The sequence below is a fragment of the Paracoccus sp. (in: a-proteobacteria) genome, from assembly GCF_030604785.1.
GTDB lineage: Bacteria > Pseudomonadota > Alphaproteobacteria > Rhodobacterales > Rhodobacteraceae > Paracoccus.
In genome coordinates this window covers 1-55,389 of record NZ_JAUVVF010000009.1, presented here as the reverse complement: position 1 = coordinate 55,389, position 55,389 = coordinate 1, and the positions used below count along the sequence as shown (strand labels likewise).

53 protein-coding genes and 1 tRNA gene (1 of these 54 only partly in view) are annotated in these 55,389 nt (G+C 66.8%); 26 read left to right on the top strand and 28 right to left on the bottom strand.

The features are described 5' to 3' along the window. The 11 genes from nuoG to pyc all read right to left on the bottom strand — a co-directional run. Nucleotides 1-1,394, bottom strand: partial view of an NADH-quinone oxidoreductase subunit NuoG gene (nuoG, locus tag QAR72_RS04975; RefSeq protein WP_304616261.1) — the 5' portion only. Its footprint begins 619 nt before the window's first position; 1,394 of the gene's 2,013 nt are visible here — the first part of the coding sequence; it begins with the start codon at nt 1,392-1,394; the stop codon falls past the left edge of the window. A gap of 10 nt (nt 1,395-1,404) precedes the next feature. Continuing rightward, nucleotides 1,405-1,800: a DUF5333 domain-containing protein gene (locus QAR72_RS04970; RefSeq protein ID WP_304616260.1), complete on the bottom strand. Its 396-nt coding sequence runs from the start codon at nt 1,798-1,800 to the stop codon at nt 1,405-1,407. A 113-nt stretch (nt 1,801-1,913) separates the two neighbouring features. Continuing rightward, nucleotides 1,914-3,209: an NADH-quinone oxidoreductase subunit NuoF gene (gene nuoF, locus QAR72_RS04965; RefSeq protein ID WP_304616259.1), complete on the bottom strand. Its 1,296-nt coding sequence runs from the start codon at nt 3,207-3,209 to the stop codon at nt 1,914-1,916. A 27-nt stretch (nt 3,210-3,236) separates the two neighbouring features. Next, on the bottom strand, nt 3,237-3,446 hold the full coding sequence (locus tag QAR72_RS04960) for a DUF5337 domain-containing protein (protein WP_219830345.1): 210 nt from the start codon (nt 3,444-3,446) through the stop codon (nt 3,237-3,239). After that, on the bottom strand, nt 3,443-3,955 hold the full coding sequence (locus QAR72_RS04955) for a hypothetical protein (RefSeq protein WP_304616258.1): 513 nt from the start codon (nt 3,953-3,955) through the stop codon (nt 3,443-3,445). Before QAR72_RS04955 ends, QAR72_RS04960 begins: the two co-directional genes overlap by 4 nt. 31 nt (nt 3,956-3,986) lie before the next feature. Further along, the gene (gene nuoE, locus QAR72_RS04950) at nt 3,987-4,904 is read right to left on the bottom strand and encodes an NADH-quinone oxidoreductase subunit NuoE (protein WP_304616257.1); all 918 of its coding nucleotides are present in this window, start codon (nt 4,902-4,904) and stop codon (nt 3,987-3,989) included. Continuing rightward, entirely contained in the window at nt 4,904-6,148 is a 1,245-nt protein-coding gene (locus QAR72_RS04945) for an NADH-quinone oxidoreductase subunit D (RefSeq protein ID WP_304616256.1), read from the bottom strand. Before QAR72_RS04945 ends, nuoE begins: the two co-directional genes overlap by 1 nt. Continuing rightward, entirely contained in the window at nt 6,145-6,765 is a 621-nt protein-coding gene (locus tag QAR72_RS04940; RefSeq protein WP_304616255.1) for an NADH-quinone oxidoreductase subunit C, read from the bottom strand. Before QAR72_RS04940 ends, QAR72_RS04945 begins: the two co-directional genes overlap by 4 nt. A 2-nt stretch (nt 6,766-6,767) precedes the next feature. Then, nucleotides 6,768-7,301: a NuoB/complex I 20 kDa subunit family protein gene (locus tag QAR72_RS04935; protein ID WP_219830336.1), complete on the bottom strand. Its 534-nt coding sequence runs from the start codon at nt 7,299-7,301 to the stop codon at nt 6,768-6,770. Continuing rightward, nucleotides 7,292-7,609, bottom strand: coding sequence for an NADH-quinone oxidoreductase subunit A (locus QAR72_RS04930; RefSeq protein ID WP_442953554.1), 318 nt, complete (start codon nt 7,607-7,609; stop codon nt 7,292-7,294). The genes QAR72_RS04935 and QAR72_RS04930 overlap by 10 nt, the downstream gene beginning before the upstream one ends. Nucleotides 7,610-7,943: 334 nt before the next feature. After that, complete coding sequence (pyc, locus tag QAR72_RS04925) at nt 7,944-11,378, bottom strand: pyruvate carboxylase (protein WP_304616253.1); 3,435 nt, start codon at nt 11,376-11,378, stop codon at nt 7,944-7,946. 221 nt (nt 11,379-11,599) lie between these two features. Between pyc and uvrA the strand changes: the two genes are divergently transcribed. Beyond that, nucleotides 11,600-14,452, top strand: a complete 2,853-nt coding sequence (gene uvrA, locus QAR72_RS04920) for an excinuclease ABC subunit UvrA (protein ID WP_304616252.1) — start codon at nt 11,600-11,602, stop codon at nt 14,450-14,452. On the opposite strand, the gene QAR72_RS04915 is transcribed toward uvrA, so the two are convergent. Continuing rightward, on the bottom strand, nt 14,436-15,503 hold the full coding sequence (locus QAR72_RS04915; protein WP_304616251.1) for a DUF5671 domain-containing protein: 1,068 nt from the start codon (nt 15,501-15,503) through the stop codon (nt 14,436-14,438). The genes uvrA and QAR72_RS04915 overlap by 17 nt on opposite strands. A gap of 135 nt (nt 15,504-15,638) precedes the next feature. Here QAR72_RS04915 and QAR72_RS04910 point away from each other — a divergent pair. The 7 genes from QAR72_RS04910 (at nt 15,639) to QAR72_RS04880 (ending at nt 21,206) form a co-directional block, all read left to right on the top strand. Next, nucleotides 15,639-15,713 (top strand) — tRNA-Gly (locus QAR72_RS04910). A 202-nt stretch (nt 15,714-15,915) separates the two neighbouring features. After that, complete coding sequence (gene panC / locus QAR72_RS04905) at nt 15,916-16,773, top strand: pantoate--beta-alanine ligase (RefSeq protein WP_304616250.1); 858 nt, start codon at nt 15,916-15,918, stop codon at nt 16,771-16,773. A 38-nt stretch (nt 16,774-16,811) separates the two neighbouring features. Continuing rightward, complete coding sequence (gene panB, locus QAR72_RS04900) at nt 16,812-17,621, top strand: 3-methyl-2-oxobutanoate hydroxymethyltransferase (protein ID WP_304616249.1); 810 nt, start codon at nt 16,812-16,814, stop codon at nt 17,619-17,621. A gap of 9 nt (nt 17,622-17,630) precedes the next feature. Then, on the top strand, nt 17,631-18,293 hold the full coding sequence (lipB, locus tag QAR72_RS04895) for a lipoyl(octanoyl) transferase LipB (RefSeq protein WP_304616248.1): 663 nt from the start codon (nt 17,631-17,633) through the stop codon (nt 18,291-18,293). A 105-nt stretch (nt 18,294-18,398) separates the two neighbouring features. Next, complete coding sequence (locus tag QAR72_RS04890) at nt 18,399-18,827, top strand: c-type cytochrome (protein ID WP_304616247.1); 429 nt, start codon at nt 18,399-18,401, stop codon at nt 18,825-18,827. Nucleotides 18,828-19,014: 187 nt separating this feature from the next. Next, nucleotides 19,015-20,691, top strand: a complete 1,677-nt coding sequence (locus tag QAR72_RS04885) for a cytochrome c oxidase subunit I (RefSeq protein ID WP_304616246.1) — start codon at nt 19,015-19,017, stop codon at nt 20,689-20,691. A 62-nt stretch (nt 20,692-20,753) separates the two neighbouring features. Next, the gene (locus QAR72_RS04880) at nt 20,754-21,206 is read left to right on the top strand and encodes a DUF2244 domain-containing protein (protein ID WP_331497642.1); all 453 of its coding nucleotides are present in this window, start codon (nt 20,754-20,756) and stop codon (nt 21,204-21,206) included. A gap of 18 nt (nt 21,207-21,224) precedes the next feature. On the opposite strand, the gene QAR72_RS04875 is transcribed toward QAR72_RS04880, so the two are convergent. Together QAR72_RS04875 and QAR72_RS04870 are read right to left on the bottom strand one after the other, a co-directional pair. Continuing rightward, nucleotides 21,225-21,413 carry a DUF3008 family protein gene (locus QAR72_RS04875; RefSeq protein WP_304616244.1) on the bottom strand — a complete coding sequence of 63 codons (189 nt, stop codon included), beginning with the start codon at nt 21,411-21,413 and terminating at the stop codon, nt 21,225-21,227. A 50-nt stretch (nt 21,414-21,463) separates the two neighbouring features. Next, a complete protein-coding gene (locus tag QAR72_RS04870; protein WP_304616281.1) occupies nt 21,464-21,925 on the bottom strand; it encodes a GatB/YqeY domain-containing protein in 462 nt (153 codons plus the stop codon). 160 nt (nt 21,926-22,085) lie between these two features. Between QAR72_RS04870 and carA the strand changes: the two genes are divergently transcribed. After that, nucleotides 22,086-23,234 carry a glutamine-hydrolyzing carbamoyl-phosphate synthase small subunit gene (gene carA / locus QAR72_RS04865; protein ID WP_304616243.1) on the top strand — a complete coding sequence of 383 codons (1,149 nt, stop codon included), beginning with the start codon at nt 22,086-22,088 and terminating at the stop codon, nt 23,232-23,234. Nucleotides 23,235-23,354: 120 nt separating this feature from the next. Beyond that, nucleotides 23,355-25,436, top strand: coding sequence for a glycosyltransferase (locus QAR72_RS04860; RefSeq protein ID WP_304616242.1), 2,082 nt, complete (start codon nt 23,355-23,357; stop codon nt 25,434-25,436). Here the strand turns inward: QAR72_RS04860 and QAR72_RS04855 are convergent. Next, nucleotides 25,433-28,234 (bottom strand): glutamine-synthetase adenylyltransferase, encoded by a 2,802-nt coding sequence (locus tag QAR72_RS04855; RefSeq protein WP_304616241.1) that lies wholly within the window; start codon nt 28,232-28,234, stop codon nt 25,433-25,435. The genes QAR72_RS04860 and QAR72_RS04855 overlap by 4 nt on opposite strands. A 219-nt stretch (nt 28,235-28,453) precedes the next feature. On the opposite strand from QAR72_RS04855, the gene QAR72_RS04850 reads away from it, so the two are divergent. The 3 genes from QAR72_RS04850 (at nt 28,454) to ilvN (ending at nt 31,787) form a co-directional block, all read left to right on the top strand. Further along, a complete protein-coding gene (locus QAR72_RS04850) occupies nt 28,454-29,293 on the top strand; it encodes an arginyltransferase (protein ID WP_304616240.1) in 840 nt (279 codons plus the stop codon). 149 nt (nt 29,294-29,442) lie between these two features. After that, the gene (locus tag QAR72_RS04845) at nt 29,443-31,197 is read left to right on the top strand and encodes an acetolactate synthase 3 large subunit (protein ID WP_304616239.1); all 1,755 of its coding nucleotides are present in this window, start codon (nt 29,443-29,445) and stop codon (nt 31,195-31,197) included. Between the two features lie 29 nt (nt 31,198-31,226). Continuing rightward, on the top strand, nt 31,227-31,787 hold the full coding sequence (gene ilvN, locus QAR72_RS04840) for an acetolactate synthase small subunit (RefSeq protein WP_304616238.1): 561 nt from the start codon (nt 31,227-31,229) through the stop codon (nt 31,785-31,787). A gap of 17 nt (nt 31,788-31,804) precedes the next feature. On the opposite strand, the gene QAR72_RS04835 is transcribed toward ilvN, so the two are convergent. Then, a complete protein-coding gene (locus tag QAR72_RS04835) occupies nt 31,805-32,164 on the bottom strand; it encodes a hypothetical protein (RefSeq protein ID WP_304616237.1) in 360 nt (119 codons plus the stop codon). 269 nt (nt 32,165-32,433) lie between these two features. Beyond that, entirely contained in the window at nt 32,434-33,201 is a 768-nt protein-coding gene (locus QAR72_RS04830; protein ID WP_304616236.1) for a M48 family metallopeptidase, read from the bottom strand. 144 nt (nt 33,202-33,345) lie between these two features. On the opposite strand from QAR72_RS04830, the gene QAR72_RS04825 reads away from it, so the two are divergent. From QAR72_RS04825 to QAR72_RS04815, 3 genes are read left to right on the top strand one after another with little or no spacing between them, the layout of a single operon-like run. Then, nucleotides 33,346-33,591, top strand: a complete 246-nt coding sequence (locus QAR72_RS04825) for a hypothetical protein (protein ID WP_304616235.1) — start codon at nt 33,346-33,348, stop codon at nt 33,589-33,591. A gap of 20 nt (nt 33,592-33,611) precedes the next feature. Further along, nucleotides 33,612-34,184, top strand: coding sequence for a nitroreductase family protein (locus tag QAR72_RS04820; protein WP_304616234.1), 573 nt, complete (start codon nt 33,612-33,614; stop codon nt 34,182-34,184). After that, entirely contained in the window at nt 34,181-34,900 is a 720-nt protein-coding gene (locus tag QAR72_RS04815) for an EI24 domain-containing protein (protein WP_304616233.1), read from the top strand. Before QAR72_RS04820 ends, QAR72_RS04815 begins: the two co-directional genes overlap by 4 nt. On the opposite strand, the gene QAR72_RS04810 is transcribed toward QAR72_RS04815, so the two are convergent. Together QAR72_RS04810 and mce are read right to left on the bottom strand one after the other, a co-directional pair. Further along, the gene (locus tag QAR72_RS04810) at nt 34,857-35,126 is read right to left on the bottom strand and encodes a DUF1467 family protein (RefSeq protein WP_304616232.1); all 270 of its coding nucleotides are present in this window, start codon (nt 35,124-35,126) and stop codon (nt 34,857-34,859) included. The genes QAR72_RS04815 and QAR72_RS04810 overlap by 44 nt on opposite strands. Beyond that, nucleotides 35,126-35,530: a methylmalonyl-CoA epimerase gene (gene mce / locus QAR72_RS04805; protein WP_304616231.1), complete on the bottom strand. Its 405-nt coding sequence runs from the start codon at nt 35,528-35,530 to the stop codon at nt 35,126-35,128. The genes QAR72_RS04810 and mce overlap by 1 nt, the downstream gene beginning before the upstream one ends. A gap of 125 nt (nt 35,531-35,655) precedes the next feature. Here mce and QAR72_RS04800 point away from each other — a divergent pair, with 125 nt between their 5' ends. Beyond that, nucleotides 35,656-36,390 (top strand): response regulator, encoded by a 735-nt coding sequence (locus QAR72_RS04800; protein ID WP_442953553.1) that lies wholly within the window; start codon nt 35,656-35,658, stop codon nt 36,388-36,390. Nucleotides 36,391-36,393: 3 nt separating this feature from the next. On the opposite strand, the gene QAR72_RS04795 is transcribed toward QAR72_RS04800, so the two are convergent. The 6 genes from QAR72_RS04795 to QAR72_RS04770 form a co-directional block, all read right to left on the bottom strand. Next, the gene (locus QAR72_RS04795) at nt 36,394-37,293 is read right to left on the bottom strand and encodes a bile acid:sodium symporter family protein (RefSeq protein ID WP_304616229.1); all 900 of its coding nucleotides are present in this window, start codon (nt 37,291-37,293) and stop codon (nt 36,394-36,396) included. Further along, a complete protein-coding gene (locus tag QAR72_RS04790) occupies nt 37,287-39,038 on the bottom strand; it encodes an AMP-binding protein (RefSeq protein WP_304616228.1) in 1,752 nt (583 codons plus the stop codon). The genes QAR72_RS04795 and QAR72_RS04790 overlap by 7 nt, the downstream gene beginning before the upstream one ends. A gap of 114 nt (nt 39,039-39,152) precedes the next feature. Then, nucleotides 39,153-40,928: an aspartate--tRNA ligase gene (gene aspS / locus QAR72_RS04785; protein ID WP_304616227.1), complete on the bottom strand. Its 1,776-nt coding sequence runs from the start codon at nt 40,926-40,928 to the stop codon at nt 39,153-39,155. 73 nt (nt 40,929-41,001) lie between these two features. Then, a complete protein-coding gene (locus tag QAR72_RS04780; protein ID WP_304616226.1) occupies nt 41,002-41,667 on the bottom strand; it encodes a CPBP family intramembrane glutamic endopeptidase in 666 nt (221 codons plus the stop codon). Continuing rightward, nucleotides 41,640-42,365, bottom strand: a complete 726-nt coding sequence (locus tag QAR72_RS04775) for a glycoside hydrolase family 25 protein (RefSeq protein WP_304616225.1) — start codon at nt 42,363-42,365, stop codon at nt 41,640-41,642. The genes QAR72_RS04780 and QAR72_RS04775 overlap by 28 nt, the downstream gene beginning before the upstream one ends. Nucleotides 42,366-42,592: 227 nt before the next feature. Next, nucleotides 42,593-42,895: a hypothetical protein gene (locus tag QAR72_RS04770; protein WP_304616224.1), complete on the bottom strand. Its 303-nt coding sequence runs from the start codon at nt 42,893-42,895 to the stop codon at nt 42,593-42,595. A gap of 235 nt (nt 42,896-43,130) precedes the next feature. On the opposite strand from QAR72_RS04770, the gene QAR72_RS04765 reads away from it, so the two are divergent. Beyond that, complete coding sequence (locus QAR72_RS04765; protein ID WP_304616223.1) at nt 43,131-44,510, top strand: methyl-accepting chemotaxis protein; 1,380 nt, start codon at nt 43,131-43,133, stop codon at nt 44,508-44,510. A 15-nt stretch (nt 44,511-44,525) separates the two neighbouring features. Here the strand turns inward: QAR72_RS04765 and cobT are convergent, their stop codons facing one another. The 3 genes from cobT to cobS are packed head-to-tail and all read right to left on the bottom strand — an operon-like array spanning nt 44,526 to nt 48,025. Continuing rightward, nucleotides 44,526-46,394, bottom strand: a complete 1,869-nt coding sequence (gene cobT, locus QAR72_RS04760) for a cobaltochelatase subunit CobT (protein ID WP_304616222.1) — start codon at nt 46,392-46,394, stop codon at nt 44,526-44,528. 51 nt (nt 46,395-46,445) lie between these two features. Continuing rightward, nucleotides 46,446-47,054 (bottom strand): hypothetical protein, encoded by a 609-nt coding sequence (locus QAR72_RS04755; RefSeq protein WP_304616221.1) that lies wholly within the window; start codon nt 47,052-47,054, stop codon nt 46,446-46,448. Continuing rightward, nucleotides 47,054-48,025 carry a cobaltochelatase subunit CobS gene (gene cobS / locus QAR72_RS04750; RefSeq protein ID WP_304616220.1) on the bottom strand — a complete coding sequence of 324 codons (972 nt, stop codon included), beginning with the start codon at nt 48,023-48,025 and terminating at the stop codon, nt 47,054-47,056. The genes QAR72_RS04755 and cobS overlap by 1 nt, the downstream gene beginning before the upstream one ends. Before the next feature lie 130 nt (nt 48,026-48,155). Here cobS and QAR72_RS04745 point away from each other — a divergent pair, with 130 nt between their 5' ends. From QAR72_RS04745 to QAR72_RS04710, 8 genes are all read left to right on the top strand, one after another. Next, nucleotides 48,156-48,710 (top strand): sigma-70 family RNA polymerase sigma factor, encoded by a 555-nt coding sequence (locus QAR72_RS04745; protein WP_304616219.1) that lies wholly within the window; start codon nt 48,156-48,158, stop codon nt 48,708-48,710. After that, on the top strand, nt 48,707-49,426 hold the full coding sequence (locus QAR72_RS04740; protein WP_304616218.1) for an anti-sigma factor: 720 nt from the start codon (nt 48,707-48,709) through the stop codon (nt 49,424-49,426). Before QAR72_RS04745 ends, QAR72_RS04740 begins: the two co-directional genes overlap by 4 nt. Nucleotides 49,427-49,521: 95 nt before the next feature. Continuing rightward, complete coding sequence (locus QAR72_RS04735; RefSeq protein ID WP_304616217.1) at nt 49,522-50,085, top strand: fasciclin domain-containing protein; 564 nt, start codon at nt 49,522-49,524, stop codon at nt 50,083-50,085. 195 nt (nt 50,086-50,280) lie between these two features. Beyond that, on the top strand, nt 50,281-50,853 hold the full coding sequence (locus QAR72_RS04730) for a fasciclin domain-containing protein (protein WP_442953552.1): 573 nt from the start codon (nt 50,281-50,283) through the stop codon (nt 50,851-50,853). A gap of 269 nt (nt 50,854-51,122) precedes the next feature. Then, on the top strand, nt 51,123-52,442 hold the full coding sequence (gene ugpB, locus QAR72_RS04725) for a sn-glycerol-3-phosphate ABC transporter substrate-binding protein UgpB (protein WP_304616216.1): 1,320 nt from the start codon (nt 51,123-51,125) through the stop codon (nt 52,440-52,442). 88 nt (nt 52,443-52,530) lie between these two features. Next, nucleotides 52,531-53,409 (top strand): sn-glycerol-3-phosphate ABC transporter permease UgpA, encoded by an 879-nt coding sequence (gene ugpA, locus QAR72_RS04720; RefSeq protein ID WP_304616215.1) that lies wholly within the window; start codon nt 52,531-52,533, stop codon nt 53,407-53,409. Next, complete coding sequence (gene ugpE, locus QAR72_RS04715; RefSeq protein ID WP_304616214.1) at nt 53,409-54,257, top strand: sn-glycerol-3-phosphate ABC transporter permease UgpE; 849 nt, start codon at nt 53,409-53,411, stop codon at nt 54,255-54,257. The genes ugpA and ugpE overlap by 1 nt, the downstream gene beginning before the upstream one ends. 1 nt (nt 54,258) lies before the next feature. Further along, nucleotides 54,259-55,266, top strand: coding sequence for a sn-glycerol-3-phosphate import ATP-binding protein UgpC (locus QAR72_RS04710; RefSeq protein ID WP_304616213.1), 1,008 nt, complete (start codon nt 54,259-54,261; stop codon nt 55,264-55,266). Nucleotides 55,267-55,389: the final 123 nt, after the last annotated feature.

Sequence of the window (55,389 nt, the reverse complement as noted above, 5' to 3'; positions counted from 1 at the left end):
GCCAGGGCCATCGCATGGGCCAGAACGGCGGCGCCGTCAGCCTCGCGCAGGGCACCCTGCCCCACGATCACCACGCCGGGCTTGTCCTGCGGCTTGGCGTCAGCCAGCAGTTTCGCCAGCGCCGCGCGATCATTGCCGGCATGGCTGTAATCATAAGTCAGGTCCACCGGCTCGCCGACCAGCGTGATATCCGCGCCGCGTGCCCAGGCCTTGCGGATGCGGGCGTTCAGCACCGGCGCCTCGTCGCGGGGATTGGTGCCGATCAGCGTGACGAAGGCGGCCTCGTCCAGATCCGCGATCTGCGCGTTGCCGACATAGCCCGAACGGTTCCCCTCGGGCAGTTTCGCGCCATCGGTGCGGCATTCGACCGAGCCGCCCAGGCTCTCGATCAGCGACTTGAGGCTGAACGCCGCCTCGACCGAAGCAAGATCGCCCACCAGACCTGCGACCTTGCGGCCGCGCATCGCGGAAGCCACCGCCGACAGGGCCTCGGGCCACGAGGCCGGGCGCAGCTTGCCGTTCTCGCGGATATAGGGGCGGTCAAGACGCTGGCGGCGCAGGCCGTCCCAGACAAAGCGCGACTTGTCCGACAGCCATTCCTCGTTCACGCCGTCATGGTTGCGCGGCAGGATCCGCATCACTTCGCGGCCCTTGGTATCGACCCGGATATTGCTGCCAAGCGCGTCCATCACGTCGATGGTCTCGGTCTTGGTCAGCTCCCACGGGCGGGCGGTGAAGGCATAGGGCTTAGAGACCAGCGCGCCCACCGGGCAAAGGTCGATGATGTTGCCCTGAAGGTTCGAGGCCAGCGTCTGGTTCAGGTAGCTGGTGATCTCGCTGTCCTCTCCGCGTCCGGTCTGGCCCATCTGGCTGATGCCCGCGACCTCGGTCGTGAAGCGCACGCAGCGGGTGCAGCTGATGCAGCGCGTCATGTGCGTCTCGACCAGCGGACCGAGATTCAGTTCCTCGGCGGCGCGCTTCGGCTCGCGGTAGCGGCTGAAATCGACGCCATAGGCCATCGCCTGGTCCTGAAGATCACACTCGCCGCCCTGGTCGCAGATCGGGCAATCCAGCGGGTGGTTGATCAGCAGGAACTCCATCACGCCCTCGCGGGCCTTCTTGACCATGGGGCTGTTGGTGCGGATTTCCGAAGGCGCGCCATCGGGGCCGGGGCGCAGGTCCTTGACCTGCATGGCGCAGCTGGCGGCGGGCTTGGGGGGACCGCCCACGACCTCGACCAGACACATGCGGCAATTGCCGGCGATGGACAGGCGCTCGTGATAGCAGAAACGCGGAATCTCGATCCCGGCCTGTTCGCAGGCCTGGATCAGGGTCAGGTTGGGATCGACTTCGATATCGTTGCCGTCGATCCTGATTGTCCGCAATTCTGCCATGATTCCATCCTTACCTGGCACTCAGCAGCGATCCGGCGACCGTCTGCCGTGCGATTTCGTCCCGCCCGAGGCGGCAAAACGTGTCGGGCTGGCCGTTCACCACGCCATTGGCGCGCATGTAGCGGTCGGCCTCTGCATAGATGCGCTGGCGCTGTTCCCGATCGTCGAGAAAGGCGTCGATCTGCGCCTCGCTATAGCCTTGGTCCAGCGCATGGCGCTTGAGAGCGCGCGCCTCGCGGAAGGCGCGGACCATGCGCGCATCCAGCGTCGGGCAGCCCCGCCGCAGCACGTCGGCCACGCGCGCCTGAACGAGGCGGTCGTTGACATAAGCGTTCTCGGCCAGGGGCTCCATGGCGGCGGCGGGGGTGGCGGCCAGAAGGGCGGCAGCAATCAGCGGGCGAAACATGGCACGGTCCTTTCGGGGGGCTTTGCGGTGGCTACGAGCCACCACATAAGCACCGGACCGGCTTTTCGCCCGACACGAGCGCGTGCGCGCCCCGTGATATGCCGCCCTGTTGATCATTCGGCCGCCAGCGCGCCCATGCGCCCGGTCTTCTTGGCCTTCAGCCGATCCTCGATCTCGCCGCGGAAATTGCGGATCAGGCCCTGGATCGGCCAGGCCGCCGCGTCGCCCAAGGCGCAGATCGTGTGGCCCTCGACCTGCTTGGTCACGTCCAGCAGCATGTCGATCTCCTCGACCTCGGCCTCGCCTGTGACCAGACGCTCCATCACGCGCATCATCCAGCCGGTGCCCTCGCGGCAGGGCGTGCACTGCCCGCAGCTTTCATGCTTGAAGAACTTGGACAGGCGCCAGACCGCCTTGATGACGTCGGTGGACTGGTCCATCACGATCATGCAGGCGGTCCCGAAGGACGAGCGCAGCTCGCGCATCCCGTCGTAATCCATGATGGCGTTCTCGCACTGCTCGGCCGTCAGGATCGGGCACGAGGCGCCGCCGGGGATCACCGCCTTGAGGTTCTTCCAGCCGCCGCGCACGCCGCCGCCGTGCTTCTCGATCAGCTCGCGCAGCGGGATCGACATCGCCTCTTCGACGACGCAGGGCGCGTTCAGATGGCCGGTCAGGCCGAACAGCTTGACGCCGGCATTGTTCGGGCGGCCGAAGCTGGCGAACCATTCCGGGCCGCGCCGCAGGATCGTCGGCACCACCGCGATGGATTCGACGTTGTTCACCGTGGTCGGGCAGCCATAAAGACCAGCGCCCGCCGGGAAGGGCGGCTTCATGCGCGGCATGCCCTTCTTGCCCTCGAGGCTTTCCAGCAGCGCCGTCTCCTCGCCGCAGATATAGGCCCCCGCGCCGTGATGCAGGTAGAGGTCGAAATCCCAGCCCGAACCGCAGGCATTGCGGCCCAAAAGGCCCGCATCATAGCATTCGTCGATCGCTGCCTGCAGGGCCTCGCGCTCGCGGATGTATTCGCCGCGCAGGTAGATATAGCTGACATGCGCGCCCATGGCGAAGCTGGCGATCAGCGCACCCTCGATCAGGGTATGCGGATCGTGGCGCATGATCTCGCGGTCCTTGCAGGTCGCGGGCTCGGATTCGTCGGCATTGATGACCAGATAGCTGGGACGCCCGTCCGATTCCTTGGGCATGAAGGACCATTTCAGACCCGTCGGAAAGCCCGCCCCGCCACGGCCGCGCAGACCCGAGGCCTTCATCTGGTCGATGATCTTGTCCCGCCCGCGCGAGATGATCTCGGCGGTGCCGTCCCAATGGCCGCGCTTTCTTGCGCCGGCCAGGCTGCGATCGCCCATCCCGTAGAGGTTGGTGAAAATGCGGTCCTGGTCCTTCAGCATCCGTTCCTCGATCCTCTCATCCGGGCGTCACGCATTCCTGCGCCGCCAGATACGCCAGGTCACAAGTAGCGACCAGACAAAAGCGCCGATGGCGGCAAGATCGACCAGAAAGGCCCATCGCGCCGCCAAGTCAAATTCTCGGCCAAGCATCTGCATGCCCAGCCAGGCCACCATCGTGACCGCGATCACGATACCGACCAGCCGCATCTGCTGCGCATCGCGCTGCTCGGGGGTCATTGCGTGCCCTCCGCCTGCTGCGCGGCCAGCGTGCGCGCCTGTCCCACCCAATCCTCGCGCCGGATGCGACCGGCACCGATGCCAAGGACCGACGCGGCCGACCGGATCTGCGCCATGTCCCAGGCGGCGATCTGCTCGAAGCGCGTCACGCCCATCGCGACCAGGCCGTCGCGGGCCTTGGGTCCGATGCCCTTGATCCGCATCAGGTCGTCGCCTGCCTCATCGGCCCGTTCAGGCTGCGGCGCGGAGTGGCGGACCAGAACGGGCGCCGCGGGGGCCGAAGGTTGCGCGGGGGCGGCGAGCGCGGGGGCAAAGGCCTCGCCGTCCATGCCGGTCTCGCCCTCGCAGATCAGCCAGATCAGCATCGCCGCCAGCATCACCCCGAAGATCACGCCCAGAAGCAGCGCGGCCAGCCAGCCGACCGAGCCGAACAGCCCGAGCGACAGGGCCACCAGCGCCCCGCCAAGGGCGCCGATCGTCCGGCATGTGCTGCGCGCTGCGCGGTTCATCGCCTTCTCCTGCCACCGGGTCCTGACCCGATCACCCGTCCTTCTGATCCTGTTGCGCGTCGGCCTCGTCATCGCGGACACCGCCCGGTTCGCGCGCCGATTCTGGGCGCGCGGCCGAGGCGGCCTGCGCCTCCTGCACCATCACGCCGGTCTTGTCCGCGGGCTTGCCCTCGGACGGCTTGGGGTCGGCCTCGGGCACGGTGTTCTCGCCCTGCCGGTCATCGGCGGCGGCTTCGGGGCGCTTGCGCTCCAGCCACTTGGTCAGGATCGGCACCTCGGTCCCGTCGATCCGCTTGAGGGTCTCGCCCAGCTCGCGGGCCAGGGCGACGCTGGCATTGGCGGCTTCGGCCCCCTCAGCCGCGCTGAGGCTGGTCAGCCCCGTCGCGGGTTCCGAGGCGAAGCGGCCGGTCTGCGAACCCGGCAGCGGAACCTCGCCCGCCGACATGCGGTCGATCAGCGCCTCGAGGCTCTCGGGCGTCAGGTCCTCGTAATAATCCTTGCCGATCTGGGCCATCGGCGCGTTGGCGCAAGCGCCCAGGCACTCGACCTCTTCCCAGCTGAACTTGCCATCGGCCGACAGCGTGTGCGGCGTCGGCGCGATCTTGCGCTTGCAGACCTCGATCAGCGCCTCGGCGCCGCAGATCATGCAGGTCGTGGTGCCACAGATCTGGATATTGGCCACCGTTCCAACCGGTTGCAGCTGGAACATGAAGTAGAAGGTGGCTACTTCGAGCGCCCGGATATAGGGCATGCCCAGCAGGTCGGCGCAGTATTCGATCGCCGGGCGGGACAGCCAGCCCTCTTGTTCCTGTGCGCGCCACAGGACCGGGATGATCGCCGATTGCTGGCGGCCTTCCGGGTATTTGGTCATCTGCGCCCGCGCCCATTCCAGGTTCGCGGGGGTGAATTCGAAACTGTCCGGCTGGACGGGGTGCAGGCGGCGCAGCATCAGCGGTCAACCTCTCCGAAGACGATATCCTGGGTGGCGATCAGCGCCGGCACGTCGGCCAGCAGATGACCCTTGGCCATCCAGTCCATGGATTGCAGATGCAGGAAGCCCGGCGCCCGCAGCTTGGCGCGATAGGGCTTGTTCGTCCCGTCGCTGACCAGATAGACGCCGAATTCGCCCTTGGGCGCCTCGACCGCGGCATAGACCTCGCCCGCCGGCACCTTGAAGCCCTCGGTATAGAGCTTGAAGTGATGGATCAGGCTTTCCATGTCGCGCTTCATGTCGCCGCGCTTGGGCGGTGTCAGCTTGCCGCGCGCCAACACGTCGCCCTGCCCCGCCGGTTCGCGCAGCTTGGCGATGGCCTGCTTCATGATCGAGACCGACTCGCGCATCTCCTGCATCCGGCACAGGAAGCGGTCGTAGCAATCGCCGTTCGTGCCGACCGGGATCTTGAAGTCGAACTCGTTGTAGCACTCGTAGGGCTGGGCGCGGCGCAGGTCCCAGGCCATGCCCGAACCGCGCACCATCACGCCCGAGAAACCCCAGTCCAGCGCATCCTGCTCGCTGACCACGCCGATGCCGACCAGCCGCTGCTTGAAGATGCGGTTCTCGGTCAGCAGCGTGTCCAGATCGTCCAGCAGCCGGGGGAATTTCTCGCACCAGGCTTCCAGATCGTCGATCAGGTCGGGCGGCAGGTCCTGGTGGACGCCGCCGGGCCGGAAATAGGCGGCGTGCAACCGCGCACCCGAGGCGCGCTCGTAGAAGATCATCAGATCCTCGCGCGCCTCGAACCCCCAGAGCGGCGGCGTCAGCGCGCCCACGTCCAGCGCGCCCGTGGTCAGTCCCAGCAGGTGGTTCAGGATGCGCCCGATTTCCGAGTAGAGCACCCGGATCAGGCTGGCGCGGCGCGGAACCACCGTGCCGGTCAGACGCTCGATCGCCAGACACCAGGCATGTTCCTGGTTCATGGGCGAGACATAGTCCAGCCGGTCGAAATAGGGCAGGTTCTGCAGGTAGGTGCGGCTTTCCATCAGCTTTTCGGTGCCGCGATGCAGCAGGCCGATATGCGGATCGGCGCGCTCGACGATCTCGCCGTCCAGTTCCAGCACCAGACGCAGCACGCCATGCGCGGCGGGGTGCTGGGGACCGAAATTGACGTTGAAGTTGCGGATGCGCTGCTCGTCGGTCAGGAAATCCGACGTGCCGTCATCATACTGGTTCTTGCGGATGTCGCCGTCCATCATTTCGCGGCCCCCTTCTCGTCGCCGGGCAGGACGTAATTGGCGCCCTCCCAAGGCGAAAGGAAATCGAATTGGCGGTATTCCTGAACCAGCTTGACGGGTTCGTAGACGACGCGCTTCTCGGTCTCGTCATAGCGGACCTCGACATAGCCGGTCGTCGGGAAATCCTTGCGCAGCGGATGGCCGGTGAAACCGTAATCCGTCAGGATGCGGCGCATGTCCGGGTGGCCGGTGAAGAGGATGCCGAACATGTCGAACACCTCGCGCTCGAACCAGTTGGCCGAGGGGAAGATGCCCGTCAGCGAGGGCATCATCTCGTCCTCGCGGATCGCGACCTTCACGCGGATGCGCTGGTTCTGATACATCGACAGCAGGTGATAGACCACGTCGAAGCGCTGCGGGCGCGCGGGGTAATCGACCGCGGTGATGTCCACCAGCGTCGAGAAGCGGCAGGCGCTGTCGCCGCGCAGGAACTCGATCAGGTCGAGGATGCCCGCCGCGGTGGCGGTCACGGTCAGTTCGCCATGCGCCGTGCCCGCATCGATCACCTGATCGGGGCGGCGCAGCTTGATATGCTCGGCCAGTTGGTCCAGCGCGTCGAGATCGGGATAGACGGCCATCATTACCTCACCAGCGTGCCGGTGCGCCGGATGCGGCGCTGAAGTTGCAGGATGCCGTAAAGCAGCGCCTCGGCGGTCGGCGGGCAGCCCGGCACGTAGATGTCGACCGGAACGATCCTGTCGCAGCCGCGCACCACGGAATAGCTATAATGGTAATAGCCGCCGCCATTCGCGCACGAACCCATGCTGATGACATAGCGCGGCTCGGGCATCTGGTCATAGACCTTGCGCAAGGCGGGCGCCATCTTGTTCGTCAGCGTCCCCGCGACGATCATCAGGTCGGATTGACGCGGACTGGCGCGCGGCGCCGTGCCGAAGCGTTCCAGATCGTAGCGCGGCATCGAGGTGTGCATCATCTCGACCGCGCAGCAGGCCAGCCCGAAGGTCATCCAGTGCAGCGAGCCGTTGCGCGCCCAGTTGATGATGTCCTCGGTCGTGGTCAGCAGGAAGCCCTTGTCCTGCAATTCGCGGTTCAGAGCGGCGGTCGCGACCTCGCGGTCGGGACCGGCCGTATTCGCCCCAGCCATCACGCCCATTCCAAGGCCCCTTTCTTCCATTCATAGGCAAAGCCCACGGTCAGCACGCCCAGGAACACCATCATCGACCAGAACGCCGTATCGCTGATATCCGACAGGCTGACGGCCCAGGGGAACAGGAAGGCGACTTCCAGATCGAAGATGATGAACAGGATGGCGACAAGATAGAAGCGCACGTCGAACTTCATCCGCGAGTCGTCAAAGGCGTTGAAGCCGCATTCATAGGCACTGACCTTCTCGGGGTCCGGGTTGCGGACCGCGATCACGATGGCCGAAAGCAGCAATATCAACGCGAGCGCAGCAGCCATCCCCGCGAAGACGAGGACGGGCAGATAATCCTGCAGAAGATTTTCCACGGGCTTGATCCCCTTGTCGGTCGCGGGGATCTTGGCTTTCCCCGCGACGGGTTGGCTGAGTGCCGTTTAGACCCGGCAGGCATCCGGGTCAACGGGCGCGAAAGGCTGTTTCCGCGTCGAAATGTACCATTATCCGGGCAACCGGACAGCCTGGAATGCGAGGAGGGCACCGCCGCTTCCACGGCCGATGCCCTCGATTATGGGGCCTCGGGCCCCGCCATTCCAGCCCAGCCTCGCCCTGTCGGGGCCGACATCTTGTCGCAATCGCGCCCCGGGGCGGCCGCCGTCAATCGATCTCGACCAGAAGATCCTTGGCGTCGATCTGCTGGCCGGGGGCGACGTGGACGGCCTTGACCGTGCCCTCGCGCTCGGCGTGGATGCCGGTCTCCATCTTCATCGCCTCGATCGTCAGCATCAGGTCGCCCTGGCTGACCACCTGCCCCGCCGTCACCGCGACCGAGGCCACGACGCCCGGCATCGGCGCGCCGACATGGCCGGGATTCGTCGCATCCGCCTTGGGTCGTGCCGCGGCACCGCCGCCCGCCTTGCGGTTCGGCACGCGGACCTGCCGGGGCTGGCCGTTCAGCTCGAAGAAGACCTTGACCTCGCCCTTTTCGTCGGTGTCGCCAAGGGTCAGCAGCCGCACCTCCAGCGTCTTGCCGGGATCGATCTCGACGCTGATCTCCTGACCCGGCTCCATCCCGTAGAAGAAGGCGCGGGTCGGCAGGGTGCGGACCGGGCCGTAGATCTCGTGGCGGGCCATGTAGTCGGTGAAGACCTTGGGATACATCAGGTACCCGTTCAGATCCTCGTCGTCGATGGCGCGGCCGTCCAGCATCTGGGACAGCTTGGCGCGCTCGGCCTCAAGATCGACGGGCGGCAGATGCGCGCCCGGGCGGTCGGTGATCGGGGCCTCGCCCTTCAGCACCTTGCGCTGGATCGCCTGCGGCCAGCCGCCGGGGGGCTGACCCAGATTGCCGCGCATCATGTCCACGACCGAATCGGGGAAGCTGACCTCGCGGGCGGGATCGGCCACGTCCTCGGGCGTCAGGTTCTGCGCGACCATCATCAGCGCCATGTCGCCCACCACCTTGGACGAGGGCGTGACCTTGACGATGTCGCCGAACAGGCGGTTCACGTCGGCATAGGCCTGCGCGACCTCGTGCCAGCGATCCTCGAGCCCCATCGAACGCGCCTGCGCCTTGAGGTTGGTGAACTGCCCGCCGGGCATCTCGTGCAGATAGACCTCGGAGGCGGGCGATTGCAGGCCCGATTCGAAGGCCGCGTAACCCTCGCGCACGCGTTCCCAGTAATTGCTGATCGCACGGATGGCGCCGATATCGAGGCCCGTGTCGCGCTCGGTCTGGGCCAGCGCCTCGACCACGCTGCCCATCGTGGGCTGGCTGGTATTGCCCGACAGCGCGTCCATCGCGCAATCGACGGCGTCCACGCCCGCCTCGGCCGCGGCAAGGATCGTCGCGCCGCCCATGCCGCTGGTGTCATGGGTGTGGAAATGGATCGGCAGGCCGACCTCTTCCTTGAGCGCCTTGATCAGGATCCGCGCGGCTGCGGGCTTCAAGAGGCCCGCCATGTCCTTGACGCCCAGCACATGGGCGCCTGCGGCCTTCAGTTCCTGCGCGGTGCTGACATAGTATTTCAGGTCATACTTGGACCGGTTCGGGTCCAGCATGTTGCCGGTATAGCAGACGGTGCCCTCGCAGATCTTGCCGCTTTCGACCACCGCATCCATCGCGACGCGCATATTCTCGACCCAGTTCAGGCTGTCAAAGACACGGAACACGTCCACGCCCGTCTCGGCCGCCTGCTTCACGAAGAACTGCACCACATTGTCGGGATAGTTGGTGTAGCCCACCCCGTTCGAGGCGCGCAGCAGCATCTGCGTCATCAGGTTCGGCATCTTGGCCCGGATGTCGCGCAGCCGCTGCCAGGGGCATTCCTGCAGGAAGCGGTAGGCCACGTCGAAGGTCGCGCCCCCCCAGCATTCCACGCTGAACAGCTGCGGCAGGTTCGCGGCATAGGAGGGCGCCACGCGGATCATATCGATCGAGCGCATGCGCGTCGCCAGCAGCGATTGGTGCCCGTCGCGCATCGTCGTGTCGGTGATCAAGAGCTGCTTCTGCGCGGCCATCCAGTCGGCCACGGCCTGCGCGCCCTTCTCCTCCAGCAGCTGGCGCGTGCCGGGGGCGGGTTCGGCCTTGGGCGCGGGGGGCTGGGGCGCCACCGTCTGAGCAGGCGGCAGCGGCCGGCCTGCGGTCTCGGGATGCCCGTTGACGCTGATATCGGCCAGATAGGTCAGGATCTTGGTCGCCCGGTCCTGCCGCTTCTTGAAGTCGAACAGGTCTTCGGTCGTGTCGATGAACTTGGTCGTGTAGCTGTCATCCAGAAAGGTCGGGTGTTTCAGCAGGTTGATGACAAAGTCGATATTGGTGCTGACGCCCCGGATGCGGAATTCGCGCAAAGCGCGGTCCATCCGCTTGATCGCCTGATCGGGCGTCTGCGCCCAAGCCGTCACCTTGACCAGCAGAGAATCATAGTAGCGGGTGATCACGCCGCCCGAATAGGCCGTGCCGCCGTCCAGTCGGATCCCCATGCCGGTGGCCGAGCGATAGGCGGTGATGCGGCCGTAATCGGGAATGAAGTTGTTCTGCGGGTCCTCGGTCGTCACGCGGCATTGCAGGGCGTGGCCGGACAGGGTGATGTCCTCCTGCCGCGCATGGCCCGTCGCCTCGGCCAGGGTTGCGCCCTCGGCGATCTTGATCTGGGACTGCACGATGTCGATGCCGGTGACCTCTTCGGTCACGGTATGCTCGACCTGCACGCGGGGGTTCACCTCGATGAAGTAGAACTTCTGGCTGTCCATATCCATCAGGAACTCGACCGTGCCGGCATTCTGATAGCCGACCGCCTGCCCGATCTTCAGCGCCAGCGCGCAGACCTCGGCCCGCTGCTCGTCGGTCAGATAGGGCGCCGGCGCGCGCTCGACGACCTTCTGGTTGCGGCGCTGCACGGTGCAGTCGCGTTCATAGAGGTGATAAAGCCCGCCATGCGTGTCGCCCAGCAGCTGCACCTCGACATGGCGGGCGCGCAGAATCATCTTCTCCAGATAGCCCTCGCCGTTGCCGAAGGCGGCTTCGGCCTCGCGCCGACCCTCGCGGACCTTCTCGACCAGCTCCTCGGGGCCGTTGATCGGGCGCATGCCGCGCCCGCCGCCGCCCCAGCTGGCCTTCAGCATCAGCGGATAGCCGATCTCGGCCGCCTCGCGCTTGATCGCCTCAAAATCCTCGCCCAGAACCTCGGTCGCGGGGATGACGGGCACGCCCGCCTCGATGGCGACGCGTCGGGCGCTGGCCTTGTCGCCGAGCGCCCGCATCGTGTCGGCGCGCGGGCCGATAAAGGTGATGCCGGCCTCGGCGCAGGCATCCACGAAATCGGGGTTCTCGGACAGAAGGCCATAGCCGGGATGGATCGCGTCGGCGCCCGACAGCTTGGCCACGCGGATGATCTCGGGGATGGACAGATAGGCCGCGACCGGGCCCAAACCCTCGCCGATGCGATAGGCCTCGTCCGCCTTGAAGCGGTGCAGGCCCAGCTTGTCCTCCTCGGCATAGACGGCGACCGTCTTCTTGCCCAGCTCGTTCGCCGCCCGCATCACGCGAATTGCGATCTCGCCCCGGTTGGCAATCAGGATCTTGTTGAACATGCCCGGCCCCCTTCCTTGTCGCGCAGCACATTATCGGCGCTGCAATGCAGCGCAAGTGTTTGCGTTAGCGTGCGGCCCCGAATTCGCCAAGACAGGCAAAAGGACTAGGACCGCGCGCCCACGGAACACACCGCGCGCGACTGTTCACTATCCGTTCACATTTGGAACTTGCTTTTTGCCCGCGCGTCCCTATCTGATGCGGCTGATCACCGGGGACAGGCATGGAACAGAAGTTCATCGAGGTGCGCGGCGCGCGCGAGCATAACCTCAAGGGCGTGGATATGGACATCCCGCGCGACAAGCTGGTGGTGATCACCGGCCTGTCGGGGTCCGGCAAGTCCTCGCTGGCCTTCGACACGATCTATGCCGAGGGCCAGCGCCGCTACGTCGAGAGCCTGTCGGCCTATGCGCGCCAGTTCCTCGACATGATGGGCAAGCCCGACGTCGACCACATCTCGGGCCTCAGCCCCGCGATCAGCATCGAGCAGAAGACGACCTCGAAGAACCCCCGCTCGACCGTCGGCACGGTCACCGAGATCTACGACTACCTGCGCCTGCTCTTCGCGCGCGCCGGAACGCCCTATTCGCCCGCCACCGGCCTGCCCATCGAGGCGCAGCAGGTCCAGGACATGGTGGACCGCACGATGGCCCTGCCCGAGGGCACGCGCGCCTATCTGCTGGCCCCCATCGTGCGCGACCGCAAGGGCGAATACCGCAAGGAATTCCTCGAGCTGCGCAAGTCCGGCTTCCAGCGCGTCAAGGTTAACGGCGAGTTCTTCGAGCTGGACGAGCCGCCGACGCTGGACAAGAAGTTCCGCCACAACATCGATGTGGTGGTGGACCGGATCGTGGTCCGCGAGGGGCTGGAGACGCGCCTCGCCGACTCGCTGAGGACCGCATTGGACCTCGCCGACGGCATCGCGATCCTGGAAACCGCCGAGGACGAGCCGCAGCGCATCACCTTCTCCGAGAAGTTCGCCTGCCCCGTCAGCGGCTTCACGATCCCCGAAATCGAGCCGCGCCTCTTTTCGTTCAACGCCCCCTTCGGCGCCTGCCCGGTCTGCGACGGCCTGGGGGTCGAGCTCTTCTTCGACGAGCGTCTGATCGTGCCCGACGCGGCCCTGTCCGTGGACAAGGGCGCCATCGCCCCCTGGGCCAAGTCCAAGTCGGCCTACCTCACCCAGACCGTGAACGCTCTGGCCAAGCATTACGGTTTCGACAAGAAGACCCCCTGGAAGGACCTGCCGGACAGCGTGCGGCAGATGTTCCTGCGCGGCTCGGGCAAGGACGAGATCAAGTTCCGCTTCGACGATGCGGGCCGCGTCTACGAGATCAGCCGCGTCTTCGAGGGCGTGATCCCCAACATGGAGCGCCGCCTGCGCGAATCCGACAGCCAGTGGGTCCGCGAAGAGTTCGAGCGTTATCAGAACAACCGCCCCTGCGGCGCCTGCAACGGCTACCGCCTGAAGCCCGAAGCGCTGGCCGTGAAGATCGCGGGCGCCCATATCGGTCAGGTCGTCGAGCTTTCGATCAAGGAGGCGCTGGACTGGATCCGTGCTGCCCCCGACCACCTGTCCAAACAGAAGAACGAGATCGCCGCCGCGATCCTCAAGGAAATTCGCGAACGGCTTGGTTTCCTGGTGAATGTCGGCCTCGACTACCTGACCCTGTCGCGCGCGGCCGGGACGCTTTCGGGCGGCGAAAGCCAGCGGATCCGCCTAGCCAGCCAGATCGGCAGCGGCCTGACCGGGGTTCTTTATGTGCTGGATGAGCCGTCCATTGGCCTGCACCAGCGCGACAACGACCGGCTGCTGACGACGCTGATGAACCTGCGCGATCAGGGCAATTCGGTGCTGGTGGTCGAGCATGACGAGGACGCGATCCGCCACGCCGACTACGTCTTCGACATGGGCCCCGGCGCGGGCGTGCATGGCGGCACCGTCGTCAGCCACGGCACCCCGGACCAGATCGCGGCCGATCCCGCCAGCCTGACCGGACAGTATCTGTCCGGCGCGCGCGAGATCGCGGTCCCGTCCGAGCGGCGCAAGGGCAACGGCAAGAAGATCACCGTGGTCAAGGCGACCGGTAACAACCTCAAGGAGGTCACTGCCGACTTCCCCTTGGGCAAGTTCGTCTGCGTCAGCGGCGTCTCGGGCGGCGGCAAGTCCACGCTGACCATCGAGACGCTGTTCAAGACCGCGTCGCTGCGCCTCAACGGCGCGCGCCAGACCCCCGCGCCCTGCGAGACGATCAAGGGGCTCGAGCATCTGGACAAGGTCATCGACATCGACCAGCGCCCCATCGGCCGCACGCCGCGCTCGAACCCCGCGACCTACACGGGCGCCTTCACCCCGATCCGCGACTGGTTCGCCGGCCTGCCCGAGTCGAAGGCCCGCGGCTACAAGCCCGGCCGCTTCAGCTTCAACGTGAAGGGCGGGCGCTGCGAGGCCTGCCAGGGCGACGGCGTCATCAAGATCGAGATGCACTTTCTGCCCGACGTCTATGTTGAATGCGAGACCTGCAAGGGCAAGCGCTACAATCGCGAGACGCTGGAAGTGCAGTTCAAGGGCAAGTCCATCGCCGACGTGCTGGACATGACCGTCGAGGACGCGCAGGACTTCTTCGCCGCCGTGCCGTCCATCCGCGAGAAGATGGACGCGCTGATGCAGGTGGGCCTCGGCTACATCAAGGTCGGCCAGCAGGCCACGACCCTCTCGGGCGGCGAGGCGCAGCGCGTGAAGCTGTCCAAGGAGCTTAGCCGCAGGTCCACGGGCCGCACGCTCTACATCTTGGACGAGCCGACCACGGGCCTGCATTTCGAGGATGTCCGCAAGCTGCTCGAGGTGCTGCACGAACTGGTCGATCAGGGCAACACGGTGATCGTCATCGAGCACAATCTGGACGTCATCAAGACCGCCGACTGGATCATCGATATCGGCCCCGAGGGCGGCGATGGCGGCGGCCGCGTGGTCGCCACCGGGACCCCGGAACAGGTTGCCGAGGTCGAGGCCAGCCATACCGGTCGCTATCTAGGCCCGCTGCTGCGGCAGGGGCGCGTCAGGGCGGCGGAGTAGCGCCGGGCGCCAGGATGCCCCCGCCCGGCGGCATCAGGCCCGGACCGCGCGCCGTCCCGTGCGGCAGCGTGACGTCAAGGCATCCCGGTCCCGCGACGGAACGGGCGCCGCGCATCACGTCGGTCTCCATGCGGGCGCACAGGCGCAGCAGGTCGGCGCGCGGCGCGGTGATCTCGTAGGGCTCGCCCGTCTGCCGGTCCGCCAGAACCGGCAGATCGGGGCAGCCCGCGCTTGCCACGATGGGCGGAACGGCGGTGCCCTCTCCGGCAAGGCACTGGGCCTGCAGCGCGATCGCGTCCAGATCGGACCAGCGCTGCTGATCGCGCTGCTCGGCACGTCCGGCGCCGGGCCCGCCCGACACCCAGATGCCAAGGGCGATCAGCACCAGCGACAGCGCGATCAGTCCGCGCGGGCCGGCGGCATCCACGCGCGCCGCGGCCGCCCCGCCCAGCTCGCGGCGATAGATCAGCAGGACCAGCAGCGCGACCACGACAACCACGGCGGCCTTGAGCGCGAATCGGGCCGTCAGATCGCCCGACAGGAAGGCATGGACGACCGCCGCAGCGCTTCCCAGCAGGGCGCAGCCCGCCAGAAAGCCCGACGCCGCCGCCAGCGAGCGCCGGGGCCATGCGGCCGCGCCCGGCCGCAGGTGCAGCAGGGCAAAGACCGGCGTCGCCACCACCAGAACCGCGATCGGCCAGCGCATCTGCGTCTCGCGATACCAGCCATCAACAGGGCCGGGCGTCAGGTGTTCAGCCAGCTGGAAGCCCAGCTGGACAAGCTGCCAGCACATCACCACCAGCGCCAGGAAACCCAGCCCCTGCAGCAGCGCCGGTCCTGCCCCCGCCTGTTCTGAACCGGCCCGCGGCACCGGGGGCAGCCCTTGTTCCAGATGCCATTCGGCCAAAGCGGCGGCGATCTGCCGTTCGCTCCAGCCGGCATCCTTCAGCACCGCTGCCAGCCTCTCGGGCGCATGGCCCGCCGCCATACCGGCCCTCAGGAACTCATCAAGCCTGTCGCTGCCACGCATTCCCGCCCCCAAATTCGTCATCGCCAAGGCACCCCAGCAAGGCCGCCGGATCAAGCCGGATTTTTTTCGCATGAGACGCGTTTTTGCCCTTGCACGCCCCCGCGGCCTTCCGTAAATCACCGCTCACCGAAGGCGAACAGCCGGACGGTACGGAGTGCGGGCGTAGCTCAGGGGTAGAGCATTACCTTGCCAAGGTAAGGGTCGTGAGTTCGAATCTCATCGCCCGCTCCAATTCAAAAAGGCCGGACCTTCGGGACCGGCCTTTTGCGTTTCCACCTGCCGCATTCAGCGAAGTCGCCGACGCACCGGAACGTCGCGTCAGACGCTGCCGGCACGAGCGGCCGATAAAGACATGGGTGGTGCGGCACCTTGCCCCGGCGAGTCCGTGCGGCTAGGTTCTGCGCCACGCCGAGGGGGGCCAGAGGACAGCGCCATGCAGATCATCCGCAGCACGCCCGACATGCGGGCGATCCGGCAGGATTGGCGGCAGGCCGGCGGCAAGGTCGTCCTGGTCCCGACCATGGGCGCGCTGCATGACGGCCATCTGTCGCTGGTGGCGCGCGCACGCGACTGGCTGGACGAACAGGGCGGCGGGCGGGTCGTGACCTCGATCTTCGTGAACCCGACGCAATTCGGCCCGAACGAGGATCTGGACCGCTATCCCCGGGACGAGGCGGGCGATCTGGCCAAGCTGCGCGGCGCGGGCTGCGACGCGGTCTTTCTGCCGCAGGTCTCGGACATCTACCGCCCCGGCGCCCAGACCCATGTCGAGGTGGCGGGCCTTGGCCGCATCCTGATGGGCAGGCTGCGGCCCGGACATTTCCGCGGCGTGGCGACGGTGGTGACAAAGCTCTTCAACATCGCCCAGCCCGACGCCGCGGCCTTCGGCGAAAAGGATTATCAGCAATTGACGCTGATCCGCCGGATGGTGGCCGATCTCGACATTCCGGTGACGATCCTGCCCGTGCCGACCAGGCGCGAGGCCGACGGTCTGGCCATGTCGTCGCGCAACCAGCGCCTGACGCCCGAGGACCGCGCCGCCGCACCGGTCCTTGCGCGCGCGCTGGACCGGGGCGAGGCGCTGATCGCCGACGGCGCCGGGGTGGCGCAGGCGCGCCGCGCCATCCGCGACATTCTGCGCGCCGAACCGCGCGCCGAGATCCGCTCGATCGACATCCGCGACGCCGAGGATCTGTCCCGCGTCACGGTCCCCGCCCGCCCGGTCGTGATCCTGCTGGCCGTCCGCTTCGGTGACGTGCTGCTGATCGACCAGCGCGTGGCGCATCCCTGACCCGCGCGGCCCTCGCGCATCTCACGAAAGGCCAGCCCATGTCAGCGCAAGCCCCCGTCAAGCGCGTCACCGTCCCGCAGATCGCCGCCCGCAAGAGCGACGTGCCGATCGTCGCGCTGACCGCCTATACCGCACCGATGGCCGCGCTGGTCGATGCGCATGCCGACATCATCCTTGTGGGCGACAGTCTGGGGATGGTCGTCCACGGCCTGTCCTCGACCATCGGCGTCACGCTGGAGATGATGATCCTGCACGGTCAGGCGGTTATGCGCGGCTCGTCCCGCGCCATGGTCGCCATCGACATGCCCTTTGGCAGCTACGAGGAATCGCCCGAACAGGCCTTTCGCAACGCCGCCCGCGTGCTGGCCGAGACCGGCGCGGCCGCCGTCAAGCTGGAGGGCGGCGCGCGCATGGCCCCCACGATCCGCTTCCTGGTCGAGCGCGGCATCCCCGTGATGGCCCATGTCGGCCTGACCCCGCAGGCCACGCTGGTCATGGGGGGCTTTCGCACGCAAGGCAAGGATCAGGCGACCTGGGACGCGCATGTCGAAGATGCGGTCGCGGTGTCCGAGGCGGGCGCCTTCTCGGTCGTGGTCGAGGGTGTCTATGAGGGCCTCGCCGACCGCATCACCGAGACGGTCGCGATTCCCACCATCGGCATCGGCGCCAGCGCGCGCTGCGACGGGCAGATCCTGGTCCTGGACGACATGCTGGGCCTGTCGGGCCGGGTGCCGCGCTTCGTGAAGAAGTTCGGCGATCTCGGCCCCCGCGCCGACGAGGCCATCGCCGCCTATGCCGCCGCCGTGCGCGACCGCAGCTTCCCCGCCGAAGCGCAGCTTTACCGCTAGGGGCGCGTCATGGTCGAATGGATCGTCACCCCCGGCCTGACCGAACATCCCGAGGCCGTGCGCCTGATGGAGGAACGCGTCGCCGCCATCCACGAGGGCCGCGCTTCCGAGGCGATCTGGCTGGTCGAGCATCCGCCGCTCTATACCGCCGGGACCAGCGCCAACCCGCGCGACCTGCTGGACCGCCGCTTTCCGGTCCATCCGACCGGAAGGGGCGGGCAATACACCTATCACGGGCCGGGCCAGCGGGTCGCCTATGTGATGCTGGACCTTAACCGGCGCGGGCGCGATATCCGCGCCTTTGTCGGCAATCTCGAGGCCTGGGTGATCGACGCGCTGGCGCAATTCGGTCTGCGCGCCGAGATCCGGCCGGGCCGCGTCGGCGTCTGGATTCCGCGTCCCGACAAGCCCGCCCTGCCCGACGGCACGATGCGCGAGGACAAGATCGCCGCCATCGGCATCAAGCTGCGCCGTTGGGTCAGCTTTCACGGCATCTCGATCAATGTCGAGCCGGACCTGTCGCATTATGCCGGCATCGTCCCCTGCGGGATCAGCGGCCACGGCGTCACCAGCCTCGTCGATATGGGACTGCCGGTGACCATGCAGGATCTGGACGTCGCGCTGCGTGACAGTTTTCACCGCATCATCGGGTCGCCACCTGCGTCACAATGACGGGACTTGCGACTTATCGGTGGCTGGATTCGGCTGCGGCGGCCTGTAAGGATGCCGCGCGGGAGACCGCCTTACTGGTCTAGCGAGGACAAGATGAAACCAGCCATGATCGCAGCCCTGATGGGCGCAACCCTCAGCCTTCCCATCGCGGCGCAAGCCGGCGACGCGGCGGCGGGCGAATCCGAATACCGCAAATGCCGCGCCTGCCACATGATCCAGGACGCGGACGGCAACGACATCGTCAAGGGCGGCGTCACGGGGCCGAACCTGTGGAACATCATGGGCCAGCCCATCGCCTCGGTCGAGGGCTACCGCTACGGCGAGGGCATCCTCGCCGCCGCCGCCGCCAATCCCGACCTCGTCTGGACCGAGGAGGAACTGGCCGCCTATGTCACCGATCCGCAGGCCTGGGTGCGCGAGAAATCGGGCAACGCTTCGGCGCGCTCGAAGATGACGTTCAAGCTCAATCGCGGGCAGGAGGACATCGCGGCCTACCTGACCAGCGTGTCTCCGGACGCTCCGGCGGCCGAGTGACGACAGGGCTGCGGCGTCCCGTCGCAGCCAAACATCGCCCCCGCCCCCGGAAAGATGCAACCTTCCGGGGGTATCGGGCCAATCAGACCATCGTGACGCATTGCCCGGTCGGGGTCTCTGGTCTAAAGAAAGCGTGATTATGCCGGTCTGCCAGGCCGGCCTGACGGAATCTTGAGGGAGTTCGGGTATGGCAGACGCAGCCGCACACGGCCACGGCGAGCACCATGACACCCGCGGGTTCTTTACCCGCTGGTTCATGTCCACTAACCACAAAGACATCGGTATTCTTTACCTTTTCACCTCCGGTCTTGCCGGCCTGATCGCGGTGGCCTTCACGGTCTACATGCGGCTCGAGCTGCATGAACCGGGCGTGCAATACATGTGCATGGAGGGCGCGCGCTTCTTCGCCGACGCGAGTCGCGAATGCACGCCCAACGGCCATCTCTGGAACGTGCTGATCACCTATCACGGCGTCCTGATGATGTTCTTCGTCGTCATCCCGGCGCTGTTCGGCGGTTTCGGCAACTACTTCATGCCGCTGCAGATCGGCGCGCCGGACATGAGCTTCCCGCGCATGAACAACCTCAGCTACTGGCTCTATGTGGCCGGTCTGATGCTGGGCATCGCCTCGCTTCTGGCGCCGGGCGGCAACCAGCAGCTGGGTTCGGGCGTGGGCTGGGTTCTCTACCCGCCGCTGTCCACGAACGAGGGCGGCTACTCGATGGACCTCGCGATCTTCGCGGTCCACGTCTCGGGTGCCTCGTCCATCGTCGGCGCGATCAACATCATCACCACCTTCCTGAACATGCGCGCCCCTGGCATGACGCTGTTCAAGGTGCCGCTGTTCGCCTGGTCGGTCTTCATCACCGCCTGGCTGATCCTGCTGGCCCTGCCGGTGCTGGCCGGCGCCATCACCATGCTGCTGATGGACCGCAACTTCGGCACGAACTTCTTCAACCCGGCCGGTGGCGGTGACCCGGTGCTGTATCAGCACATCCTGTGGTTCTTCGGCCATCCGGAAGTGTACATCATCATCCTGCCCGGCTTCGGCATCATCAGCCACGTCATCGCGACCTTCTCGAAAAAGCCGATCTTCGGCTACCTGCCGATGGTCCTGGCCATGGCCGCGATCGGGATCCTTGGCTTCGTGGTGTGGGCGCACCACATGTACACGGTCGGCATGTCGCTGACCCAGCAGGCCTACTTCATGCTGGCCACCATGACGATCGCCGTGCCCACGGGCATCAAGGTCTTCTCGTGGATCGCGACGATGTGGGGCGGCTCGGTCGAGTTCAAGACGCCGATGCTCTGGGCCTTCGGCTTCCTGTTCCTGTTCACCGTGGGCGGCGTCACCGGCGTTGTCCTGTCGCAGGCGCCGCTGGATCGCGTCTATCACGACACCTACTACGTCGTGGCGCACTTCCACTACGTGATGTCGCTCGGCGCGGTCTTCGCGATCTTCGCGGGCGTCTATTACTGGATCGGCAAGATGTCGGGCCGCCAGTACCCTGAATGGGCCGGCAAGCTGCACTTCTGGCTGATGTTCATCGGCGCGAACCTGACCTTCTTCCCGCAGCACTTCCTGGGCCGTCAGGGCATGCCGCGCCGCTATATCGACTATCCGGTCGAGTATGCGTTCTGGAACGCGGTCAGCTCGTGGGGTGCCTACCTGTCGTTCGCCTCGTTCGTGTTCTTCATCGGCATCGTGTTCTACACGCTCTTTGCCGGCAAGCGCGTGACCGAGAACAATTACTGGAACGAGTATGCCGACACGCTGGAATGGACCCTTCCCTCGCCGCCGCCCGAGCACACGTTCGAAGAGCTGCCCAAGCGCGAGGACTGGGATCGCAGCCCGGCGCACTGAGGCAAGGGACACTCATGCCCTATGAATGGAAAGAAGCGGCCCCGGATCAAACCGGGGCCGTTTTGCGTGAATTGCGCCTGTGGCCGCATCGTTCGCTGCCGCGCAAGGGCTTCGTCTGGTTCATCGGGGTGACGGTCGCCTTCGTGTCGCTGCCGCTTCTGGCGGTGCTGGGCACGGCCGTCCTGTGGGGGCTCTTGCCCTTCATGGCGCTGGCGGTGGGCGGGATCTGGTTTGCGATCCAGCAGACCTATCGCAGCGGCCAGATGCGCGAAGAACTGGTCATGGACCGGCAGATCCTGCGCGTGACGCGCCACGATCCGGGCCGCCCCGCGCGCGAATGGCAGACGAACAGCTATTGGGTTCGGGCGGGCCTTCGAAAGGGACCGGTCGAGAACTACCTGACCCTGACCGACGGCCAGCGCGAGATCGAGCTGGGCGCCTTCCTGACCCCCGAGGAACGCCGCGCGCTCTGTGACGAGCTGACCCGCGCCTTCGGCAAGCTGAAGGGGCCGTGACCGGCCCCTTCACCCTGTTCAGTCATCGCTCTTGCGTTCGGGCAGGTCGTCGTGCCCGGTCGAGGCCATCTCTTCCAGTTCGGCCTCGGTCATGCTGTCATACATGTCGCGCGACGCGCCTTGCAGATCGCCGACCTTCGTCTCGCCGCGCTTCGCGGACAGGGCCGCGCCTGCGGCACGCTGCTGCGCCTTGGAACTCGCATCCATGGGAACCTCTTTCGCTGGTTCCCGGGAAACGCGGCATGGCGCAGATTGTTTCAGGCCAGAAGCCGATCCTTGACCATCGGCCCGGCAGCGCCGAAATCCATCTGCCCGGCATGACGCTCCTTGAGCGCGGCCATGACCCGCCCCATGTCACGGATCCCCGCCGCACCCAGATCCGCGATGGCGGCGTCGATGGCGGCGCGGGTCTCGGCCTCGGTCATCTGGCGAGGCAGGAACTCCTGGATGATGCCGATCTCCTGCTCTTCCTTGGCGGCCAGTTCCAGCCGCCCGCCTTCCTCGTAGGCGCGGGCGGATTCCTGACGCTGCTTGACCATGCGCGACAGGATCAGGACCAGATCGGCCTCGGTCAGGGTGCCGTCGCCATCGCCGCCCCGTGCCGCGATCTCGCGGTCCTTGATGGCGGCGCCGATCAGGCGCAGCGTGGACAGGCGGGCGCTGTCCTTGGACTTCATCGCCTGCTTGGTGGCGTCTTGCAGTCGGGCGCGCAGTTCCATGATCCGGTATCCTTGCTGTTCGCTGGTCATGCCAGAGCCTGCGCGACATAAGGCAAGCGGCCCCTCAGTTCAAGCTGACGACAAGGTCAGGCCCCGCGGCGGGTTGACCTTGGGGGGCGCGCCCCCTATTCACCCGATGATTTCAGACCAGAGGTGCCCCATGGCCACGAAACCGACCGCTTGCCTGGTGCTTGCAGACGGCACAGTCTTTTACGGCCGGGGCTTCGGCGCTCCTGGCGAGGTTGTGGCCGAACTGGTCTTCAACACCGCCATGACCGGCTATCAGGAGATCATGACCGATCCCTCCTATGCCAGCCAGATCGTCACCTTCACCTTTCCCCATATCGGCAATACCGGCGTCACCCCCGAGGATGACGAGGCGCAGGACCCGGTCGCGGCCGGCATGGTCGTGCGGTGGGACCCGACGCTGCCCTCGAACTGGCGCGCGACCGAGGAGCTGACCGTCTGGATGGCACGGCGCGGCCGCATCGGCATCGGCGGCGTGGACACCCGCCGCCTGACCCGCGCGATCCGCCAGCAGGGCGCACCCCATGTCGTCCTGGCCCACGACCCCGAGGGGAGTTTCGACCTTCCCGCGCTGATCGCCAAGGCCCGCGCCTGGAAGGGTCTGGTCGGCCTGGACCTGGCCCGCGACGTCAGCTGCACCCAGAGCTATCGGTGGGAAGAGGGCGCCTGGGAATGGGCCAAGGGCTTCGGGCGCGCCGAGACCGACAAGCCGTTCAAGGTCGTCGCGCTGGATTACGGCGCCAAGCGCAACATCCTGCGCTCGCTCGTGGCCTATGGCGCCGATGTGACCGTCCTGCCCGCGACCGCCACCGCCGAGGAAGTGCTGGCCCACGAGCCCGAGGGCGTTTTCCTGTCGAACGGTCCGGGCGATCCGGCGGCGACCGGCGAATATGCCGTGCCGATGATCCGCACCCTGCTGGAACGCGACCTCCCGATCTTCGGCATCTGTCTGGGCCACCAGATGCTGGCGCTGGCGCTTGGTGCCCAGACGATCAAGATGGGCCACGGCCATCACGGGGCAAACCATCCCGTGCGCGACGTCGAGACCGGCAAGGTCGAGATCACCTCGATGAACCACGGTTTCGCGGTCGATTCGCAGACCCTGCCCCAGGGCGTGATCGAAACCCATGTCAGCCTGTTCGACGGCAGCAATTGCGGGATCCGCGTGCAGAATCGCCCGGTCTTTTCGGTGCAGCACCACCCCGAGGCTTCGCCCGGGCCGCAGGACAGCCTGTATCTGTTCCAGCGTTTCGCGGATTCGATGCAGAGCCGTCGGGGCTGAAACGGGAACAGGACCGGAACCTTGTGCAGGGGCGGCGCGACTTCGGTCACGCCGCCCCTTCGCTTAACCGCTTGTTAAGCATCGCCATGCCACGACAGACGAAACAACGGGGATTCGTCGATGGCATCACTGGCAGCACCGCAAGAGACCGTGGCCCCTTCCCAGGCGGATGGGGGCGTCCAGTTCGGCGGCCCGACTCTTGCCCCGCGCCATGAATCGCCGCTCGGCCAGATCCTGATCGAGGACGGGGCCGTCGATCCGGGCAATCTGCTGAAGGCGACCGTCATGCGGCGGCGCGAAAATGCGCGCCTTGGTCAGATCCTGCTGGGTCACGGCTGGGTCACGCCCGAGGCGCTGGCCCGCGCCTTGTCGCGGCAGTGGCGCACCTCGACCATCGACCCCACCCAGACCCCCGCCGATCCGCGCCTGATCGACGCGGCAGGCGCGGGCTTCTGCCTGACGCACGGCATCCTGCCCTGGCGGCGCATCGGCGGTGTCACCTGGATCGCCACCGCGCGGCCCGACGAATTCGCAAGCCTTCTGCCGCGCCTTCCGGCCGAGTTCGGCATCGTGCGGATGCTGCTCTGCACCGAGGCCCAGGCGCAGGAGGGCGTGCTGAACAGCCGCCGCATCCGCCTGATCCGCGAGGCCGAGTCGCGCGTGCCCGCCGCCGAAAGCTGCCGCACACAGAACCAGGCGCGCACAAGCCGGCTGGCGCTTGGACTTCTGACGGCGGTGATGCTGGGCCTGTGGCTGGCGCCGGTGGCAATGGCGGGGCTGCTGGCCGGCTGGGCGATCCTGACGCTGTTCACGCAAAGCGGGCTGAAGCTGATGGCCGCAATCGCCGCGCGGCGGCTGCGTGCCGATGACGGGCGGCTTGCCGGCGCCATCGCCCGGGGCGAGATCACGCCGCCCGAGATGGACGCCCCCCTGCCCGTCATCTCGGTCATGGTGCCGCTGTTCGAGGAAAGCGATGTCGCGGGCAAGCTGGTCGCCCGGCTGGCGCGGCTGGATTACCCGCGCGAATTGACCGACCTGCTGCTGGTGATCGAGGACAGCGATGCGGTGACCTCCAGGGCGCTGGAGGGCGCGCAGCTTCCGCACTGGATCCGCGTCGTGCGGGTGCCCGACGGCCCGATCAAGACGAAGCCGCGCGCGCTTAATTATGCGCTGAACTTCTGCCGCGGCCAGATCGTCGGCATCTGGGACGCCGAGGACCGCCCCGACCCGGACCAGCTGCACAAGATCGCACGCGCCTTCCATTTCGCGCCCGCCGATGTGGCCTGCCTTCAGGGCGCGCTGGATTTCTACAACCCGCGCACCAACTGGCTGGCGCGCTGCTTCACCATCGAATACGCGACCTGGTTCCGGGTGCTGCTGCCCGGTGTGGCGCGGCTGGGTCTGGTCGTGCCTCTGGGCGGGACAACGCTGTTCTTCCGCCGCCATCTGCTCGAGGAAGTGGGCGCCTGGGACAGCTGGAACGTGACCGAGGATGCCGATCTGGGCGTGCGTCTGGCCCGGCGCGGCTATCGCACCCAGATCATCGAGACCACCACCGACGAAGAGGCCAATTGCCGCGCCTTGCCCTGGGTCAAGCAACGCTCGCGCTGGCTCAAGGGCTATGCGATGACCTGGGGCGTTCACATGCGCGATCCGGTCGCGCTGTATCGTCAGCTTGGCGCGCGGGCCTTCTGGGGCTTTCAGGTGCAGTTCCTCGGCGCACTGTCGCAATATCTGCTGGCGCCGGTCCTGTGGAGCTTCTGGCTGCTGGCCTTGGGCCTGCCCCATCCTTTGCGCGCACCGCTGGAGGGGATGTGGGGCGGCTGGGCGATCCCGCTGCTGTTTGGCCTGTTCATCGCGTCCGAGGCGCTGTCGATCATCGTCGGCCTGCGCGCGGTGCGCGGCGCCAAGCATCGGCACCTGCTGCCTTGGGTGCCGGGCATGCACCTCTATTTCCCGCTTGGCTGCCTTGCCGGATGGAAGGCGATCTACGAGGTCGTGACCAAGCCCTTCTACTGGGACAAGACGGCGCATGGCCTCTATGTCGAGGCGCAGGACGCCGCCCCCGCGCCCCTGCCCGGCACGGTCGAGCTGCCGCTGCTGGGCCAGATCGGCGAAGGCCGCGCGCCCGTCGTCGCGGAAGCCGCCACACCGGCGACCGCCCCAGCCGTCGCACCGACCGCACAGCGGCTGGCCGGTTAGGATCTGGGCGCCGCGACGGGGGCTTCGGCATCGATCAGGCGCTGCGCCTCGGCGCAACGGGCATCAAGGCTGGCCTGCAGACCGGCCAGATCCGCCGCCCCCGTCTCTCGCAGCAGGAAGGACTGGCCGCCACGGCCGATCGCCTCCATGTCCAGCGCGCGGTCGGTCAGCAGCCGGCCCGAGGCGTGCAGCCGCCACAGGGCGCGCCAGATCGAGGCCAGCCGCCCCGCCGCCTCGGCCGTCAGCAGCCCGGCCCGCTGACCGGCACGCAATTGCGCCAGCGTCGCCCGGACGGGCTGGCCCGCCCTGAGCGCGCAGGCCTGCGCCAGAAGGTCGATATCCTGCAGCCGGCCCGGCCCGACCTTGGCCTCCCACGGCCCGTCGGGCTGGCGGGCGGCGAAGATGCGGGCGCGCATCTCGGCCAGGTCCGGCATCACCCGGGCATCGCCGCCGCGCGTGGTCAGGACCTTCAGCCGCAGCGCCTCGACCTCGTCGGCCAGTGCATCGGCATCCGCGCCCGCCCGCGCCACGACCCGGGCGCGGGTCAGGGCCAGATGCTCCCAAGTCCAGGCTTCGGTCATCTGGTAATTCTCGAAGCTCTGGATCGCAGTCGCGACTGGCCCCTGCCGCCCCGAGGGGCGCAGGCGCATGTCCACCTCGTAAAGCCGCCCCTCGGCGGTGGGGGCCGACAGGGCGGTGATCATCGCCTGGGTCAGCCGCGCGTAATCGGGGCGTGCAGCCAGCGGGCGCGGCCCGTCCGAGCCCTCGGCCCCCGCCGTGTCGTAGATCACGATCAGGTCCAGATCCGAGCCCGCATTCAGCGCCCGCGCCCCAAGCGAGCCCATGCCCAGCACCACCGCACCCCGCCCCGGAGGCGGACCATGGCGGCGCGCGAAATCCTCGGCCGTGACCGGGAACAGCGCCGCGACCGAGGCATCCGCCAGATCGGCATATTGAACCGCGGCCTCGTCCGCGTCGATCAGGCCCCGCAGGTGATGCACGCCGATGCGGAAATGCCATTCATGCGCCCATCGCCGCGCGGCATCCAGCGCGCGCTCATATCCGCCCTGCGGCGCCCGCAGCGTCGTCGCCAGAACCGAGGCCAGGTCGCGCGACAAGCCCTCGGGCCCCGGCCAGGGCGCGAAGAAGCTGCCCGCCAGCACGCCGTCCAGCACCGCCGGGTGACGGGCAAGATAGCCAGCCAGCGCCGGAGCCGTGCCGCAGATATCGACAATCAGCTCGATCAGCTGCGGATTGGCCTCGAACAGCGAGAAAAGCTGCACCCCGGCCGGCAGGCGTGACAGGAAGCTGTCGAACCGTGCCAGCGCCTCGGTCGGGTGACCCGAGGCGGCCATGCGTGACAGAAGCTGCGGCTCGATCCGGCGAAAGATCTGCTGCGCGCGTTCGGATCGCAGCGCAGGATAGCCCTGCCAGCGCGCGATGATGGCGCGCGCCTCGTCCGACAGGTCGGGCGCGGCGGCGGCGCCTTCACTGGGGGCGAAGAAATCCTCGGTCAGCTGATGGACGCGCGAGAGGCGGCCATGCAGACGCGCGGACCAGGCCTCGGCATCGGACTGCCCCGAGAGGGCGGCGATCACCGCCAGCCCCTGCGGATCGCGCGGCAGGCTGTGGGTCTGGGCGTCGTTGACCATCTGGATGCGATGCTCGATGTAGCGATGCTCGCGGTAATGCGCGATCAATTCCTCGGCCACGTCCTGTGGCACCCAGCCGCGCGCGGCCAGTGCTCGCAGCCCGCCCACCGTATCGCGCAGCCGCAGCGAGGCATCGCGCCCGCCCGCGATCAGCTGGCGCGTCTGGGTGAAGAACTCTATCTCGCGGATGCCGCCCTGCCCCAGCTTCATGTTGTGGCCTGCGACCTCCAGCCGCCCGCCAAGGCCCTTGTGGTCGCGGATGCGCAGCCGCATGTCATGCGCGTCCTGGATGGCGGCGAAATCCAGATGCTTGCGCCAGACGAAGGGGCGCAATTCGCGCAGGAACCGCTCGCCCGCCTTGATGTCGCCGGCGGCGGCACGGGCCTTGATGAAGGCGGCGCGTTCCCAGGTGCGGCCCTCGGCCTCATAATAGGCCAGGGCGGCGGCGGACGAGATGCAGACAGGCGTCACCGCCGCATCGGGCCGAAGCCGCAGATCGGTGCGGAACACATAGCCGTGCGCGGTCACGTCGGAGAGGGTCGCGGCCATCTTGCGGGTGGCGCGGATCAGCGCGGCGCGCGCTTCCATCTGCTGGCCGGGGGCATAGGCGGTTTCGTCGAACAGCACGATCAGGTCGATGTCGGAACTGTAGTTCAGCTCGCGCGCGCCGCCCTTGCCCATGGCCAGCGCAAAGATCCCCCCGGCCTCAGCCGCGGTCTCGGGCAGCTTGCCGCGCCGCGCCTCGGCCGCGACATGAGCGCGCAGCGCCAGATCGACGGCGCGGTCGGCCAGATCGGACAGCGCACCGGTCACCTGTTCCAGCGGCCATACCCCGCCCAGATCGGCCAGCGCCGTCATCAGCGCCACGCGCCGTTTGGCCCGGCGCAGCGCGACGCCCAGATCGTCGGGCGACAGATCCTCGAACCCGGCGGTCTCGCGTGTCACGACATCGTCATGGTCCAGCCCCTCGGGCAGCCACCCGGCCTCGTGCCGGATCAGCCCGGCCAGATAGGGGCTGGAACCTGCGGCCCCCGCGATCAGTTCTGCAAGCGGGCCGGCCGAAAGCCCGAGGGCCTGCACGGCCTCGGCGCCGCGGGCGGGCTCAAGGGCGATCGGAGTGCGGGTGATGCGTTCGGCAAAGCTCATGCGCGGCAGTTTCCGCACAAAGCCGCGGGGCCGTCAACGCATCGGGCAGCATGGGAATCCGGCATTGCGTTAACCCTTTCTCGACTTGGCCTGCATCCGAATCGTTGCTAGGCTTTTACATCGGAATTCACAGTGGAATGGATGGCGCAGTTCCGGGATGATGAGCCTTGACCGGTGGATCTGCCCCAATGAGATGACCCGCCCCGTGGAGGGGTCTTGATGCGTCATACCCTGCCCCATGCCCCCCAGTTCTACGTCACCGCGCCGCAGCCCTGCCCCTATCTGCATGGCCGCGCCGAACGCAAGCTGTTCACCGCGCTGCAGGGCGAGAATGCGGCCGAACTGAACAACGCCCTGTCGCGGCAGGGTTTCCGGCGATCACAGAACGTGCTCTACCGCCCCAGCTGCGAGACCTGCGTCGCCTGCATGTCGGCGCGCATCCGGGTCGCCGACTTCGCGCCGTCGCGCACGCAGCGGCGGGTGGCGCAGCGCAATGCGCCCCTGCGACGGCTGGCGACCAGTGCCTGGGCCACCGAGGAGCAGTTCGATCTGTTCCGCCGCTATCTGGACAGCCGCCATGCCGATGGTGGCATGGCCGACATGGACATCTTCGAATTCGCCGCGATGATCGAGGAGACGCCGGTCAAGACCCGCGTGATCGAGTATCGCTGCGCGGATTCCGCCCTGCCCTCGGTCGCGTCGGGCGACGATCATCTTGCGGCGGTCTGCCTGACCGACGTGCTGGATGACGGGCTGAGCCTTGTCTACAGCTTCTACGACCCGCAACTGCGCCATGCCAGCCTCGGCACGCATGTCATCCTCGACCATATCGAGATCGCGCGCGCGGCGGGCCTGCCCTATGTCTATCTGGGCTACTGGGTGCCGGGCAGCCGCAAGATGGATTACAAGGCCCGGTTCGGTGCCTTGGAGATCTACAAGAACGGCGCCTGGCAGGATATCGGCAACCCGCAGGATCACGGCGACGAGGCGCATCCCCTGTCGGTCGATCCCATCGTCGAACAGGTGGCCCGGATCGCCCTGCCACAATTCGACCGCTGACAGGCTGCGAAATATAATTTCAATTTCGCGCCCCCCTGCGTCATTTTCTCCACCCAACCCCATTGACCCCGCCTTGGGCCGACCATCGGTTGCGCCGACGCCGGGGCAGCCTGCCCTGCGTCAGAGCGTGATTTGTGATGGAGCAAAAGATGTCCCGAACGATGACGGGTGCAAGAATGGTGGTCGAGGCGCTGCGCGATCAGGGCGTCGATACCGTATTCGGCTATCCGGGCGGGGCCGTGCTACCCATCTATGACGAGATTTTCCAGCAGAACGACATCACCCATGTCTTGGTCCGCCACGAGCAGGGCGCGGTTCACATGGCCGAGGGCTATGCCCGCGCCACCGGCAAGCCGGGCGTCGTTCTGGTCACGTCCGGTCCCGGCGCGACCAATGCCGTGACCGGCCTGACCGATGCGCTGCTGGATTCGATCCCGCTGGTCGTCCTTTCGGGCCAGGTCCCGACCTTCATGATCGGCACCGACGGCTTCCAGGAGGCCGATACGGTCGGCATCACCCGCCCCTGCACCAAGCATAACTGGCTGGTCAAGGACACCGACAAGCTGGCCGAGACGATCCACAAGGCCTTTCACGTCGCCACCTCGGGCCGTCCCGGCCCGGTGCTGATCGACATCCCCAAGGACGTGCAATTCGCGACCGGCAGCTATGTCGGACCGAAGCAGGTCGAGGCCAGCCGCTATCAGCCCGTCAAGAAGGGCGATCTGGGCGCGATCACGCGTCTGGTCGAACTGATCGAACAGGCCGAGCGCCCGATCCTCTACACCGGCGGCGGCGTGATCAATTCGGGCCCCGGCGCCAGCCAGCTTCTGCGCGAACTGGCTGATGCGACGGGCTTTCCGGTCACCTCGACCCTGATGGGTCTGGGCGCCTACCCGGCCTCGGGCAAGGGCTGGCTGGGGATGCTTGGCATGCACGGCCTCTACGAGGCGAACCTGGCGATGCATGGCTGCGACCTGATGATCAATATCGGCGCACGCTTCGACGACCGCATCACGGGCCGGATCGCGGATTTCAGCCCCGGCTCGGTCAAGGCGCATATCGACATCGACCCGTCCTCGATCAACAAGGTCGTTCGCGTGGACGTGCCCATCGTGGGAGATGTCGGCCATGTGCTCGAGGATCTGCTGAAGGTCTGGAAGGCGCGCGGTCGCAAGGTCAATTCCGAGGGTCTGGCCCGCTGGTGGTCGCAGATCGAGCAGTGGCGCGCGAAGAAGTGCCTGAGCTATCGCAACAGCGACACGATCATCAAGCCGCAGCACGCGCTGGAACGCCTTGAGGCGCTGACCAAGAACCACGACCGCTATATCACGACCGAGGTCGGCCAGCACCAGATGTGGGCCGCGCAATATCTGGGCTTCGAGGGACCGAACCGCTGGATGACCTCGGGCGGTCTGGGCACGATGGGCTACGGCCTGCCGGCATCCATCGGCGTGCAGATGGCCCATCCCGACGCGCTGGTCATCAACGTCGCGGGCGATGCCAGCTGGCTGATGAACATGCAGGAGATGGGGACCGCGGTGCAGTTCCGCCTGCCGGTCAAGCAGTTCATCCTGAACAACGAACGCCTTGGCATGGTCCGCCAGTGGCAGCAATTGCTGCATGGCGAGCGATACAGCCAGTCGTGGTCGGACAGCCTGCCCGATTTCGTCAAGCTGGCCGAGGCCTTCGGCTGCAAGGGCGCGCAGGTGCGCGACCCCAAGGACCTTGACGACGCGATCCAGCAGATGATCGACTATGACGGGCCCTTCATCCTCGACGTGCTGGTCGAGAAGCACGAGAACTGCTTCCCGATGATCCCGTCGGGCAAGCCGCATAACGAGATGCTGCTGGGCGAGGCCGAGACGCAGGGCGTGATCGAATCCGAAGGCGCGGTTCTGGTCTGACGACCGGCCCCAGACAAGAAAGCAGAACCATGAACGCTTTGAACATCCAGAAGGGCATGTCCAGCCATTCGGCCTATGACCTGCGCGATCCCAATGCCCAGGTCGAGGAAAGCCACACCCTCGCCGTCATGGTCGAGAACGAGCCGGGCGTCCTGGCCCGCGTGATCGGCCTCTTTTCCGGGCGCGGCTACAACATCGACAGCCTGACCGTGGCCGAGGTCGATCACGAAGGCCACCGCTCGCGCATCACCGTGGTCACGCGCGGCACCCCCGCCGTGATCGAACAGATCAAGGCGCAGCTTGGCCGGATCGTGCCCGTCCACGAGGTTCATGACCTGACGGTCGAAGGACCGGCGGTCGAACGTGAGCTGGGCCTGTTCAAGGTGCGCGGTCAGGGCGAAAAGCGGGTCGAGGCTCTGCGCATCGCCGAAATCTTCCGCGCGAATGTCGTCGATTCGACGCTGGAAAGCTTTGTCTTCGAACTGGTCGGCACGCCGACCAAGCTGGATGCCTTTGCCGATCTGATGCGGCCTCTGGGGCTGGTCGATCTGGCGCGGACGGGCGTCGCGGCCCTGGCGCGCGGCATCTGACGGATCGGGCGGCGGGTTCAGCCCGCCGCGCTTGTCCTCATCCGTGGCATGGACAGGCCGCACGGGACGGCCTGCTTGTGGTCGTCGCGCAGGCTGACCACCCGCAGACGCGATTCGGGCTGTTCCGGCTGGGCCTCGGCCAGCAGACGCGGAAGCTGAGGACAGCTTTGTTCCGACAGCATCGAGACGACCAGCGCGTGACGCAGGTTGCCAATCGTCTGGGTTTCAAGCTCGACCAGATCGCCTGGTTCGGGCCAGCGCCCCTCGGCCTCGACCAGATTGGTGCGGCCCTGAAGATAGGCCAGTGTCGCCTGATCCTCGCACCAGATGATCGCCTTCTCACGCGACGCATTTGCCCAGACGACGACTCCGATCATCCACTATCCTTCCTGCCGCATTCGCTGAACATCGCTGCTGTCAATTCAAATCTGCGCGCTCGCGCATTTAACGGGAAGTAAAGCAGAAATCCGCCGACTTGCCAGCGGTTTTATTTCACGGAAAGAAGTTTTTTTCAGCCTGCGGTTGCCTTGCGACTGAACCGCCACAACCGCGATTTCTCGAGGTAACCCGAGCCCTTGGCGGCCGCAGATCGACTGGGCGCAGCCGCCGCTTCAGCACCGCAAAAGGCCGCGCCCCGCCGCCGTCCTCAGCGGACGCGCCCGGATTGCACGTCGCTGACCGCGCGCGAGACCTGCGCGATGCGCTGCGCCCGCGAGGGGTGCGTGCCCAGGATGTGATTGCCCGGATCGGGGATTCGCTCGAACAGGCGCGCGCCGTTGATCGGGTTGTAGCCTGCATTCAGCGCTATGATCGAGCCGAGGTAATCGGCCTCCAGTTCCCAATCCCGGGAATAATAGCGCGATCCGACCGTGGCCCCGATCTGCTGCGCGCGCTCGACCGCGCCGGCATCGCCGCCATAGGCCGAGGCCAGCGTGCCCAAGACCACCGCCGCCGCCGAAGCCGCGCCCGAGCGCCGGTCGAGATGGTTCAGGATGTGATGCGCGGCCTCGTGGCCCACGACAAAAGCGATCTCGTCTGCATTGCGGGTCTGCGCGATCAGGGAAAGCGTGAAGCCCACGATGGGGCGGCCGTTGCGGTCCACCGTCTGAAAGGCGTTCGGCTCCTGGTTGGGGCGGTCATCGACGACAAAGGTGAAGTCGCAGCTGATCGGCCGGGTCCGCCGGAGCAGGCATTCCTCGCGCACGGTGGGCTCCATCCGGCGCATGACCTGAACGAAGGTGCGGGCAGCGGCGTCCGGCGTGCCCTGATGCGCCGTCGCCGCGGGCGGCAGCGTGACGCGCGTGGCCACGGGCGCGACGACGGGCCCGCCGGGTCCGGGCGCATCCATCGGCATGGGCGCGCAGGCGCCCAGGGCAAGCAGCCCCGCAAGGATCAGCGCCGGAAACCTGTTCAACCTGAGACCCATCGACCTGCCTCGATCCTGCCGTCATTCTTGTTGGTGCAAGCATATCTCGCAGGATCGGTCCGCGCAAACCCCCGGCGCTTGTGCCCGACGCGCAATCACGCGATTGTCGGACGCGCATGACAGGAGGAAGCGATGTTCACCATCGAACATGATTTCGACGCCACCGTGATCACGCTGATCGACGAGGCCGAGCCGAACACCCGCCCCCTGAACGAGGACGTGGTGATCCTGAATTTCGACGACCGGGTCGTCGTCGAACAGATGAGCGAGGATGGCGACGAGGTGGTCCGCATCACCTTCACCATGCACCAGCTGGCCGAACTGCGCGCCGCCCTGAACCTGCCCGAGGGCAATTACCGGCTGGAACGGCCGGCCTGAGTCCGCAAGAGGAAACCAAGATGCAGCACCGCAACGACGCAGCCCTGGCCTTTCTGGCGACCAGGCGTTCGCATCCGCCCAAGCTTCTTGCCGCGCCCGCGCCCGACCGGGACGAAGTGATGCGGATGCTGACCCTCGCCGCCCGCGCCCCTGATCACGGCAAGCTCGAGCCGTGGCGCTTTCTGGTCCTGACGCGACCCGCTCTGGACCGCTTGGCGCCCATCCTGCACAGGGCGGTTCTGGATGCGGGCCAGGACGAAGCCGCCGCCGACAAGGCCGCATCGGCACTGGCATCGCCCCTGATCGTTGCGGTGATCCACAGCCCGGTCGAAAGCCCCAAAGTGCCTGAATGGGAACAGGTCCTGTCAGCCGGCGCGGTCTGTCTGGGTCTGGTCAATGCGGCGCTCGCTTCGGGCTGGGGCGCAAGCTGGCTGACGGGCTTCGCCGCGCTTGACCGCGATTTCGCGCAGGCGCATCTGGGCCTCGCTTCGGCCGAGCGTGTGGCCGGGCTGGTCCATATCGGCACGCGCAAGGACAACCCGCCCGACCGTCCCCGCCCGGATATCGAGGCCAAGACGCGCTGGCTGGAATGATCCGCGCCCTTCATGCTCTGGCGCTTGGCTGGGCGGACCTGCTGCGGCCGGCCACGCTGCGGCTGGTTCTGGCCGGCGCCGCCTTGACCATCGCGCTGTTCATCGGGCTTCAGGCCGCGATCTTCTGGGCGCTGCGGCTGATGGTGCCAGGCGGGTTCTCTCTGCCGTGGCTGGGCGAGGTCCAGATCGGCCCTGTCCTATCATGGGGATCGCTGGCGCTGTTTCCGCTGATGGGCATCTTCGTGATGGCGCCCGTCGCGGCCCTCTTCTCGGGCCTTTTCGCCGAAAATGTCGCCGCCGAGGTCGAGCGGCGGCATTATCCGCTGCGGCAGGGCGTCTCGCTGGATTTCATGGATTCGCTGCTGGAATCGCTGGCGGTGATGGCGGCGGTGCTGGGTGTGGGCCTTGTGGCGCTGCTGCTGACGCCGTTTCTGGGTCCGCTGGCGCCGGCCCTTTTCTACGGCGCGAATGGCTGGCTGCTGGGGCGCGAATTCTTCCAGATGGCGGCGCGTCGCCACCTGTCAGAACCCGAGGCCCGCAGCCTGCGGCGTCGCCATTCCGGCACGATCCTGATCACCGGCGCGCTGGTCGCGGTGGGCCTGACCGTGCCGCTGCTGAACATCGCCCTGCCCCTGCTGGCCGCGGCGGCGTTCACGCATCTTTACCACAGGGTCAGCGGATCAGCTGGTCCAGATGCGAAATATCCGACCGGGTGATGATCTCGCCAAAGATGATGAAGGCGATCACCGCCCAGGTCAGCGAGGTGATCAGCGTGGTCCAGACCAGCTTGCGCCGCCAGGGTACGCCGGCGGGCGCGCCGGCATGGGTGCCGCGCACGATTTCGCCCGCATCGGCCTGGCTGCGCTGGCCGATCGGCATGACGACGAACAGGGTCAGGAACCACAGGGACGCGTAAAGGACGATTCCGCCGGTCAGGCTCATCAGACTTGCTCCAGTTCGATCAGGCAGCCGTTGAAATCCTTGGGATGCAGGAACAGCACCGGTTTGCCGTGCGCGCCGATCTTCGGCTCGCCCGTGCCCAGGACGCGCGCGCCCTCGGCCTTCAGGCGGTCGCGCGCGGCCAGGATGTCGACGACCTCGTAGCAGATATGGTGGATGCCGCCGGCGGGGTTCCGTTCGAGGAAGGCCGCGATGGGGCTGTCGTCGCCCAACGGCGCGACCAGTTCGATCTTGGTGTTCGGCAGGTCGATGAAGACCACGGTGACGCCGTGATCAGGCTCGTCCTGCGGCGGGTGGACCACCGCGCCCAGCGTGTCGCGATATTGCGCCGAGGATGCCGCAAGGTCCGGCACGGCGATGGCCACATGATTCAGGCGTCCGATCATCTTTTCCTCCGTCTGGCGCGCGTTCTACGCCTTTCGTCGCGCGGGGGAAAGAAAAACCGGGTGCGGTTAACCGCGCCTTAGCGATTCGGTCTCTACTGTCGGAAAGCCGTTGAGGGGATCGAACGATGCAGACACATCAGCAGCAAGCAGTCGAAAAGCCCTTGCCCGTGTGGCGCTTATCGCTGCCCAAGCGGCCGTTGACCGGCCTGACCGTCCTTGTGGTCGAGGATTCGCGCTTTGCCAGCGAGGCGGTGCGCCTGCTCTGCCTGCGCTCGGGTGCGCGGATTCGCCGCGCGGATTGCCTGGCCTCGGCGGCGCGGCATCTGCAGACCTACCGCCCTGCCGTGGTGATCGTGGATCTGGGCCTGCCGGATGGCGACGGGGCCGATCTGATCCGCCAGATGGCGCGGGCCGATCACCGCGTGCCGGTGATCCTGGGCATCTCGGGCGACCCTGATGCCGAGGCTGTGGCCCTTGCCGCCGGGGCGGACGGGTTCCTGCCCAAGCCTGTCGAAAGCCTTGCGCGGTTCCAGCAGGCGATACTGTCCGCCATGCCGCCCGAACAGACCGGGCCGGGGCTGCGGCTGCTGCCCGACGACATGATCCAGCCCGACCCTTCGGGCCTGCGCGACGATCTGGCCCATGTGGCCGAGGTGCTGACCCAGGCCCGCGACACGGCCGAGATCGAGTATATCGCCCGCTTTCTGGCCGGCGTCGCGCGTTCGGCCCATGACCGCGCGCTGGAACAGGCCGCGACCGCTTTGGCCCGCGACCACGAGGCAGGGCACGCGGTGGCCGCCGACCTCGCGCGTGTCAGCACGATGGTCCATGACCGCCTGTCCCGCGTGGCTGAGATGTAGGCCTCAGACCCGGATCTTGGCGGCGTCGCGCGCCAGCGCCTCGGCGGTGGCATTGCGGCGATACCACATCGTCACGAAGGACGAGGTGATCACAATGAACAGGCTGTAGAGGACCGGGATGAACAGGACCTCCTGCTGCTGGGTGCCGGTGAAGGTCAGCGTGATCACCAGCGCGGCCAGCGGCCCGTTCTGGATCCCCGTCTCAAGGCTTATGGTCCGCGCGCGGTTGCTGTCCTGCCGCAGCGCGCGCGCCAGCCAGTAGCCCAGCAGCATGCCCGTCAGGCCGATGCCGATGGCGGCGATATAGACCGGCAGGCCCGTGTTCAGCAGCATCTCGTAATTGCGCGGCACCCAGGACCCGATCAGGAACAGGATGACGATCACACCCAGAAGCGAACCCAGCAGCTCGATCGTGGCGCCGGCATTGGCGTTGACCTTGCGCAGCACCATGCCCAGCACCGTGGGCACCAGAAGGACGATCAGCACCTGCGCGATATTGCCGGCGGGAATCACATATTCGCCGGTGACTCCCGCCAGCCCGCTGTAGAAGTTCAGCAGCAGCGGCACCGTCACCACCGCGACCAGGGTCGAGACCGTCGTCATCATGATCGACAGAGCCAGCACGCCTTTGGAGAAATAGGCGAAGATGTTGCTGGTCGTCCCGCCCGGCATGCAGGCGATCAGGATCAGGCCCACCGCCATCGCCGGAGGCAGGCCGAGGATCATCGCCAGGGCGTAGCCCAGAAACGGCATGATGACGTATTGCGACACAAGCCCCACCAGAATGCCCTTGGGCTTGCGGAAAGCGATGAGGAAGTCGCGCCAGGTCATCGACGAGCCCATGCCCAGCATGATGACCATCATCATGATCCCCAGCAGCGTGGTTTCGGTTTCCGTCAGCATGGCGCACCCTTTCCGGCGAATTCACGGGCGATCTCGGCCTTGAGATCCTTGCGGAGGATCTTGCCGATGGGAGATTTGGGCAGCTCGTCGCGGAAGATGATCGAACGCGGCCGCTTGTAATCGGTCAGATGGCTGCGGCAATGCGCGGTGATCTCGGCCTCGGTCAGCTCGGCCGGGTGGTCGGGGTTGCGCACGATATAGGCGCGCACGGCCTCGCCGGTTTTCGCGTCGGGGATGGCGACGACCGCGGATTCGAGCACCCCCTCCATCAAGGACAGCACATCCTCGACCTCGTTGGGATAGACGTTGAAGCCCGAGACCAGCACCAGATCCTTCTTGCGGTCCACGATCCGCAGGAAGCCGCCCTCGTCCATCACCGCGACATCGCCGGTCAGCAGCCAGCCCTCGCGCATGGTCCGCGCGGTCTCGTCGTCGCGCTGCCAGTAGCCGCGCATCACCTGCGGGCCGCGCACGGCAAGCTCGCCCGGCTGGCCCTGCGCGACGGGACGGCCGTCATCGTCCATCAGCACCACGTCGCAGCCCGGCACCGGCAGGCCGATGCTGCCGGGGCGCGCGCGGTCGTCCAGCGGGTTGAAGCTGACCAGAGGCGCGGTTTCGGTCAGCCCGTAGCCTTCGGCCAAAGGCGTCCCGGTCATCGCCTGCCAGCGCCGCGCGACAGCCTGATGCAGGGCCGTGCCGCCTGCAATGGCGGCGCGCAGCCTGCGGGGCGGATAAGCGGCGAACCATTCCTCGTTCATCAGGCCGTTGAAGAGCGTGTTCACCCCGGTGATCCAGGTCACGGGATAATTCTCGATCGCGCGCTGGAGGTTCTGCACCGGACGCGGCGAGGGGATCAGGATGTTGCGCGCGCCCAGTTCGAAAAAGGTCATCAGGTTCGCGGTGAAGGCGAAGATGTGGTAAAGCGGCAGCGCCGTCAGCACGCAATCGTCGCGCGTCATCACCCCGCCCGACACCGCATGGACCTGATCCAGATTGGCCAGGATGTTGCCATGGGTCAGCATCGCGCCCTTGGCCACCCCCGTCGTGCCGCCGGTATATTGCAGCAGCGCCAGATCGTCGCGGCCCGTGCCCTGCCAGTAATCCGCGACCGGGGCGCGATGCGCGCGGCCCGCCTTCAGCGCCGCGCGCAGCCGAAGGGTGCGGACCGGCAGGTCCGGCACGGGCGGCAGGACCCGGTTCCAGTATTTCTGCACCCCCCGCACGATCAGGCGTGGCAGGGACGGGAAGAATTCCGACACGCCCGCCAGGACCACGGTGCCGATATCGGTCTGCGCGATCACCTCGGCCAGCTTGTCGGCGAACATGTCCACGATGACCAGCACCTTGGCGCCGCTGTCGCGAAACTGGTGGATCATCTCGGGCGCGGTATACAGCGGGTTTGTGTTCACCAGAACGCAGCCCGCCTTGAACGTGCCGAAGGCCGCGACCGGATAGGCCAGCCCGTTGGGCAGCTGCACGGCCACGCGGTCGCCCGGCTGCAAGCCGCAATCGATCCGCAGAAAGGCCGCGAAGGCATCCGACATCTCGGCCAGCCTCGCATAGGACAGGCTGCCGTTCATGCCGTTGGGCACGACGCAGGTAAAGGCCGTGCGGGCGGCATTCTGACGGCAGGTCCGGTCGGCCAGATCGGCCAGGCTGCGATAGCGTGGCGCCGGCAGGTCGCGCGGTATGGATGTGCCGTAGGACGCCAGCCACGGCCGTGGCGGCGATGCGTCGTCGTTCATGCTTCCTCCCCGGGACTGTTCTCCGTCCTCGGGAAGGATGTTAAGCGACAAAAGCCTTTTGCGAAAAGCGCTTTGGCAGGGCGCGGACGTTACGGAACCCGCCCTGCCCTGCAATCACTCGCGCGGCAGGACGCGCAGGCGCAGGTCGCGCAGCTGTTCGTTCGTCGGCTCGGACGGGGCGCCCATCATCAGATCCTCGGCGCGCTGGTTCATCGGGAACATGATGACCTCGCGGATGTTCACCTCGTCGGCCAGCAGCATCACGATCCGGTCGATCCCGGCCGCGCAGCCGCCATGCGGGGGCGCGCCATAGCGGAACGCCTTGACCATGCCGCCAAAGCGCTTTTCCACCTCGGAGGCCGGATAGCCCGCCAGTTCGAAGGCCTTGAACATGATCTCGGGCTTGTGGTTGCGGATCGCGCCCGAAATCAGCTCGTAGCCGTTGCACGCCAGGTCGTATTGATAGCCCAGCACCTTGAGCGGATCGCCCGACAGCGCCTCCATCCCGCCCTGCGGCATCGAGAAGGGGTTGTGGCTGAAGTCGATCTTGCCGTCGTCGGTCTTCTCGTACATCGGGAAATCGACGATCCAGGCGAACTTGAACTGGTTCTCGTCGATCAGGCCCAGTTCGCGCCCGATCTCGGTGCGGGCGCGGCCGGCCACCGCCTCAAACTGCTCGGGCTTGCCGCCGAGGAAGAAGGCCGCGTCCCCCTCGCCCAGACCCAGCTGGAGGCGGATCGCCTCGGTCTTCTCGGCGCCCAGAGCCTTGGCGATGGGGCCTGCGGCTTCGGTCGAACCGTCCTCGGCCTTGCGCCAGAAGATGTAGCCCATGCCGGGCAGGCCCTGCGACTGGGCAAAGGCGTTCATGCGGTCGGCGAACTTGCGGCTGCCGCCGGTGGGCGCGGGGATGGCGCGGACCTCGGTGCCTTCCTGCTCCAAGAGCTTGGCGAAGATCGCGAAGCCCGAGCCGCGGAAATGGTCGCTGACGATCTGCATCTCGATCGGGTTGCGCAGGTCCGGCTTGTCGGTGCCGTATTTCAGCAGCGATTCCGCATAGGGGATCAGCGGCCAGTCCGGATCGACGCGACGACCGCCGCCGAATTCCTCGAACAGGCCTTGGATGACCGGCTGGACAGTGGCAAAGACATCCTCCTGCCGGACGAAGGACATCTCCATGTCCAGCTGGTAGAAATCGGTGGGCGAGCGGTCGGCGCGCGGGTCCTCGTCGCGGAAGCAGGGCGCGATCTGGAAATACTTGTCGAAGCCCGCGACCATGATCAGCTGCTTGAACTGCTGCGGGGCCTGCGGCAGCGCGTAGAACTTGCCCGGATGCAGGCGCGAGGGGACAAGGAAGTCGCGCGCCCCTTCGGGCGAGCTGGCCGTGATGATCGGCGTCTGGAATTCGGTGAAACCCTGATCCCACATCCGGTTGCGGATCGAGCGGATTACGCGCGAGCGCAGCATGATGTTGTTGTGCAGGCTCTCGCGGCGCAGGTCGAGGAAGCGATAGGCCAGCCGCGTCTCCTCGGGATAGTCCTGATCGCCGAAGACCGGCAGCGGCAGTTCGTCGGCGGGGCCCAGAACCTCGATCTCGGTCGCGTAGACCTCGATCTCGCCGGTGGGCAGCTTGGGGTTGACCAGCGAAGCATCGCGCAGCTTCACGCGGCCGTCGATGCGGATCACCGTCTCGGAGCGCAGCTTGTCCATCGCGGCAAAGGCCGGGCTGTCGCTGTCGGCCAGAACCTGCGTCATGCCGTAATGGTCGCGCAGATCGACGAACAGCACGCCTCCGTGGTCGCGCACCCGGTGCACCCAGCCCGACAGGCGGACGGTTTCACCGGCATGGGCGGCTTTGAGGTCGCCGCAGGTATGGCTGCGATAGGCGTGCATGATCTTGGTCCCCGTGTTTCCAGCCCCCGCAGAAAACGCGGGACGCGCGGGAAGTCAACCATTGTCGCGGTGCTCAGAACGGGCGCGTGACATTGCCGGTGTAGAAATAGACCCCCATCCCGATCGCGAACAGCAGGTTTCCCGCCACGGCATGCAGGACAAAGGCCGCCGGGAAGCCGTGGCGCAGGTAGGCGCGCGCGAAGATCCAGCCGCCGATGAAGGTCATCACCGCGACGATCCAGGACCAGTACATCAGATGCGCGAAGGCGAAGATCCCGGCGTTCAGCGCGATGGCCCCCTGCCCGTTCGGCAGGATCGCGCCGTAGCGGTGAAAGAACAACGGGCGAAAGACCAGCTCCTGCGGCAGCGCCGACAGAAGAGGATAGAGCAGGAACAGCACCATCAGGAAATCGGGCCGGTTGCGGGGCAGGAACCACAACGCCTCGGGGCGCATCAGCGACAGGATGATCCAGCCCGCCGCCAGCGTGGCCGCGCTGATCCCCGCCAGCTCCAGCCAGGGCATTCGCCGCCAGCCGCGCACCAGCGCACGCCACTGAAAGCCGCCCGTATGCCACAGCAGCGCCATGCCCGCGACGCTGACCAGAGCCAGCGCGGTGAACAGCTGCCCCGGCGGCAGAAACAGCGCAATGACAAGCGGCGCCCCGATATAGAGCGCCGCGAATTCCACCATCAGCCAGCGATGCGCCTGTCTTACCTGACCATGCGTCTCTGCAACCATCTTGCCCAGTCCTGAGCGGAACCGACAAAGGCGTTGATGTCAGTGTCCCCCTGGATGCCGGGGACGATGCCTGTGCCGGTATATTGCCAGAAGGTCCAGCGCTGCCCCGGATAGGTCACGCTGGGGTGATTGGCGACCGAGCGCAGCCAGAATTCGGCATTCATGCGCCCCATGTCGTTCTCGCGGTAGAAATCTACGGTGGTGTAGATGATCGGCCGCTGCCCGTAATGCCGCCCGACGATATCCATGAAGATATTCGCCTCGCGGTGAATCTCGCTGGCCGGGGGACGGCGCGGGCAATTGCGCGAGTTGGTCCATTCAAGGTCCAGCACGGGCGGCAGCGACCCGGCCTCGCGCGGGACATTCTGGATGAACCAGCGCGCCTGCTCCGCCCCCGTGCGGCAGAAGAAATAGAAGTGATACGCCCCCCGCGGGATGCGGGCCTGAGCCGATTGCGCCCAGTAGCGGCGGAAATTTGGGTCGGCATGATCGCCTCCTTCGGTCGCCTTGATGAAGGCGAAGCTGATGCCCGCATTGCGCACCCGCATCCAGTCGATGTCGCCCTGCCAGCGCGACACGTCGATGCCGTGGACCTGATGCACATAGGGCGAACCGCCGCTCCAGGGATGTGGTGCGCGATCGCCAAGGGCTGGGTTGGCGCCCGGTCCGGGCGAGACTTCCATGACCCCGCGTCCCATCTGCGGAGCGCTGGTCCGCGGCGGCGTTCGGGAACACGCCACCGCCACTGCCACAATCACCACCCCAAGCAGCAGCCTGACCAGATGTTTCATCCTGCCCCGTTCCCTCTTGTCCAAGATCATCGCCTGTCCGTGCTTGCCGCACGTTTGTTGCGTTTATCTCAGAGGCCGAGGGCAAAGTCACCGCGCAAAGGCGGTCACGAAACCGTCAGGACCGGACTATCGTGTCACTGCGTCGGGGCGGGCGTGGTCCCCGCGCCTTCCACGCCCATACCGGCGCCCGTGGCGCCATCGGGCGTGACCGCATCCGGGACGACGGGCGGATCGGTTTCCTCTTCCCGGCCCTCGGCCTCGGTCGAGGTCACCTCGGCGGGCGGGGGGGTCGTGGCGATGCCGTCGCCGCCGTCATCCTCGACACCGGGGCGGAACACCATGAAGGCGATCAGCGCCGCCAGCATCGCGATCGCGATGGCGATCAACGCGGGCTTGTGGCGCGATGCGGCCTTGGGCGGTTCGTGGTTATGGGACATCTCTTGCTCGCTATTCACTGGTTCATCCGGGGAACGCGCCGGCGCAGCGCGGGGTTCCGCCCGCGCCTGCGACACGGGCGCGCGGCTGGGCCCCCTCCTTCCGGAAGCGGATAGATGCAATTGGAGACGTCATGTTGACACTGGCATGTGGCTTGCACCCTCCTGCGAGTTGGACAAGAGGGTGGCCCATATGCTTGAACATTCGATCGACGACGCTTTGAGACCATCGCACGTCATGCCTGAACCGGATGGTCAGCTGGACGCGATCGCCGACGCTGCCACGCGGCTGGGGCATGACATCGTGGACGTGACCGGATTCCTGGACTCTGTGCTTGCCGCCGCCAAGGACCAGGCCGCGCGGCTGGACACGGTCAGCGAGGCTTCAGGGCGCCTGTCCTCGGCCGGGCTGTCGATGATCGACCTGTCCGACCGTCTGGGCGGCGACTTCGAATCCCTGTCGGGCACGCTGGAGGGCGCGTCGCGGCAATTGCGCACGGCGATGGGCAGCAGCCAGGACGTGATCGCCTGGGTCGCCGCCTTCGCCTCGCGCCTGGCCGAGATCGACCAGGCCATGGCCGCCGCCCGCAAATCCAACCAGGAGATCCTGCGGATCGCGCGCGAGGTGAACATCCTGGCGATCAATGCCCGGATCGAGGCCGTCCGCGCCGGCTCGGCCGGCAGCGGCTTCGGCATCATCGCCGAGGCGGTCACCAACCTGTCGGGCCAGACCGAAAGCGCCGCGCGCGACGTGACCGAAACGATCCAGTCGCTTGGCGTGATGCTGCGCGACCTTCAGTCGGAAGCCGCGCAGACATCGGAACAGGCCGAAGCCAGCCTGACCCAGACCCGCGAGGCCGAAACGGCTCTTGGCGTCGTGTCTCAATCCAGCGGCATCATCGGCAGCCACCTGCAAGAGATGCGCGACAGCGCGGGCCGGATGCGCCACGAGGTCGACGCGTTCGGCCCCGTCTTTGACGCGCTTGGCAATTCGGTCCGGCACCAGACCGGAACGGTGGACGAGGCGCGCGGACGGGTCGGCAAGCTGATCTCGCAAAGCGAGGGGCTGATCCAGACCGCCTATGCGCTTGGCGGACGAACCGACGACGCGCGCCAGATCAACGATGTGCAGAAGCGCGCGCGCGCCCTGTCCGAGGCGCTGGAAGGCGCCATCGACCGGGGCGAGATCTCGACCGATGCGCTGTTCGACATGCGCTATCAGCCGATCCCCGGCACGAACCCGCCGCAGGTCATGGCGGCGTTCACGACCCTGACCGACCGCCTGTTCCCCCCCATCCAGGAAGAGGCGCTGGTTGCCAATCCCGGCGCGATCTTTTGTGCGGCGGTCGATCGCAACGGCTATCTGCCGACCCATAACCGCCGGTTCTCGCAGCCGCAGGGGCGCGATCCGGTCTGGAACATGGCCAATTGCCGCAACCGCCGCATCTTTGACGATCGCGTGGGTCTGGGGGCCGGGCGTTCGACCGCCCCCTTCCTGATGCAGGTCTATCGCCGCGACATGGGCGGCGGGCAATTCGCGATGATGAAGGACGTGTCGGCGCCCATCGTGGTGCATGGCCGGCACTGGGGCGGCCTGCGACTGGCCTATGCGTTCTGAACGTGCTGCGGCGGGTCAACCCCGCCGCTGCGACCCCATGCCCAGCACCCGCGCGCGCTTGCGCGGGTCGCTGTCGAACAGGGCGGCAAGCTGTTCGGTGATCGCGCCGGCCAGTTGTTCGGCATCGGTGATCGTGACCGCGCGCTGGTAATAGCGCGTCACGTCATGGCCGATGCCGATGGCCAGCAATTCCACCGCGCGCTTCCTTTCCACCATCGCGATCACGTCGCGCAGATGACGCTCCAGAAAGTTCGCGGGGTTCACCGATAGCGTGCTGTCATCGACCGGCGCGCCGTCCGAGATCACCATCAGGATCTTGCGCGCCTCGGGCCGTTTCAGCAGGCGCTTATGCGCCCATTCCAGCGCTTCGCCGTCGATGTTTTCCTTCAGCAGGCCCTCTTTCATCATCAGGCCAAGATTGGGCCGCACCCGCCGCCAGGGCGCGTCGGCGGGCTTGTAGATGATGTGGCGCAAGTCGTTCAGGCGGCCCGGCTGCGCGGGACGGCCACCGGCCAGCCAGGCCTCGCGCGATTGCCCGCCCTTCCAGGCGCGGGTGGTGAAGCCCAGGATCTCGACCTTGACGCTGCAGCGTTCCAGCGTGCGCGCCAGGACATCGGCGCAGATCGCGGCAATGCTGATGGGCCGCCCGCGCATCGAGCCGGAATTGTCGATCAACAGCGTGACGACCGTGTCGCGGAACTCGGTGTCCTTCTCGACCTTGAAGGACAGGGGCGTGGTCGGGTTCGCGACGACGCGCGCCAGACGGCCCGCATCCAGAACGCCCTCTTCCTTGTCGAATTCCCAGCTGCGGTTCTGCTGCGCCTGAAGACGGCGCTGCAGCTTGTTGGCCAGCCGCGAGACCGCGCCGCGCAGGGGATCAAGCTGCTTGTCCAGATAGGCGCGCAGGCGTTCCAGCTCGGCCGGGTCGGCCAGATCCTCGGCGCGGATCTCCTCGTCCCAGGTCTGGGCAAAGACCTTGTAATCGGCGCTGGCCTCGCTGACCGGAGGCGGCAGGTCGGGCGGGGTCTCGGCCTCGGGCATCTCGGCCTCGTCGCCCATCTCCTCGTCCGAGGAATCGTCCATGCTGACCTGGGCCTGACGCTCGTCCTGGGTCTGTTCCTGACTGCGTTCGGGGCTGGCCTCGGCCTCGTCGCTGTCATCCTGGTCGCGCGCCTGGTTGTCGCCGGCTTCTTCCTCCTCCTCCGAGGAATCCTCGCCGTCATCTTCCTGCGGCTGGTCCGGGTCCTCGCCCAGCTGGTCGCCATAGCCCAGGTCGCTGATGATCCGGCGGGCCAGACGCGCAAAGGACGACTGGTCGGCAAGCGCCGCATCCACATCGGCCAGCGCACCGCCTGCCTGTTCCTCGATGAAGGGGCGCCACAGATCGGCCACATGCTGTGCACCGGGCGGCAGGGCGCGGCCCGTGGCGGCCTGCCGCAGCACGTAGCCAGCCGCCACCGACAAGGGCGCGTCGGCGGGAGACTTGATCTGGGAATAGCCCTTCTTGTCGGCATCCGCGCCGATCCGCACGTCGATATTGGACAGCGCACCCGGCATGTCGCGCGCCCCGAGCGCCTCGCAGCGGGCGGTTTCCAGCGCCTCGTAGATCTCGCGCGCCATGGGGCCTGCGGGGGCATAGCGCGCATGGGTCGCTGCGTCGTGATGGCGCATCCGCATCGCCAGCGCATCGGCGGTGCCGCGCGCCAGCAGCACCTCGTCGCGCGACATCCGCCGGCTGACCAGAGGCAGACGCATCGTGTCGCCCGTCACCCCGGCCGGGTCGGCACTGAAGGTCACGTTCAGCTCGCCCTCGCCCGACAGGGCGCGGGTGGCCTCGGTCAGGGCCTTCTTGAAGGGATCGGCGGGATTGTCGGATTTCGTCATGACCAAGATAGACCACCACCGGCGCGCGCAGGCAAGGGGGCGCGGCTGCGCCTAGTCGCCACTGTCGAAGCGGCAGAATTCCGGCGCCTCGCCCCCGCGCGCCGCCCATTCGGCAGGCGTCACGCGTAGCGCCTCGCGCCCGCTCAGCGTCACGTCATCGGAGTCCGGCCCGCCCGAGACGGATTCCCACCGCCCCGACAGAAGGTTCCAGTCGCAGCGCCCCGAAAAGGCGGTGATCCGGTCCCACGAGGTCAGCGTATAGCCCGCCACCAGGATCTGGCCGTCGCGTTCGGCAAGGGTCAGCGTTTCCTCCCAGGCGTGGCGGCCGATGGCCGTCTGTTGCGACTGCACACGCAGGCTGCCATTCGGCGCAAGTTCGAGAAACGGCCCCTGCCCCGCCATCTGCCCGGCCCAGACCAGGCCACGCGCCACGACGACCGCCTGGCCTGCCGCTTCGTCAGGATGGCCCGCAAGGATGACCAGATCGGCCAGCCCCTCGGCCTCGTCCGCCAGAAGGATGGCGCGTTCCTCGCCGATATGGGCGTCCGAGATCTCGACCGGAACGGCCGAGAGGACGCGCGGCAGGATCGCCGCCTCGTCATCGCCAAGCTGGGCCAGCGCCGGCCCCGCCATCAGCGCAAGGGCCAGCGCCGCGCGCATCACAGCGCCTTGGCGGCCGCGCTTTCGGGCAGCTCTTCGTCGAACAGGCGCTGGTAGAACTCGGCCACTGTCTGACGCTCCAGTTCGTCGCACTTGTTGAGGAAGGTCAGCCGGAACGCATAGCCCACATTGTTGAAGATGCGCGCGTTCTGCGCCCAGGCGATGACCGTGCGCGGTGACATGACGGTGGACAGGTCGCCCTGCATGAAGGCGGTGCGCGTCAGATCGGCCAAGGTCACCATCTGGCCGATCGTCTTGCGGCCCTTCTCGTTGTTGTATTGCGGCACCTTGGCGAGGACGATGGCGGCCTCGGCGTCGTGGCTGAGGTAGTTCAGCGTCGCGACCAGCGACCAGCGGTCCATCTGGCCTTGGTTGATCTGCTGCGTGCCGTGGTAAAGGCCCGTGGTGTCGCCGAGGCCCACGGTGTTGGCCGTCGCGAACAGGCGGAAATAGGGGTTCGGCGTGATGACCTCGTTCTGGTCCAGAAGGGTCAGCTTGCCGTCGGTCTCGAGCACGCGCTGGATCACGAACATCACGTCGGCGCGGCCCGCATCGTATTCGTCAAAGACAATGGCGGTGGGGTTGCGCAGCGCCCAGGGCAGGATGCCCTCGTGGAAGACCGTCACCTGCTTGCCGTCCACCAGCTTGATCGCGTCCTTGCCGATCAGGTCGATCCGACTGACATGGCTGTCCAGGTTCACCCGCACGCAGGGCCAGTTGAGGCGCGCGGCGACCTGTTCGATATGCGTGGACTTGCCGGTGCCGTGATAGCCCTGGATCATCACGCGCCGATTGTAGGCAAAGCCCGCCAGGATCGCCATCGTCGTGTCGGGGTCGAACTTGTAGGTGCTGTCGATCTCGGGCACGCGCTCGCTGCGTTCGGCGAAGCCCTTGACCTTCATGTCGCTGTCCAGACCGAACACCTCGCGCAGGTCGATCTCTTCGGTGGGTTTGGCGTTCATGTCCAGCATCGGTCCGGCCCTTTCCTGCATGTCGGCGCATTGATCGCGCATTCCCGCCGAAGGCGCAAGGAGGCCGCGTTGACGCGCCATGCCCCCTTTCATAAGGTGGCGCGACTTTGCACAACAGGACGGACCGCCCGTGACAGACGTTCGCCGCACCGAACTGGAACAGCTGATCGCCCGCGTGGCTCTGGGGGACCGCGATGCCTTCGACCAGCTTTACGAGGCGACCTCGGCCAAGCTTCACGCCATCTGCCTGTCGGTCCTGAAGGACCGCCCCGAGGCCGAGGAAACGCTGCAGGAGGTCTATATACGCATCTGGCAGAACGCCTCGCGCTATGCCTCGAACGGGCTGTCGCCGATGACATGGCTGATCACCATCGCGCGCAACCGTTCCATCGACCGGCTGCGGGCGCGCAGTTCGCGCCCCGCCACCGCCCCCGCCGAGGCGGCCGAGACCATGCCCAGCGACGCGCCCGGCCCGGAACACGCCGCCATCCGCGCGCAGGAACGGCGGATGCTGGACGAATGCCTGGCCCAGCTTGCCGCGCCGCAGGCCCATGCCGTGCGGGCCGTCTATCTTGAGGGCGTCACCTATGCCGATCTGGCCGAACGCGAAGGGATGCCGATCAATACCGTGCGAAGCTGGCTGCGCCGCAGCCTGCTGCGCCTGAAGGATTGTGTAAGCCAATGACCGAGGATCTTCCCCTCACGCCCGACGAACAGGATCAGGCGCTGGCCGCCGAGCTGGCGCTTGGGCTGCTGTCCGGCCCCGAGGCCGAGGCCGCCGTGGCCCGCCTGTCGACCGACCCGGCCTTTGCCCAGCAGGTGCGCGACTGGCAGGAACGGCTGGCCGCGATGGCCGAAAGCCTGACGCCCGTCATGGCCCCCGCCCGCGCCCGGCAGGGCATCCGTGAACGCCTGGGACACACCGCCGCGCCGCTGTCCGAGGATCCGACGGCTCGCAGCGGCTGGTGGCGCGGCCCCTGGGCGGTGCTGGGCGGGCTGCTGGCCGTCGCCGTGCTGGCCGCGATCCTGGTGCTGCCCGGCCTGCCCGGACGCGAGGCCCCGGCGCCTGCCGGTCCCGATTATCGCGCCGAACTGGTTTCCGAGGATCAGGCGCTACGGGTCGCTGCCCTGGTCGAGGGCCGCGAGATGGAGATCGCGCTGGAAAGCGGCCCTGCTGCCGCCGGCCGCGATTACGAGATCTGGTGGATCGAGCCGGACGGATCCGCGCCGATCTCGATCGGCCTCGTCCCGCGCGAGGGCAATCTGCGCATGACCCTACCCGAGGGGCTGGACCCTTCCGACGCGATCCGCATCGCGCTGTCGGACGAACCCGAGGGCGGCTCGCCCACCGGGCAGGCGACCGGCCCGGTCGTCGCCATCGCGCCGCTCACGTCATCGTGATCAACTGAACCGGGGCGCGGGCAACTTGGCCGCGCCCGCTCCGTGGCTGGGCTCAGAGGGTGCGAACGGCACCCCGCCAACGGAGGAAAATCACCATGCGTCACGCATCCCTGAAACTCGGCGCCCTGCTTGCCGCCAGCATCGCGCTGGCCGTGCCCGCCATCGCGCAGAACCGCATCGTCGGCGGCGCCGAGATGTTTCCGAACCGCAACATCGTCGAGAACGCGCTGAACTCGGCCGACCACACCACGCTGGTCGCCGCCGTGCAGGCCGCCGGTCTGGCCGAGACCCTGACCGGCCCCGGCCCCTTCACCGTCTTTGCGCCGACCAACGCGGCCTTCGCCAAGCTGCCCGCCGGCACGGTCGAGGATCTGCTGAAGCCCGAGAACCTGGCCACGCTGCAGACGATCCTGACCTGCCACGTCGTTCCGACCGAGGCGTTCTCGCCGGCAGTGGGCCGCATGATCATGCGCGGCGGCGGCAGCGCCGAATTGCAGACGGTGGGCGGCTGCACGCTGACCGCCTCGATCCGCGATACTGACAATGCGCTGCTGATCTCGGACGAGAACGGCACGACGGCGGTCGTGAACATCCCGGATGTGGACCAGTCCAACGGCGTCATCCACGTGATCGACACGGTGCTGCTGCCCGCCTCTTAACAGCCGCCCTCGTTGCGGCATCCCGACCCGCCTCGGCCAAAGGCCGGGGCGGGTCTTTTCATGGCGCTGCCCCCGCCGCGCGATCACGGCGATGTCAGACCGAGTTGATCGACCACCGGCAACTTCGCCGTGCCCCTCTCGTGAATAAGGGCATCGGGCGACCGGATCGCCCGCCACCATAAACTGGAGGATATCATGACCAACCGCTTCAAGACCCTCGGTGCCTCGATCCTTGCAACCAGCATGATGGTGGCCCTGCCGGCCATGGCTGACAATCACGCCAATCCGATGGTCGGCGGCGCCGAGATGCTTGCGGACCGCAACATCGTCGAGAATGCCGTGAACTCCGCCGATCACACCACGCTGGTCGCCGCCGTGCAGGCCGCCGGCCTGGTCGATACGCTGGCCGGCGAAGGGCCGTTCACCGTCTTCGCGCCCGTCAACGCCGCCTTCGAGGCGCTGCCCGACGGCACCGTAGAGACGCTGCTGCAGCCCGAGAACCTGGAACAGCTTCAGACCATCCTGACCTGCCATGTCGTCGCCGGTGACGTGCATGCCGCCCAGGTGGCCGAACTGATCGAGGCCGGCGGCGGCGAGGCCGCGCTGGAAACGGTGGGCGGCTGCACCCTGACCGCTTCGGTCGCCGAGGACGGCTCGGTCCAGATCACCGACGAGAACGGCAATGCCGCCACCGTCACCATCGCCGATGTGGACCAGTCGAACGGCGTCATCCACGTCATCGACGCGGTGCTGCTGCCCGCCTCGTAAGGCGCAACCCGTCCCCTGCCACCCGCCCCAAGGGGCGGCGGCTCTGGCCCGCATCCCTCGTGGATGCGGGCTTTTTTGCGATTTGACGGATGGTTTTGTTCGCATTCGCAGAAAATTGCACCTCTTCAGAAAACTTGCGCGCAGGAACGAAAAATATTGACCGCCCAGTCTGAATTTTACATGACTGTTACATTGGCTTTGCGTGACCGTCACAGGGCGCCGATAGGCGGAGCGCGTCACGCAACCCCAAAGGGGAGGAATGAGGGAACATGATCCGTTACAGCACAATATCGGCTATCGCGCTGATCGCCTCGCTCGGGGCCGCGAAGGCCCAGACGACCGTCGAGTGGTGGCATGCCATGGGCGGCGAGCTTGGCGCGAAACTTGAGCAGGTCGCGCAGAACTTCAACGACAGCCAGGACGAGTTCCGCGTCATGCCCTCCTACAAGGGCACCTATCCCGAGACGATGACCGCGGCCATCGCCGCGTTCCGCGCCAACCAGCAGCCCGCCATCGTGCAGGTCTTCGAGGTCGGTACCGGCACGATGATGGCGGCCGAGGGCGCGATCGTTCCCGTCTACCAGCTGATGGAGGAGCATGGCGAGGAATTCGATCCCTCGATCTTCCTGCCGCAGGTCGTGGGCTATTACACCGACACGAACGGCAACATGCTGTCGATGCCGTTCAACAGCTCGACCCCGATCCTCTATTACAACAAGACCGTCTTCGAGGCGGCCGGCCTTGACCCCGAACAGCCCCCCCGGACCTGGCAGGAGCTGGAGCAGATGAGCCGCCAGATCATGGAATCCGGCGCGGCGCCCTGCGGCTTTACCAGCCAGTGGATCAGCTGGATCCAGACCGAGAATTTCAGCGCCTGGCACAACCAGCCCATTGGCACCGGCGAGAACGGCTTTGCCGGTCTGGATTCGCGCCTGACCCTGAACGGCGAGGCGCAGGTGCGCCACTGGGGCAACCTGAAGCAATGGGCCGACGAGGGCCTGTTCCGCTATGGCGGCCCGGTGGGCGGCGACAACGCGCCTCCGGCGTTCTATGCGCAGGAATGCGCGATCTACATGGCCAGCTCGGCCGCCCGCGCGGGCGTGATCGCCAACACGGAAGCCTTCGATCTGGGCTTCGGGATGCTGCCCTATTACGATGATATCGAGGGCGCGCCGCAGAACTCGATCATCGGCGGCGCCACCTTGTGGGTGCTGTCGGGCAAGTCGGATGACGAATACCGCGCCGTCGCGGCCTTCTTCGACTATCTGACCCAGCCCGAGGTCCAGGCCGACTGGGCCGAGCCGACCGGCTATCTGCCGATCACCCAGGCCGCCTATGACCTGTCGACCGAGCGGGGCTTCTACGCCAACAATCCCGGCGCCGAAACCTCGATCCAGCAGATCACGCTGAACGAGCCGACCGAGAATTCCAAGGGCCTGCGCTTTGGCAATTACGTCCAGATCCGCGGCATCATCGACGAGGAATTCGAACAGATGCTGTCGGGCGCCAAGGATGCCCAGGCCGCGCTGGACTCGGTCGTGGCGCGCGGCAACGACCTGATCGAACAGTTCCAGGCGCAGAACCAGTAATCTGCCCAGAACGATCGCAGGGGCCGCGCGACACCGCGCGGCCCCTGTTGGCACCTTTCCCCGATCCGCATGAAGGTCCGTCACCCGGATGAAGCGCACGATATTCAACAGCCAGCTTCTGCCCTGGCTTCTGCTGGCCCCGCAGCTGGCCATCACCTTTGTCTTCTTCCTGTGGCCCGCCGCCCAGGCCATCCGGCAGAGCTTTCTGCGCCAGGACGCCTTCGGCATCCGCACGACCTTTGTCGGATTCGAGAACTTTCAGAGGCTGCTGAACAGCCCCGAATACCTGAACTCGCTTCAGGTGACGGCTGTCTTCGCGGTCTCGGTGACGCTGCTGTCGATGGGCTTCGCACTGCTTCTGGCGGTGGCGGTGGACCGGATGATCCGCTCGTCGCGCATCTACACGACCGCGCTGGTCTGGCCCTATGCGGTGGCGCCTGCGGTGGCGGGCATCCTGTGGTGGTTCATCTTCAACCCGACCGTGGGGATCATGCCCTACATGCTGGGCCAGCTGGGCTATAACTGGAACCATATCAGCAATCCGGGCGATGCCATGACGCTGGTCGTCATCGCCAGCGCCTGGAAGCAGATCAGCTACAACTTCCTGTTCTTCCTGGCCGGTCTGCAGGCGATCCCGAACAGCCTGCGCGAGGCCGCCGCCATCGACGGCGCGGGCCCGGTGCGGCGCTTCTTCGACATCACCTTTCCGCTGCTGTCGCCCACGACGTTCTTCCTGCTGGTCGTCAACATCGTCTATGCGATGTTCGACACCTTCGCCGTGATCGACACGACGACGCGCGGCGGCCCTGCCCAGGCCACGAACATCCTGGTCTACAAGGTCTATTTCGACGGCTTCGTCGGCCAGAACATGGGCTCTTCCGCGGCGCAATCCGTGTTCCTGATGCTGATCGTGACGGTGCTGACCGTGATCCAGTTCCGCTTCATCGAGAAGAAGGTGGCCTATTGATGATCGAGAACCGCCCCGGCCTTCACCTGGCCGCCCATCTTCTGCTGATCTTCGGCGTCTGCGTCGTCGCGCTGCCGGTCTGGGTGGCCTTTGTCGCCTCGACCCATGGGCCGACGGCCTTCATGTCGGGCACGATCCCGATGTGGCCCGGCCCGCATCTGGTCGAGAATTACAGCCGCATGCTGGATAGCGGCCTGTCGACCAGCGGCACGCCTGCGGTCGGGCACATGATGCTGAACAGCCTCATCATGGCCATGTGCATCGCGGTCGGAAAGATCGTGATCTCGGTCACGTCGGCCTTTGCCATCGTCTATTTCCGCTTTCCCTTCCGGGGTCTGGCCTTCTGGTGCATCTTCGTCACGCTGATGCTGCCGGTCGAGGTGCGGATCGTGCCGACCTTCCAGGTCGTCGCCGATCTGGGGATGCTGAACAGCTATGCGGGCCTGACGATCCCCCTGATCGCATCGGCCACGGCCACGTTCCTGTTCCGGCAGGTCTTCCTGACCATCCCGGACGAGCTGACCGAGGCCGCCCGCATCGACGGCGCGGGTCCGATGAAGTTCTTCCGCGACATCCTGCTGCCCCTGTCGCGCACCAATATCGCCGCGCTTTTCGTGATCCTGTTCATCTATGGCTGGAACCAGTATCTCTGGCCGCTGCTGATCACGACCAGTGCGGATTACTACACCATCGTTGCCGGCATCCGCCGCATGGCTGACGCCGTGGACGGTCTGCCGCAATGGCATCTTGTCATGGCGACAGCCATGCTGGCGATGATCCCGCCCGTTCTGGTGGTGATCTTCATGCAGCGCCTGTTCGTCAAAGGTCTTGTCGAGACGGAGAAATAACGTGGCGTCCATCACCCTTCACAATCTGGGCAAGCTTTATCCCGGCGGCAGCCGCGCGGTGGGCGACGTCAATCTGGACATCGCCGACGGCGAATTCATCGTGCTGGTCGGCCCCTCGGGCTGCGGCAAGTCCACGCTTCTGCGCATGGTCGCGGGCCTCGAGGAGATCTCCGAGGGCGAGGTCCGCATCGGCGACCGCGTCGTGAACAAGCTGGAGCCGGCCGAACGCGACATCGCGATGGTGTTCCAGAACTACGCGCTTTATCCGCACATGTCGGTGCGCCAGAACCTGGCCTATGGCCTGAAGAACCGCGGCACCCCCAAGGCCGAAATCGAGCGCCGCGTAAACGAGGCCGCCGAGATCCTCCAGATCGGCCCGTTCCTCGACCGCAAGCCTCGCGCCCTGTCGGGCGGTCAGCGCCAGCGCGTCGCGATGGGCCGCGCCATCGTGCGCGAACCGGCGGCGTTCCTGTTCGACGAGCCGCTGTCGAACCTTGACGCGAAGCTGCGTGTCGCCATGCGGCTCGAGATCAAGCAGCTGCAGAAGCGTCTGGCCACGACCTCGATCTATGTGACGCATGACCAGCTCGAGGCGATGACCCTAGCCGACCGGCTGGTCGTGCTGAACGGCGGCAAGGTCGAACAGATCGGCACGCCGCTGGACGTCTATCGCCGCCCGGCCTCGGCCTTCGTGGCGGGCTTCATCGGCAGCCCGGCGATGAACCTGATCGACAGCCGCGCCGTGCCGCATCTGCCGGGCACCGCCCATGCGGGCATGGTCGGCATCCGCCCCGAGGATCTGACCCTTGCGCCGGACGGCCCCATCGAGATGCAGGTCTTGGCCATCGAGGAGCTGGGCGCGCAGCGTCTGGTCCATGGCACGACCGGCGGCGAGAAGCTGACCATCGCGCTGCCGCCGGAAGGGTCGATCCCCGACAGCCTGCGCCTGTCCTATCGCCCGGACGCGCTGCACCTGTTCGATCGGGAAACCGGCAAGCGCATCAACTGATACCAGAGGCGCGAGGCTTTGACTCGGCGGGCGATTCCCATTTCAGCGAGGGTGTGATTCACTCCTTTCGAGGCGGGGAGGATCATCATGGCCATTGAGATCACGCGGACAGAGCTTTCAGCG

What these genes read in the sequence shown, in the direction of transcription:
- QAR72_RS04970 (WP_304616260.1), bottom strand. Translation starts at nt 1,800, where the DNA reads ATGTTTCGCCCGCTGATTGCTGCCGCCCTTCTGGCCGCCACCCCCGCC.
- nuoF (WP_304616259.1), bottom strand. Translation starts at nt 3,209, where the DNA reads ATGCTGAAGGACCAGGACCGCATTTTCACCAACCTCTACGGGATGGGC.
- QAR72_RS04960 (WP_219830345.1), bottom strand. Translation starts at nt 3,446, where the DNA reads ATGACCCCCGAGCAGCGCGATGCGCAGCAGATGCGGCTGGTCGGTATC.
- QAR72_RS04955 (WP_304616258.1), bottom strand. Translation starts at nt 3,955, where the DNA reads ATGAACCGCGCAGCGCGCAGCACATGCCGGACGATCGGCGCCCTTGGC.
- nuoE (WP_304616257.1), bottom strand. Translation starts at nt 4,904, where the DNA reads ATGCTGCGCCGCCTGCACCCCGTCCAGCCGGACAGTTTCGAATTCACC.
- QAR72_RS04945 (WP_304616256.1), bottom strand. Translation starts at nt 6,148, where the DNA reads ATGATGGACGGCGACATCCGCAAGAACCAGTATGATGACGGCACGTCG.
- QAR72_RS04940 (WP_304616255.1), bottom strand. Translation starts at nt 6,765, where the DNA reads ATGGCCGTCTATCCCGATCTCGACGCGCTGGACCAACTGGCCGAGCAT.
- QAR72_RS04935 (WP_219830336.1), bottom strand. Translation starts at nt 7,301, where the DNA reads ATGGGCGTGATGGCTGGGGCGAATACGGCCGGTCCCGACCGCGAGGTC.
- QAR72_RS04930 (WP_442953554.1), bottom strand. Translation starts at nt 7,609, where the DNA reads ATGGCTGCTGCGCTCGCGTTGATATTGCTGCTTTCGGCCATCGTGATC.
- pyc (WP_304616253.1), bottom strand. Translation starts at nt 11,378, where the DNA reads ATGTTCAACAAGATCCTGATTGCCAACCGGGGCGAGATCGCAATTCGC.
- uvrA (WP_304616252.1), top strand. Translation starts at nt 11,600, where the DNA reads ATGGAACAGAAGTTCATCGAGGTGCGCGGCGCGCGCGAGCATAACCTC.
- QAR72_RS04915 (WP_304616251.1), bottom strand. Translation starts at nt 15,503, where the DNA reads ATGACGAATTTGGGGGCGGGAATGCGTGGCAGCGACAGGCTTGATGAG.
- panC (WP_304616250.1), top strand. Translation starts at nt 15,916, where the DNA reads ATGCAGATCATCCGCAGCACGCCCGACATGCGGGCGATCCGGCAGGAT.
- panB (WP_304616249.1), top strand. Translation starts at nt 16,812, where the DNA reads ATGTCAGCGCAAGCCCCCGTCAAGCGCGTCACCGTCCCGCAGATCGCC.
- lipB (WP_304616248.1), top strand. Translation starts at nt 17,631, where the DNA reads ATGGTCGAATGGATCGTCACCCCCGGCCTGACCGAACATCCCGAGGCC.
- QAR72_RS04890 (WP_304616247.1), top strand. Translation starts at nt 18,399, where the DNA reads ATGATCGCAGCCCTGATGGGCGCAACCCTCAGCCTTCCCATCGCGGCG.
- QAR72_RS04885 (WP_304616246.1), top strand. Translation starts at nt 19,015, where the DNA reads ATGGCAGACGCAGCCGCACACGGCCACGGCGAGCACCATGACACCCGC.
- QAR72_RS04875 (WP_304616244.1), bottom strand. Translation starts at nt 21,413, where the DNA reads ATGGATGCGAGTTCCAAGGCGCAGCAGCGTGCCGCAGGCGCGGCCCTG.
- QAR72_RS04870 (WP_304616281.1), bottom strand. Translation starts at nt 21,925, where the DNA reads ATGGAACTGCGCGCCCGACTGCAAGACGCCACCAAGCAGGCGATGAAG.
- carA (WP_304616243.1), top strand. Translation starts at nt 22,086, where the DNA reads ATGGCCACGAAACCGACCGCTTGCCTGGTGCTTGCAGACGGCACAGTC.
- QAR72_RS04860 (WP_304616242.1), top strand. Translation starts at nt 23,355, where the DNA reads ATGGCATCACTGGCAGCACCGCAAGAGACCGTGGCCCCTTCCCAGGCG.
- QAR72_RS04855 (WP_304616241.1), bottom strand. Translation starts at nt 28,234, where the DNA reads ATGAGCTTTGCCGAACGCATCACCCGCACTCCGATCGCCCTTGAGCCC.
- QAR72_RS04850 (WP_304616240.1), top strand. Translation starts at nt 28,454, where the DNA reads ATGCGTCATACCCTGCCCCATGCCCCCCAGTTCTACGTCACCGCGCCG.
- QAR72_RS04845 (WP_304616239.1), top strand. Translation starts at nt 29,443, where the DNA reads ATGTCCCGAACGATGACGGGTGCAAGAATGGTGGTCGAGGCGCTGCGC.
- ilvN (WP_304616238.1), top strand. Translation starts at nt 31,227, where the DNA reads ATGAACGCTTTGAACATCCAGAAGGGCATGTCCAGCCATTCGGCCTAT.
- QAR72_RS04835 (WP_304616237.1), bottom strand. Translation starts at nt 32,164, where the DNA reads ATGATCGGAGTCGTCGTCTGGGCAAATGCGTCGCGTGAGAAGGCGATC.
- QAR72_RS04825 (WP_304616235.1), top strand. Translation starts at nt 33,346, where the DNA reads ATGTTCACCATCGAACATGATTTCGACGCCACCGTGATCACGCTGATC.
- QAR72_RS04820 (WP_304616234.1), top strand. Translation starts at nt 33,612, where the DNA reads ATGCAGCACCGCAACGACGCAGCCCTGGCCTTTCTGGCGACCAGGCGT.
- QAR72_RS04815 (WP_304616233.1), top strand. Translation starts at nt 34,181, where the DNA reads ATGATCCGCGCCCTTCATGCTCTGGCGCTTGGCTGGGCGGACCTGCTG.
- QAR72_RS04810 (WP_304616232.1), bottom strand. Translation starts at nt 35,126, where the DNA reads ATGAGCCTGACCGGCGGAATCGTCCTTTACGCGTCCCTGTGGTTCCTG.
- mce (WP_304616231.1), bottom strand. Translation starts at nt 35,530, where the DNA reads ATGATCGGACGCCTGAATCATGTGGCCATCGCCGTGCCGGACCTTGCG.
- QAR72_RS04800 (WP_442953553.1), top strand. Translation starts at nt 35,656, where the DNA reads ATGCAGACACATCAGCAGCAAGCAGTCGAAAAGCCCTTGCCCGTGTGG.
- QAR72_RS04795 (WP_304616229.1), bottom strand. Translation starts at nt 37,293, where the DNA reads ATGCTGACGGAAACCGAAACCACGCTGCTGGGGATCATGATGATGGTC.
- QAR72_RS04790 (WP_304616228.1), bottom strand. Translation starts at nt 39,038, where the DNA reads ATGAACGACGACGCATCGCCGCCACGGCCGTGGCTGGCGTCCTACGGC.
- aspS (WP_304616227.1), bottom strand. Translation starts at nt 40,928, where the DNA reads ATGCACGCCTATCGCAGCCATACCTGCGGCGACCTCAAAGCCGCCCAT.
- QAR72_RS04780 (WP_304616226.1), bottom strand. Translation starts at nt 41,667, where the DNA reads ATGGTTGCAGAGACGCATGGTCAGGTAAGACAGGCGCATCGCTGGCTG.
- QAR72_RS04775 (WP_304616225.1), bottom strand. Translation starts at nt 42,365, where the DNA reads ATGGGACGCGGGGTCATGGAAGTCTCGCCCGGACCGGGCGCCAACCCA.
- QAR72_RS04770 (WP_304616224.1), bottom strand. Translation starts at nt 42,895, where the DNA reads ATGTCCCATAACCACGAACCGCCCAAGGCCGCATCGCGCCACAAGCCC.
- QAR72_RS04765 (WP_304616223.1), top strand. Translation starts at nt 43,131, where the DNA reads ATGCCTGAACCGGATGGTCAGCTGGACGCGATCGCCGACGCTGCCACG.
- cobT (WP_304616222.1), bottom strand. Translation starts at nt 46,394, where the DNA reads ATGACGAAATCCGACAATCCCGCCGATCCCTTCAAGAAGGCCCTGACC.
- QAR72_RS04755 (WP_304616221.1), bottom strand. Translation starts at nt 47,054, where the DNA reads ATGCGCGCGGCGCTGGCCCTTGCGCTGATGGCGGGGCCGGCGCTGGCC.
- cobS (WP_304616220.1), bottom strand. Translation starts at nt 48,025, where the DNA reads ATGCTGGACATGAACGCCAAACCCACCGAAGAGATCGACCTGCGCGAG.
- QAR72_RS04740 (WP_304616218.1), top strand. Translation starts at nt 48,707, where the DNA reads ATGACCGAGGATCTTCCCCTCACGCCCGACGAACAGGATCAGGCGCTG.
- QAR72_RS04735 (WP_304616217.1), top strand. Translation starts at nt 49,522, where the DNA reads ATGCGTCACGCATCCCTGAAACTCGGCGCCCTGCTTGCCGCCAGCATC.
- QAR72_RS04730 (WP_442953552.1), top strand. Translation starts at nt 50,281, where the DNA reads ATGACCAACCGCTTCAAGACCCTCGGTGCCTCGATCCTTGCAACCAGC.
- ugpB (WP_304616216.1), top strand. Translation starts at nt 51,123, where the DNA reads ATGATCCGTTACAGCACAATATCGGCTATCGCGCTGATCGCCTCGCTC.
- ugpA (WP_304616215.1), top strand. Translation starts at nt 52,531, where the DNA reads ATGAAGCGCACGATATTCAACAGCCAGCTTCTGCCCTGGCTTCTGCTG.
- ugpE (WP_304616214.1), top strand. Translation starts at nt 53,409, where the DNA reads ATGATCGAGAACCGCCCCGGCCTTCACCTGGCCGCCCATCTTCTGCTG.